This is a genomic window from Chitinophaga solisilvae, from assembly GCF_009928525.1.
GTDB classification, from domain to species: Bacteria; Bacteroidota; Bacteroidia; order Chitinophagales; family Chitinophagaceae; genus Chitinophaga; species Chitinophaga solisilvae.
In genome coordinates, this window is record NZ_JAABOK010000004.1 from 115,344 (window position 1) to 173,014 (window position 57,671).

Sequence of the window (57,671 nt, forward strand, 5' to 3'; positions counted from 1 at the left end):
GGATCCGTATCTTTCTGATAGCCGTATGCATCGGTACCATAGTTTTCCAGGCGCTTGCCGCGGAGGTTCAGATCTGTAGGCTTGTCCCCGAGTCCGTAAAAGCATTCCCCTTCCTGTACCAGCTTGCTGCAGTATACTATTTTACCGCCTTTCTGCAGATAATGCTGCCAGTGAAAACCCATTTCGTCCTGGTTGATGACCTTTCCGTCCTTATCGCTGATGGTAATACGCAGGTTGTCGCGAGCAATAAATACTTTCAGGGCATCAGTATATATCTCGAAGGTTTCTTCCCATTCCTTGATACCGAATGTGATAGGAGATTCCTCCATGGTATCGCTGGTAGCGTAGGAGAAATCGCGCTGGAAGGTGCCATCGGCGGCATAGCGGAAGCGGATAATTTTATCTGCGATGACCCGCACTTCCAGGATGGTTTCCGTTGTGTAAAAGCAAAAATAGTTTCCTTCTTTTTTCCATTCCCTGATCGCGTCCGGGTAGTGCTTTACGCCATATTTACTTGACGAGGTTTCAACTTGCATAATCTCTTTTTATGAACTGCACACAATTATACGCTGTGTAGCAATCAGAACATTGTATCAGGAATTAAATTACATAAAAATTCAGAGTAGTGATAGCCTTTCGCGTTAGTTGCTGATATTACTGCGTTGGCAGTGCAAATAATGATGTTAACAAAAAAGGCATCGTATTATATTTATTAGTTATTAACTTCATATTGTTTAAATGTACTTTTTGCTTTAACCTATTTTACCGGTGCGCCTTTCCAGGAGCACCTTTTTTATGTGCGGGCATTTCCAGTACTGCAATGGTTTTACCTGCCAGGAATACCCTGGAGCCATTTCTGGCGCGGCGTGCCACATGGAATCCGTCGCCGATTTTTCTCCAGTCTTTCCCGCCGTTCTCTGAAATATCCGTGCCGGAAGTACCGGTGGTAATTAATAATTCCGGTGTAATGTATGCCACGCAGGATTTAAACCCTCCGGGCGCTGTGCGGGGTAAAGTCCAGTGGCGGCCTCCGTCGGAGGTGAGCGCACAGTTGCCCTGCCGCAGGGTATCATTTTTGTAATCGCCGCCCACCGCAATTCCTTTTCTGCTGTTGAGAAAGGCGATAGAAAACGTGCCAGTGGTGGCTTGCCCCTGTATGAGCGGGATGGGTAGTGCTTTCCAGGTGTTATCCCCGTATTGGTGCAGTCTGGAAACAGTGCCGCCTGTAGCTGCATAGACGCGGTTCCCGCCAATGGTAATCAGGCTGGTGCCGCTGGCAGCGAATATAGATTCTCCTTTTCCGGCGGCTGGGGCATTGGTGTCCGGTTGCCAGGTACGGCCTCCGTCGTGCGTCCGCAGTACGGTAAACTGCTCCTGCAGCGGATCTCCGATGGCGATGCCTTCCTGCGTATCAAAAAATTCTACAGCATCGAAAAATATGCCGGGTGTATTATTAAAGTACACCCGTTGCCAGGTGGCGCCGCCGTCTGCTGTCATAAAAATATGTGCCGGCTCGCCTGCATTGATAACTACGGCCTTCTTTTCATCGAAGGCGTACAGCGAACGCCAGTCGCAGCTGTCGCAGCCACTGACCCGGGTCCACTGCCAGGACCGGCCGCCATCGGTGCTTCTGCCTACCTGTCCGCCGGTGCCGGATACCCATACAATATCATCCGTGACGGCGCTGAGTCCGCGTATACTTCTGGCAGGAGGGGTGGCTTCCGTGATCTTTATATGATAATCTGCCGGTTGTGCCTGTGCCTGTATCCGTGAAAAATACCCGGAAGCGAGAAGAAAAATTATTGTAACTGCTGATCTGAGCATAAAAAAATATTTACCTGTAAGTGGCTGCTGTAAAGGGTTTGAAGATACGTTTGCTGAAAGTGTTGCTGGCATAAGTATGAGTTATAATATTTATTTCCAATCTGTTATCCGGAAGAAAATTACAAAATAGCTACAAAGTGTGGCGTAGAATTATATATTTGCAAAAACAGCCTAAACCAGCTTACTGTCAATAACATAATCAGCGTGCTTCATTCCCTCCAACAGAAAATATTTATCCTGCTATGCCTGTGGGCCCTAATGGGCAAGGTTTTACATGCCCAGGATAAGCCATATATTTTCGATAGTTACAGCGTAAATGAGGGACTTTCCCAGAGTACGGTATTTGACATTACCCAGGACGATCAGGGTTTTTTATGGATTGCCACCCGCGACGGTATCAATCGTTTCGATGGTTATACCTTCAATGAGTACCGCTTCAAGCCCAGTTCCCGGGAACTGGATAAGGCCGGCGAAGGGAAAGGGGAGCTGGTTCCCCGTGGCAGCAATGGTAACCGGGCGGTTATCAACCGCTTTGACCTGAAAGGCTACAAGGGTTATTCCTTCTACCGGGACAGCCGCCACCAGCTGCTGCTGGCACATAATAACGGGATCAGTGTGTATGATAAGTATCGTAACAATTTCAAGGCATTGCTTACCGATACCTCCAACATCAACGCACAGGAAAGAGACAGCAACAACAAGTTCAGGATACTGGGAGAAGATGCGGCCACCAGATCCCTGTGGGTGTGGCGGCCTACCCGGGGGCTATATATACTGGATGACAGCACCTATGCTATCCGCCGGATTATCATGTACCCGCTGCAGTTCCAGCGCAGGGGTATTGTGCCTTCTGCCCTGATGAAAGACGGGAACACCATCTGGATGACCGGCGATGAAGGAGAACTGCTGTCACTGGATATCCGCACGTTGCAGATGCCGATTTACTGCCTGCCCAGCATCGGTAAGGCGCCGGTCATGCGTAACCTCAGCGCTGATTCCATGCTGATTGTCAGCCAGGGTCATATCACGCTCTTCAATAAACGCAGAAATAAGTACAGCGACCTGCCCTTCGAAATCCGCAATGAATACGGAGAGCCGTTTGTGCCCAACGTCATTGAGATAGATCATGAAGGCAACGCCTGGATAGGCGGTACAGACGGTGTGCTGGTGTACAGCATTGCGCGTAATGAGATTATCCGGCACATCGTGAGCTTCAATACCTTTGAAACCCGCTCCTTCAATCTTGTCAGTTACCTGTACCGCGACGGGTCTGATAATATGTGGGTGGGCACGGATGGTGACGGACTGAAAAAATATTCTCCCCATAAAAAAGTTTTTAACCTGTACCGCTCTCCTTACATCACCCATAATATGGTACAGGCAGTGTACAAGCACGATGACGGCAAACTATATGTGGGACTGATGCGCGACGGGCTTAATATTTATGCAGAAGGAGGAAAGTTCCTGGAGCGCATTTCCAATGAATTGTATCCGGGGAAATTTCCGGGCAGCGATCTCGGCGCCATCTGCCGGGAAGATTTTGAGCACCTGTGGCTGCATTTTGCCAATATGCATATCGGGTTGTTCAATGTACAGACCAAAGGCTTTACAGACCTGACGCCTAAAGTGCTGGCCCTGGGCCTGCCCCAGCAGCGGGACCCGTTCCCTCTGCTGTTTAAGCGCGCCAACGGGGAACTGTATTTCAACTATGGCAGTTACCTGCTCCGCTTTGAAGACGGGCAGCATGGCCATAAGGTAGCCATTGTGCATCATTTCAACGATGAGCTGATTACTGCCTATTACGAAGATTATATGGGTAACCAGTACGTGGGAACGAAATCTGCCGTATACGTAAAAAATGTTTCTTCCTCCCGCTGGAAATATGTAGCGTTGCCGGACGGCACCGCCATCAAAGGTATCAACAAGAACCCGCACAAGGAGCTGCTGATAGCTACCAACAAGGGATTGTTTGTGCTGGATGCACAGGAGCAGATTAAAACGCACTATAACAGTTACGACTATCCGAAACTGATCAATGACTACATGTACGGGGTGCTGCTGGACGACAAGGACCGTATCTGGGTGAGCCATAACAAAGGGGTGACGCAGATTAACCCGGTAACCAATGAAATTACGACCTATAATCATGAAGATGGTCTGCAGTCCAACGAATTCAATACCGGCGCCTTCTTTAAATCCATAGACGGAGAATTATTTTTCGGCGGTATCCGTGGTGTAAATGGTTTTTACCCGAAAAATTTCCGGAAGAATCCTTTTAACTCCAAAGTAATCATCCGCCGGATGGAAGTACTGGATAAGCCCTATGAGTCAGATACGGCCATCTCCCTGCTGAAAAGGGTAGAGCTGCCGTATAATCAGAATACCATTGCTATTGAGTTTGTACCGCTGGAATATACCAACCCGCTGAAAAACAAGGTACAGTATAAACTAGAAGGCGCTGATGAAGACTGGGTAGAGGCGGGCACCTTCCGGATGGCGCGTTACACGAACCTGCATCCCGGCAGTTATACCTTTAAGGTAAAGGCTTCCAATAACGACGACAGCTGGAACACTACACCTACCACGTTGGAGATCGTCATAAAAATTCCTTTCTGGCAGTCGCTCTGGTTCAGGTTTCTGTTATTACTCTTACTGTTGGGCATTGCATATTATTTCTCTACGTTGTATCTTGATTATAAAATAAGACACGAAAAACTGAAACTGGAGAAAGAGCAGGCCGTGGATCAGGAGCGTGCACGTATTTCCAGCGATATGCACGACGATCTTGGTTCCGGGTTATCTACCATCAGGCTGCTGAGTGAAATTGCGAAGCGGAAAATTCCGGATACCTCGCAGACGAAGGAGATAGAGCGCATCAGTGAAACAGCCGGAGAGATGATAGATAAGATGAGTGAGATTATCTGGGCGATGAATTCCTCTAATGATTCACTGGCTAACCTGATCGCTTATATGCGCAGTTTTGCTGCCGATTTTTTAGAGCATTCTCATATAACACATCAGTTCTTTATACCGGAAGTAATACCAGATATTAAACTGAGCGGGGGCACCAGAAGAAATATTTATCTCGCCGTTAAAGAGTCGCTGCACAACGTAGTCAAGCATGCGAAGGCCACAGAGGTGATAATAGAAGTGAAAATGCATAAAAATATGACGATCATGATCAAAGACAACGGAAAAGGATTTGACCAGGAAAAGGTCCGGTTATTCGGCAACGGATTGAAAAATATCCAGAAGCGGATGCTGGCTGTGGGTGGTCATGCAGACATCACTTCCAACAACGGTACAATAGTTTTTCTCGATATCCCACTAAATTAACATACATTTGTTTTAAGTAACATTTAAGTGTTATAATTCCTACAAACATGACGGTATACTCAAAGAAGAAGTCCCAGGATAACATGGACATTATCTCTATTGCGATAGTAGAAGACAACCATGATATCCGCACGGCTATGGAATTGCTGATTAATGGTTCTGACGGTTATGCCTGTGTTGGCACTTTCAATAATGCTGAAACCGCACTGGAGCAAATCCCTCAATTGCTGCCAAACGTAGTACTGATGGATTTTAATCTTCCGGGTGGAATGAATGGTATTGAATGTATTGCCCGGTTGAAAGCAGAGTACCAGGATATGCAGTTTATGATGCTGACGGTATATGAAGATGATGACAAAATTTTCATGGCGCTGGAAGCAGGCGCAAGTGGATACATCCTCAAGAAAACCTCACCCGGTGAATTACTGGAAGCCATCCGTGATCTGCACGAAGGCGGCTCTCCGATGAGCTCTCAGATAGCCAGAAGGGTAGTAGCATTTTTCCAGAAACAGGCAAAGCCTAACCCGGCCCTGGAAGCCCTTACCACACGTGAAAAAGAAATTCTGGATCAGTTATCCAAAGGCTTCCTCTACAAGGAAATTGCCAGCAACCTGTTTATCAGTATCGAAACTGTCAGAAGACACGTACATAATATTTATGAGAAACTGCATGTTCGCAGCAGAACGGATGCGGTGAATAAATACTACAACAGGTAAAATAATTACGAATTACGAATTATGAATTGCGAATGCAGAAGCGAAGATGTAAACGAAGATTAAAGCAGATATTGAATAGTTATCCTCTTTAATCTTCGTTTACATCTTCGCTTCTGCATTCGCAATTCGTAATTCGTAATTCGTAATTTGCAATTATCTCACTACGTGTTTTCTAAACAGATGAGCACATAAAACTACCGCTGCAATAAGCAAACATGCCAGTTTGAACAATAAACCAATTTTCATAGGAAGGGGATTATATGGTTAATAGAATAGAATTATAACACTCCCTGGTAGCTATGACCGCGCTGTTGTTAAAAGGCTGATGGTATTGTAGAATCCCTGATTGTCAGATTTTGGTGTGGGTGTGATCAGTTATGATTTGTTTGTTGTAATCTTGTTACCGGAGCATCTGCCAGGAATCGAATTTCCTGATAAGACGCAGAAATTTATTGCCGATGTTGTTCTGTTGTTCCCTGCGTATCAGATAGGTGGCAATGGCAGCAACAAAAAGTACGGTAACGATAAGGATAAGGCATAGTATTTTCATAAGGACATAGGTTAGGATATGAAAGATAATCGTCTCTTGTAAATATAATGATTACTTTCATATAAACTTTATTTATTATTGTTTTTATTTTTAATATTAAATTACAGATTTTTATTAACCCCCGGAAAATGAGCAGTTTTCCCTTCCAGGTCAAATTTTACTTCTATTAATATATTGATTGGTAGCGAGTTAAGCATAGTGTATAACTTATACTTGGGATGATTCGCTGAAACCTTTATTTTTGCCAGCAATCGGATTTTGCTAAAAGATTTAGTATCCTTGCAGCATAATGATTAACCCGAGGAATATAAGTATTAAGGAAATTAAAATATATTATGGCAAACACGGACAAAACGGATAACAAGGATCTATTTGCTTCCTATACGGAAGACTCCATACGGTCACTGGACTGGCGGGAGCATATCCGCCTCCGGCCTGGTATGTACATTGGTAAACTGGGCGACGGTTCCAGTATGGATGATGGTATTTATATACTGTTGAAAGAGGTGGCAGACAACTGCATCGATGAACATACCATGGGCTTCGGTAAGCAGATAGATATGAAAGTGACGGAACACAATGTAACGATCAGGGACTTTGGCCGTGGTATTCCGCTGGGGAAAGTAGTGGACGTAGTCAGCAAAATAAATACAGGCGCTAAATACGACAGCAAGGCATTCCAGAAATCCGTTGGTCTGAACGGGGTGGGTACCAAAGCTGTAAACGCACTGTCCAGCTATTTCCGCGTGCAATCCGTGCGGGATGGCCGCATGAAAGTAGCGGAATTTGAACGTGGCGTACTGATAAAGGAACATAAAGAATCCGCTACCACAGAGGCTAACGGTACACTCGTTACCTTCACGCCGGATGAAACGGTTTTCAAAAACTACCGCTACATACCGGAATTCCTGGAGAACCAGATCTGGAACTACTGCTTCCTGAATGCGGGCCTTACCGTCAGCTTCAACGGCAAAAAATATCTTTCCAAAAACGGGCTGCTGGATTTGCTGCAGCGTAAAACCAATGAGGAAGACCTCCGCTATCCGATCATCCATCTGAAAGGGGAAGATATTGAGATCGCTATCACGCATGAGAACCAGTACGGAGAAGAATATTATTCATTCGTCAATGGGCAGCATACCACACAGGGTGGTACACACCTCGCGGCATTCCGCGAAGCCTTTGTGAAAACAGTGCGCGACTTTTATAAAAAAGATTATGATGCAACGGATATCCGCGCTTCCATCTGCGCCGCGATTTCTGTAAGGGTGCAGGAGCCGGTGTTTGAATCGCAGACAAAAACCAAACTCGGTTCCCTTGTGGTATACGAAGGAGGTCCTTCTGTAAAGGCTTTTGTACTGGACTTTATGTCCAAGCACCTGGACGATTTCCTTCATCGCAATCCGGCGGTAGCCGATGCGATGAAGAAACGTATCGAGCAGAGCGAGCGTGAACGTAAAGAACTGGCTGGCATTAAAAAACTGGCGAACGAAAGAGCCAAGAAAGCCAATCTGCATAACCGCAAACTGCGCGACTGCCGCATTCACCTGAACGATGAATTTTCCGGCAAGGATAAGGCAGAACAGGAAGCCCGCCGGCTGGATACAATGATTTTCATCACCGAGGGCGACTCTGCCAGCGGTTCCATCACTAAATCCCGTAACGTGGAAACACAGGCGGTGTTCAGTCTGCGTGGTAAACCTCTCAACAGCTTCGGTCTTACTAAAAAGATCGTATACGAAAATGAGGAGTTCAACCTGCTGCAACATGCGCTGAATATTGAAGAAGGTCTGGAAGGACTGCGCTACAATAACATCGTGATCGCTACCGATGCCGATGTGGACGGGATGCACATCCGCCTGTTGCTGCTCACTTTCTTCCTGCAGTTTTTCCCTGACCTGGTGAAAAACGGGCACGTATATATTCTGGAAACACCATTGTTCCGGGTACGTAACAAGCAGCAGACCATCTACTGTTATTCGGAAGAAGAAAAACAGAAAGCCGTTAAGAAACTGGGCAATAAACCGGAAATCACGCGCTTTAAAGGTTTGGGAGAAATATCTCCGGACGAATTCGGCCGCTTTATCGGTGATGACATTAAAATTGAGCCGATCATTTTATCCAAAGACATTCATATCCAGAAATTGCTGGAATACTATATGGGTAAGAACACCCAGACAAGGCAGGAGTTTATCATCAACAACCTGCGTCATGAAAAGGATTTGGTTGAAGAAGCAAACTAGACTATATGGCTTTATTACATATTGTGTTCGGTGAGGCTTCCGTTCCGGTACTGGCCGAAGCGGTAGCGATGGACGAGAAAATGCAGGGAGAGATACGCTGTTTTGAAGATGATCTGTCTGTAGGCCCGTTGTTCATCCTGGATACCAAAGAAGGACAGACCGGCCGGAAACAGTGGTGGGAGCAGCTATCCGCCCAACCGGTAACGCAGCCGCAACAGCTGCCGGGCATAGAGGAAACACCTCCTGCACCGCCGGAACAAGCTGCCGCTGATGATGATAGTGACGCCGCCCGCTTCAAAGCCCTGAAAACAGCGCTGAAGGAAGATCCTGAACTGGAAGTATGGATATGGGCCGGTCAGAATGCACGGGATGTATGCGGCTACTACTGGCTGGTCAGCCAGCTGTATGATTTCGCAGGACGTATCCACATCATCTACCTGAATAATCTTCCTTTCCTGAACGATAAAGGAGCAGTGTTCTATCCTACCCACCTGCACCAGATATTGCCGAAAGAATTTCTGAAGGCGAAAAAACTAGCCAGAGCAGTATCCCTGGCTGAGTTTGAACTGGACGGAGAAGAATGGCACCGGCTCATGAATGATAATGCCGGCATCCGCATGCTGGAAGGCGGCAAGAAAATAAAAGGAGAAGCGACCTTATTTTATGATAAGGAACTGCTGGCCCAGACAGGAAAAGAGTTTGTAAAAGCCTGGCGCATTGTGCAACAGGTAACCGGTAAATTCAAGTACCCTGTCATGGATCAATTCCTTGGCTGGAGACTGAAGGAGCTGATAAAAGAAGGCAAGGTGGAAAGCAGGGGAGACCTGAAAACCATCCGTGACTTTGAAGTGAAATTACCCGGAGAGCCGGCAGCGGCCTCCGACAACACCGCAACGGAATGATAACGGTAACGCCTATACTACCCACGGGTGTGGATGACCGTGGCAGCAATTATCAGTGGAACTGTGACCGCACAGGAGATTTTATGCTCTGCTACCGCCATGCGGGCAGCAGCAGCGGACAACACTACCATACTGGTATCAGCGACTACAAGAATCCTGAAATCATGTACCTCCTCTCCGGTAAGGCACTCATTCACTGGTGTCCCCTGGGAGAAAAGGAAATCATCACCACAGAAGTGAATGCGCCTGCCAGAGTAGTTGTGCCTGTTAATATCTGGCACCAGCTTATCGCCGTAACAGACTGTTGCTTTATAGAACTGAACTCCGCACAAGATGTACAGCAGGACAGTGTGCGTGTGTGGAGAGAGGATTTTGAAAAAATGATTAACGAAAAATCGTAAGTGTATTATACATGGATATGGAAAATATAACATCAGACGAATCCCTGCATAATGTCACCCACGTAGGGGGCATGTATGAAAGCTGGTTCCTGGACTATGCATCCTATGTAATCCTGGAGCGGGCCGTACCCAGCGTGGAAGACGGATTGAAGCCGGTACAGCGTCGTATCCTGCATGCCATGAAAGAAATGGATGACGGCCGCTTCAATAAAGTGGCTAACGTGATCGGGCAAACGATGCAGTACCATCCGCATGGCGATGCTTCCATCAGCGACGCCATTGTTAACCTCGGACAAAAAGACCTGCTCATCGAAACCCAGGGTAACTGGGGAGATGTAAGAACCGGCGACGATGCCGCCGCCGCCAGGTATATTGAGGCACGCCTGTCTAAATTTGCCCTCGACGTAGCCTTTAACCCTAAAACTACGCAATGGCAGCTTAGCTACGACGGCCGCAAGAACGAACCACTCTCCTTACCCATGAAGTTCCCGCTGCTCCTCGCACAGGGCGCTGAAGGTATCGCCGTAGGTCTGTCTACCAAAATATTACCGCACAACTTCAATGAACTGATAGACGCCTCCGTCAAATACCTGAGAGGCAAGAAGTTTGAACTGCACCCCGACTTCATCACCGGCGGTATGATCGATGTAGCCAATTACAACGATGGTAAACGCGGTGGTAAAGTAAGAGTACGCGCGCACATCGAAGAGAAAGACAAAAAAACGTTGCTGATCAAAGACGTGCCCTATGGTGTAACCACCACCCAGGTGATGGAATCCATCGTGAAAGCCAATGACAGCGGCAAGATCAAAATCCGTAAAGTGGTGGATAATACCGCCGCCGATGTCGAAATTGAGGTGCAGCTGGCGCCCGGTATCTCTCCGGACATCACCATCGACGCCCTGTATGCCTTCACGGATTGTGAAATATCCATCTCTCCGAATGCCTGCGTCATTGTTAATGATAAACCGCACTTCCTCACCGCATCCGATCTCCTGAAAGCATCCACAGACTTTACCAAAGAACTGTTGAAACAGGAACTGGAAATCAGGCTGAGCGAACTGCAGGAAAAACTGCACTACACCTCCCTGGAAAAAATCTTCTTCGAAAAACAGATCTATAAAGAACTGGAGCAGAAGCATAAAGACTGGGAAACGGTACTCACAGCCATTGACAAAGCCTTCGCACCATATAAGAAACAACTGAAACGCGATATTACCCGCGAGGATATTGTGAAATTAACGGAGAAGCCTGTACGTAGAATCTACCGCCTGGATATCAATGAACTGAATGAACAGATCAAAGGCCTGGAAGCAGACATCAAACAGGTGAAAAGTGACCTGGTAAACCTGGTAGACTACACCATTGCGTACTACGACGGACTGCTGAAGAAATACGGTAAAGGCCGCGAACGTAAAACAGAAATCAAAACCTTTGACACCATCCAGGTGCAGCAGGTCGCGATCGCCAATACCAAAATTTACGTAAACCGTGCAGACGGATTCATCGGTACCTCCCTGAAGAAGGATGAGTTTGTGGCAGACTGTTCTGACCTGGACAACATCATCGTCTTCCGCCGCGATGGTAAGATGCTGGTAACGAAAGTAGCAGATAAAACCTTTGTCGGTAAAGACATCATTCATGTGGACGTATTCCGCAAAAATGATGAGCGCACCACTTATAATATGATTTACGTAGAAGGCAAAACCGGCGTAAGCTATGCCAAGCGCTTCAACGTAACCGGCGTAACCCGCGATAAGGAATATGACCTGGCGCACAAAGGAGAGAAAAATTCCAAGGTACATTACTTCACTGCCAACGCTAACGGGGAAGCAGAAGTAGTTACTATCAAACTGAGCCCGAACTGCTCTGCACGTAACAAGGAGTTCGATCTCTTCTTTGAAACGATCGCCATCAAAGGACGTAACTCCATGGGTAACCAGGTGACCAAATACCCTATCCGTGGCGTGAAGTTCAAGGAAAAAGGCGTGTCCACACTGGCAGGCCAGAAAATCTGGTTCGATGCAGAAACCGGTCGCCTCAACACAGAAGAACGCGGCGTATACATCGGCAGCTTCGAAGGAGAAGATAAAATATTTGCCGCCTTCAAAAACGGCACATACGAACTGACCAACTTCGAACTGACCAACCGCTACGACTCCAACGACGTAGTATATATCGAGAAATTCAACCCGGATAAAATTGTTACTGCCATCTACTTTGATGCGGATAAAAAACAGTTTAACGTAAAACGTTTCCGCATTGAAACGCAGACGCTGAACAATAAATTCCTCTTCATCAAAGAAGGTAACGGCAACTACCTGGAAATGGTTACCACCCATACCCAACCGGTAGTACTGCTGAAAACCGGCAAGAAACGCAGTCCGGAAGAAGAAGAAATAGACCTCTCCGAATTTGTGGAAGTTACCGGCTGGAAAACAGTCGGCACCAGGATCGCCGGGGAAGACCTCATCAGCGCCGAACTCCTCTCCGAAGACGAAGACCCCGATCCAAACGAGGACGGACAGATCCAGGGAGAACTGTTTTAGCATTTTATTATTTGGTTATTTGAGATTTAATCAGAGCGGAGATCTTAGCGGTCTCCGCTCTTTTTTTATTTTCGGATTTTGGAATTTTTTGATTTTGGAATTGATGAATGCAGCGGAGAGATTTTCGGATTTTGAAATTTTTTGATTTTGGAATTGATGAATGCAGCGGAGATATTCGCTAAGATCTCCGCTGCATTCATCAATTCCAAAATCAAAAAATTCCAAAATCCGAAAATCCCCACCTCATTCTCCGCGCTGATTAAATCTCAAATAACCAAATAACCAAATCTCAAATAATCCCTGGTTAACAATAAAATAAAACGCTATCTTAATACCGATGTTTAATTTGCGTGCTGGTTCCATATTCTTGATGTTGAATGAAATACCAATTTCTGACCGAAGGCGAACTTTTACTATTGGTGGCAGCTGATGATGCGGCGGCCTACGAAGTGTTATATAACCGGTATTGGGAACCGCTTTTCCTGTTTGCATATAAGCGGCTGAGGATTACTGCTGCTGCGAAGGATGCGGTGCAGGAAGTCTTTATTAACCTGTGGAGACGGCGGGCTACGTTGCAGGTGAATGCATCGTTGCGTACTTATTTGTTTACAGCGGTGCGCTATGAAGTGTTGAAGAGTATTGCCTATGCCACGCATACCGTTGCCGGCGAGGAAACGATGACCATGACAGTGCCTGCTGCTGATGACACCACAGATACCCTGCATGCAAAAGAGCTGCAGCATGTGCTGGCAGATGCGGTGGAGAAACTGCCAGGAAAAATGAAAATGATATATGTGATGAGCCGGCAGTATCACCGGTCCGTTGCAGAGATAGCGCAGGAGCTGCACCTGTCTGAACAAACCGTAAAAAACCAGTTATCCAGGGCTTTGCTGCGTTTGCGCGCCCATCTGAAAGAAGCCGCCGTTATTCCCGCATTGGTGCCCGGCATCATTTTCTTCCTTAACAATTAGTTAACACTGTCGCGTGGTACCAGTTACCGTTTTCTGATGCTTATCAGTAGTACCACTACATATGCACCATCAGGAATTCAGAAATATTGTAAGACGCTATCTGCAGGGCAATGCTACTTTAGAAGAGCAGGCTATGGTGGAAGACTGGTTTGCGGCCGCGGAAGATACGCAGGCAAATGTGCCGGCAGAAGAATTGCAGCTTATCCGCGAACAGATGCTGACGTATATACGTGCAGCAGCAGACTATCCGGTTGTTGCCGATGTTCCGCCAGCGACCGCACGTATCAGGCCGCTGCGTTACTGGTTGCAGCGTGTAGCCGTTATTGTTATAACCGCAGCGGCTGGTTACAGCATGTTTTATATGTATACTCATCCGGCAAAGCAGCAGCAGGCAGCGGTCACAACGGCTATTCCCGCTGCTACCTACAGGGTAGTGACCACTGCCACGCAGAAAATACGCCGGGTAGTGCTGCCGGACAGCTCCGTGGTAACGCTTAACCGTGGCGCGTCCATGTATTATACAATGCCTTTCGGGCAGCAGCGCCGGGAGGTAACCCTGGAAAACGGAGAAGCCTTTTTTGAAGTACGCCGCAATGCGGCCGCCCCTTTCCTGGTATATGCAGGCAAAACCGCTACCACCGTACTGGGTACTGCTTTTAACGTAAAACTCAACGACCATAACAATATCATTCACGTAGTAGTAAAAACCGGAAAAATCAAAGTAGCCTTTGCCAGCGATTCCGGCCGGCTGGTCACACCGGATCATGGCGTGCAAATAAACACAGCGGACAATAGTATTCAGACATTCACCGCGTCCGGCGCACTGGCAGCGGCCTGGTGCGGCCAGGAGCTGGTATTCAGACAACACACACTTAAAGAAGCTGTAGCCGCCCTGGAAAGCAGGTACCAGGTAACTGTTACGCTCACTTCGCCGTCGCTGGCGCAGTACCGCGTATCAGGCAACTTCAGCGCCAGTCATACAGTGGACGAAGTATTGGATGCACTATGCCTGGTGCATCGGTTAACATATAAAAAAAACAAGGGCATCTATTTCATCTATTAGAATATAAAAAAACCGGTTATGCGCTAACATAACCGGTCCAATGATTTGCTGTCAGCAACCTTCCGTAACGCTAATTACCGGATGCGGCAGCGTGTTTTTAATGCTTAATAAAAACTGGTCAAATTTATGAAAAATGTAGTGAGAAATTCTACAATCCGTTACCTTATGCGCCTTAGTTTACTGACAACATGTTTTGCCATGGCTGGTTTGTCGCTCTGGGCCAAAAATCTGGAAGGCCAGACACTACGGAAAAACATCTCCGTGAAAACTGCCGGCAACACCCTCAGCACTGTATTAAAACAGGTAGCGCTGCAAACGCATTACCGGCTTATTTTTGATGCCGCTGCCAGCGATCGCCTGCCGGTAACATTGCCTGATACCATCTCCGGCGTGGCCGACGATCTGCTGGATAACCTCCTGGTATCCACACCGCTCGCTTACCGCGTCGTAAATGATATGCTGGTAGTATATCATAAGAATGCCAATGAATTCGGACTTAAAGGAAAAGTAATAGATAATGATACCAGAGAACCGCTTATCGGTGTAACCGTTTTCCTGAAAGGCACCAGAAGGGGAATGGCCACCGATGCCAACGGAGGCTTCTCTCTGGCTGCTGTAAAGCCGGGCGATGTGCTCATCATATCCTATGTAGGCTATGAATCTAAGGAGATCACCATCACCAAAGACGCTTTTCTCACCATACCATTGCTCAGCAGCCGCGCTAAAATAAAAGATGTGGTGGTGGTGGGCTATGGCACACAGAAAAAGGTAAACCTGACCGGCGCGGTGGCCCAGGTAGATGCCAGTGTCATAGAAAGCAGGCCGGTAGCCAATGTGGGCCAGGCTTTACAGGGTGCTATTCCGAACCTTAACGTCAACTTCGGCGACGGGCGTCCGGGAAGCACTGCTACCCTGAATATCCGCGGGTTCACCTCTATCAGCGGCGGTGGCCCCCTCGTACTCATCGATGGTATCCCCGGCGACATCAACACCGTTAACCCACGGGATATTGAATCGGTATCAGTACTGAAAGATGCTGCTTCTGCAGCGATCTACGGCGCCCGCGGCGCTTTCGGCGTAATACTCCTCACCACTAAAAGAGGTAAATCCGGCCGTATGCAGATCAGCTACGGCACCAACTACAGCTTCAGCAAACAGACGACCAGCACTGACTTCATTACCAGCGGATACGATGCCGCCATCCTGAACGATGATGCCTTTAAAATCTCGCTCGGAAAAACCTATACAGGTTATACTGATGAAGATTATGCAGAACTGCTGAAAAGAAAAAACGATCCCACTTTGCCTTCCGTAGTAGTGCAGAACCGCAAGGGAAAAGATATGTACGTGTACTATGGCAATACGGACTGGTGGAAGGTCATGTTCCGTGACCGGATGCCTTCTATGGAACATAGCCTGAACATCAGCGGCGGCACGGAAAAAGTGAATTACATGGTATCCGGCCGTATCTACCAGAAAAAAGGTATGATGCGCATACAGCAGGATAAATACAACTCCTACAATTTCCGGGCGAAGGTGGAAGCAGAGGTAAAGCCCTGGCTGGTGCTCAGCAGCAATACGCAGCTGAATGCATTTGACTATACCTATCCCGGCTCTGGTGTCAACAGCAACTTCGTTTCTGTCAGCGTACATGCGTTACCGTCATACGTACCTGTAAACCCCGATGGAACTGCTACCTACCGCACGGAACTGAACAACTACACCATCGGCGACGGTATCTATGCCGACCTGCTGCATGGTAAAAGTAAGGGCGGCCTGAAACAGTTTGAACTGATAAACACGGTGGGCGCCACTTTCAAGATAAATCCCGATTTCAATATCAACGCCAACTATACCCTGACGCTGATGAACGGAAATTATTTCCATCGTCAGACACCCGCTCCGTGGTCTATCTTCCCGGGCGTTGTCAGCTATGTGTTCAATGATGATCTGTGGCAGCAGGATAGTACCAGGCTGGCGCATGTCCTGAATATTTACGGCAACTACAACAAACGTATCGGCAAACACAGCATCAGCGCCACCGCCGGCGTAAATCAGGAACTGCAGCGGGAAAGAATGCTGTATGCTGCCAGGATGGATATCATGTCGGAAGACCTGAACGAAGTAGCCCTCGGCTCCGGCGATGCCACCGTTAACAGCCAGAACCAGGAACTGGCGCTGCTCGGCGCTTTCGGACGACTGGCCTACAGTTATGCCGATAAGTACCTGGTAGAGTTCAACGGCCGCTACGATGGCTCTTCCCGTTTCCCTTCCTACAGGCGCTTCGGATTCTTCCCATCGGTGTCTGCCGGCTGGCGTATGAGTGAAGAACCCTTCTTCTCCCCGCTGAAAAAAATTGTCAACGATGTGAAATGGCGCGCTTCCTATGGCGCATTGGGCAACCAGGATGTGCGGAGAAACTACTATCCCTATATGCCTATTATGGATGTAGGTACCATCAGCTATATCACCAACGGCAAACGCACCCAGTACGTATCGCAGCCTGCGCCTATCTCCCCGGATCTTACCTGGGAAAAGGTGAACTCAACCAACTTCGGCGCGGACCTCAGCTTCCTGCGCAACCGCCTCAATGTAACGTTCGACTGGTATGTGCGTAACACCAGAGACATGCTCACCAAAGGTATGACCCTGCCTGCCGTATTCGGTGCGGGAGAACCGAAGATGAACGCCGCTGACCTGCGCTCCAAAGGATGGGAGATCAATATGGAATGGCGTAGCAACACCATAGTAGCAGGTAAAGCCTTCAATTATAACGTAGGTTTCAACGTAGGCGATTTTAAGGCAGAAATTACCAAATTCGATAACCCGAATAAAATCCTGAGCGATTATTACGTAGGACAGCAGCTGGGAGATATGTGGGGATACAGCATTGCAGGTTATTTCAAATCAGATGAGGAAGCCGCATTATGGCAAAAGAAGGTAGACCAGACCCTCGTTGGCAACAACCTGTTCTCTGCCCCCGGCGAATGGGGTAAACTCCGTGCCGGCGATCTCAGATTCTATGATCTCAATGATGATGGAAAAATCAGTAAAGGACAGAATACCCTTGGCGATCATGGCGATATGAAAATCATCGGTAACTCATTGCCGCGTTATACATATGGTTTCCGTGCCGGCGCTGACTGGAACGGTATTGACTTCAGTGTCTTTTTCCAGGGTGTAGGCCGCCAGCACTGGTATCCGGGCAATAATGCGGATAAATTCTGGGGTCCTTTCTCCCGCCCGTATATGTCATTTATCCCCAAGGATTTTCCGGAGAAGTTATGGAGTCCTGAAAACCCGGATGCCTATTTCCCCCGGTTAAGAGGTTATATCGCACTGAATGATAATGGCTCCCTGAAAGAATACAATGACAGGTATGTACAAAACATCGCCTACCTGCGCCTGAAAAGCCTGGTGCTGGGCTATTCCCTGCCGGCTAACCTGCTGCAGCGTATGAAGCTGACACGCTGCCGTATTTACTTCAGCGGCGAAAACCTGCTCACCTTTACAAAGCTGAAAAGTAAATACCTGGATCCGGAGCAGCTCTCCAGCGATCCTAACCTGGTAAGAACAGATGCCAACGGCCGTGTATATCCGTTCAGCAAAACCTATGCAGTAGGATTAGATGTTACCTTCTAAAATTTGAAATCAACATGAAAAGAATCAATATCATCGCAATATGCCTGCTGCTGCTGATCTTCAGCTCCTGCAGCAAATTCATGGACCGGGAGCCGCTGGCAAAAATAAATCCCGATAATTTCTTCAAGACAGAGAAAGACCTGAAATTATATACCAACTCCTTCTACACTATGATACCTGATGCAGAAGGCGTTTACAACGAGGACATGGACAACGTGGTGAAATCCAGCGTATCCGAATTTCTCACCGGCCGCCGCCAGGTGCCTGTTACCGGTGGTGGCTGGACCTGGACAGAGCTGAGAAAAATCAATTACTTCCTGGTGAACTGCAACAGGGTATTGCCTTTCAGCACCACCCGCAAATACATCGGCGCCGCCAGGTTTTTCCGCGCCTGGTTTTATTTTGAAATGGTCAGAAAATTCGGTGACCTGCCCTGGTACAACACGCCCCTGGATGGCGCTGACGCTGCCGCCCTGCAAAAGCCCCGCGATCCGCGCCAGCTGATTATGGACTCCGTACTGGCGGATATTGACTTTGCTATCGCCAACCTCGATGTGGTAAAAAGCAATGAACAGGTAAACAAATGGACGGCGCTTGCACTCAAATCCCGCATATGCCTGTTTGAAGGTACCTTCCGTAAATATCATAAGGAAGAAAATTTCAATCTTCCTGATGAAAATAAATTCCTGCAGGCCGCGGCTGACGCAGCGAATGAACTGATGGCCAGCGGACAGTACAAACTGTTCGCCGGTAATCCCAATACGGCTTACCGTGATTTGTTTGCTTCCAAAAATGCCAACCCGGATGAAGTTATCCTGGCCAGAAAATTCAGTGGCACCCTGCAGATTTATCATAACGCCAACTACTATACGATTACGGCGTCCTATGGCCAGCCCGGACTGGAAAAGAGTTTCGTTAACAGCTACCTCATGAAGGACGGCTCCCGTTTTACAGATAAGCCCAACTTCGATAAAATCCAGTTTTATGAAGAATGCCAGAACCGTGATCCGAGACTGTCACAGACTATCCGCACCCCCGGTTATACCAGGATCGGTAACACCAACAAACTGGTGCCTGACTTCGGAGCTTCTGTAACCGGTTACCAGCTTATCAAATATGTAACAGACGAAACGCAGGATTCTTACGTGAAAAATGATAACGATATGCCGGTATTCCGTTACGCAGAAGTATTGCTCAACTATGCAGAGGCCAAAGCAGAACTCGGACAGCTGAGCCAATCGGATATCGATAAATCCATCAAACTGCTGCGCGACCGCGTGGGTATGCCCAATCTCAATGTAGCTGCTGCCAGCGCCAGCCCCGATCCATATGAACTGGCCCGCTATCAGGAAAAAGGCCGTCTGAATGGCGTAATCCTCGAAGTCCGCCGTGAGCGCAGAATAGAACTGGTAATCGAAAACTTCAGATGGATGGACATCAGCCGTTGGAAAGAAGGTACCATGCTCACTAAACAGTTCAAAGGCATGTACTTCCCCGGCCCCGGTGAATTTGACCTCGACAACGACGGTAAAACAGATGTAGTCATCTACGAGGGCACAAAGCCCAATGGTCCCAAAGGCCCGGCCTACCTGAAACTAGGCACTGAAATAAACCTGGAAAACGGTAATTCCGGCGGCTCCATCGTGGTAAACCGCAATATCACCAAAGAATTCAACGAAAAACGCGATTACCTGTACCCGATACCTATACAGGAACGCACGTTGAACAAGAACCTTTTGCAGAACCCGAACTGGCCGACAGGCATGTAAGGTGGAAATTGCTAATTAATTACGAATTACGAATTGCGAATTACGAATGTAAGGCGAAGACCGAAGCGGATTCTATATTTGATCTTTGCTTCGGTCTTCGCCTTACATTCGTAATTCGCAATTCGTAATTAATTAAAATGAACCAATCACTGCCTGGGTTTCCCCTTCGGCTCAAGGTCTTCCGCCGATTTCGGGTTCATCATGCTTTTCTTTTTCTGGTCGAGCGGCATGGGAACGGGAGCGCCTTTTCCCAGCGGGATGGCGTCGTGGAAGATTTTATTGATATGTACCCATTTGCCGGCTTTCCATTTGAAGCCTTCGTAATCCATGTCGGATACGTAGGTGAATTTTTTGGCGGGTTCATTTGTTTCTGAAATGAGGTGGTCATATACGATCATGTCCAGCTCTTTGTTGTAGTTGAGGGTGGCGGTGCTTTCCTTTTTATATTCAATGATAAAGCGGTTGCGTACGGGCCCTGGTACAGAGTCTTCTGCATAGCTGAAGTAAGCGCCGCCAAATACGGGGGCTCCGTTTTTAAAGGTCAGCATTTCCACTATTTTCTTCTGGCTGCGCGGGTTGTTGGCGTCCCATCCGAAGAGGGTGTAGTATTCCTGGTTAAAGTAATGCCGTTGTGATACGGCATAGTACAGGCAGCCATACCAGGCTTTGTTGCTGGTGACGGTGTCGGTATTGGTAATAAAATCGGAAACGTCGAAGAGCGGGAACAGTTGTAGCTTTCCGTCGCGCGTATTCATCTGTATGGCGCCATAGTGGCGGTAGAAGCCTGTTTCACGTTCCAGCGCCCAGGTGAATATGCGGAAGCTGCTGTCCTGCGGATATTGAATAGAAACTGTTTTCAGGGAGTCGAAAGGGAAGCGGAAAGAATAGGTTGTTTTGAGTGCGCGCACCAGCGTGGGAATAAATTGTTCGGTGGCTTTTTCGCGGGCGGCATCGCCTTTACCGTTGAATATTTCATAGCTGAGGCGCTGCAGGGTATCCTGTGCTTTCCGCAAAGTGGTATGACCGGCAGCATCCGGTCTTTGTGCGTGTACAGCCAGGGCAGGAGCCAGGATGCAGAGTGACAGTAATAGTTTTTTTACCATAGCTATTATACGGATAGGAAGACAGAATTATTGTATGCTTTGTGCAAACTGCAGCAGGTCGTCGCAGCGCTGGTCAATCAGCGGATGCGGGAAGGGTGTTTCCGGCCGGGTAGAGGGAATGAATATGGTGCGCATGCCCATATTTTTTCCAAACTGCATATCACTCAGGGTATTGCCTACCATGACGGCCTGGGAAAAATCGATTTCCGGAAAATCCTGCTGTGCCTGTAAGGCCATACCGGTTGCGGGTTTGCGGCAGGGGCTGCTGCTGTCAATATCCGGACAGAAATATATTTTATCGATACGCCCGCCATGAGCGCGGATGGCATCCAGCATCTGCGCATGTATTTCGTTGAGGCCTGCGGTGGTTAATAGTCCGCGTCCGATGCATCGTTGGTTGGTTGTAATAAAGATGCGGCTGAAATGCTTTGCCAGCAGGGGCATAGCTTCCAGCACGCCGGCGCTGAAGTGGAACATATCCGGCCGCAGCACATAGCTGTCACGGATTTCGTCGTTAATCACCCCATCTCTGTCTAAAAATAAATACATATTACTGACCAAAAACTTTTTGTGCTTCGCGGTAATCTTCCGGGATGCCGATATCAATAAAATAGGTATCGCTGATGAAACCGTAGAGCAGCCCGTTGGCTGTTTGCGGCTCCAGTACTGCTTTTTCAAAGGAGAATTTCTCCGGCAGGGACAGGTTGCTGAGCCAGGTGCTGCTGGTCAGGTAGATGCCCCCATTGATAAGTCCTTCCTGCCGCTGTTGTTTTTCCTGGAAGGCAGTAATACGGTTATTACCGTCCAGTTCAACAGTTCCGTAGCGGTCGAAGTTTTTCATGGGCTTTAGTGCCAGTGACAGGGGGCTGCCGGCAGCCTGATGAAAATGATAGAAGGCAGAGAGGTCTGCGTCAAAGTAGGTGTCCCCGTTTACGATAAAAAACTCCTCACCGGTCAGTTCCTGCATGGCGAAGAGGATGCCGCCGCCGGTGCCCAGAGGCTCCGGTTCTACGGCAAAGGATACACGCAGTGGGAGGATGGTATCCCGGCACCAGCTGATGACCTGTTCTGACAGGTACCCCAGCGATAGTACGGCATGATCGATCCCTTGCCGGTGCAGGTATTGCAGCAGGTAATAGAGGAACGGATGTTCGCCGATGGGGGCCATGCATTTCGGCTTGTCAGCCACTTCAGTGCGCAGGCGGGTTCCCAGTCCGCCGGCGAGTACAATACATTCACGGATCATTCGCCGAACAGGTTGTTTTCAACAATTTCGCAGATGATGTGTCCGATGGTGATGTGTGCTTCCTGGATACGGGGCGTATCGGTGGAAGGCACGTTGATGAGAAAGTCGCTGCCGGCTTTCATGTTGCCGCCGGTAGCGCCGGTCATGCTCACCACGATCATACCCTGTTCTTTGGCCACCTTCATGGCTTCCAGGATATTGGCGGAGTTGCCGGAGGTAGAGATGCCTATGAGTACATCGCCTTTTCGGCCGATACCGCGCAGGATGCGGGCATATACCTGGTCATAGCCATAGTCGTTACCTACGGCAGTCATATAGGAAGTGTTGCAGTGCAATGCTTCTGCATACAGTGGTGTTCTGTCTTTATAAAAGCGGCCGGAGAATTCTGCTGCCAGGTGTTGTGCATCGGCAGCGCTGCCGCCATTGCCGCAGAAGAGCACTTTATGATCCTGCTGCAGGCTGTGGCAGATCGTTTCAGCGACCTGCTGTATGGTATGCAGCAATTGTTCATCCTGGCAGATGGCTTCTTTTACTGCGATGCTTTCGCGGATAGTATTGGCTATTTTCTGTTTCATGTGCATGAATTTTTTGTGGAGCCGGTCAGATGCTCCAGGTCTGAATACCATGTTGGGTGAAGTGGTAGCGTTTCACGTCGCCGCCGAAGTGGCTGAGTGCATCTACTACTGCAAACCTCGTATTTTTAGGGCAATAGAAAATCATGAAGCCGCCGCCACCTGCGCCGGAGATCTTGCCTCCGCTGGCGCCGGCCCTGCGGGCTGCATCGTATATTTCGTCCAGCTTGCTGTTGGTGATACCTTTGGCCATCTGCTTTTTGTATTCGAAGCCGTAGTTGAGGATTTCACCGATTTTATCAATGGTGCCGCGCAGCAATGCCTCTTTCATCATAACGGCCTGTTCTTTCAGGTGATGCATGGCCGCAATGGAGTCATCGTTTTTGTCGGTAACATTTTTCTGTTGTTCAGAGATGATGGAGGAAGACAGGCGGCTGGTGGAGGTGTAAAATAGCACCAGGTTGTTTTCCAGCTCGTGCAGGTATACTTCCTTGATACGGAGGGGGTTTACAATCACTTTATCTCCCTTGTAGAACTCCATGAAATTCACACCTCCGAAAGTGGCTGCGTACTGGTCCTGTTTCCCGCCGGCCTGCTGCAGGTCTTCTCTTTCGATGGAGTAGGCAAGGTGGGCCATATCATATTCTCCCAGCGGCAGTTTGAGCCATTCCGCGAAAGCGCCAAGTACGGCCACCACCAGGGTGGAGGAGGTGCCCAGCCCTGATCCGGGAGGGGCGTCCACATAGGTGGTCAGTTTAAAGCCGGTAGCCGGCAGGTTACCATAATCCTGCTGTACTCTGTTGATGACACCTTTGAGTATATCCAGCTGTCCGTCTAACGGCAGGGGATACACGGCATCGTAGGAGCGTTGTTCTTTTCTGTCTGCCGATTCAAAAATCACTTTCCCGTTTGTCAGCGGCTCAATGGAGGCGCGGGCATAAAGGGAGATGGTGGCATTGAGGATGGCGCCGCCGTATAAGTCCGAATACGGACTTACATCAGTGCCGCCACCGGCAAGACCTATACGTAGAGGTGCTTTGCTTCTGTAAATCAATGGTTTAATTTTTTTAGCTGTTATCGGCTAATGTATGAATTTCTTTTGCAAGCCGGGCCCACGAATATTTCAGTTTTTCTGTTTTGAGGGCTGTGACCATCTCCGCTTCATGGTTGCCGGTAAAATATTTTTCGATGGCTTCCGCGATAGAAGCGGGATCGGGTTCGCACTGAAATCCGACCACACCGTCGGGTACCATTTCCAGGAGGCCGCCTACGCGGGTTACCACCATGGGCTTGTCAAAATGGTAGGCTATCTGCGAAATACCGCTCTGTGTGGCGCTTTTATAAGGCTGTACTACCAGGTCGGCGGCACAGAAATAATTTTTCACGTCTTCTGTAGGAATGAAGTCAGTATGCATGATGATGCGGTCGCCCAGCCGGAGTTCCTGCAGCAGTTGCTGATAGGGGGCAGCATCTTCATAATATTCTCCTGCAACGATGGCGTGTACATCCAGCTGCTTCATGCGTTCATCGGCCATCGCTTTGAGCAGCAGATCCAGCCCTTTATACTGGCGGATAAATCCGAAGAAAAGGATGTAGCGTTTTCCGGGTTGCAGCTGCAGCCGGCGACGTGCTTCTTCTTTGGAAACAGGTGTGCCGTAGTTATCATAAATCGGGTGGGGGATGAGAGAGGCTTTCTTATGTGGCTCAAAGGTGCGTAGGTCGTCCAGCACAGACTGGCTCATCGCCACGAAGGCGTCCACCGGTTTCAGGAAGTATTTGGTAAAAGCCACATCTCCCGGCCGTTTTTCGTGCGGCACTACATTATCCAGCACTGCAATTACTTTTGTCCTGCTGCTTTTTCCCACCCGCAGTAAGGTTCCCAGGGCAGGTCCCATAAAGGGCAGCCAGTATTTGGTAATAATTATATCGGGATTCATTTTGCGGATCTTCCTGCCGGTAATCAGCCAGTTCAGCGGATTCACGGAATTGATCAGCCTTTTGATACGCAGTTGTGCTGGCGCAGGGTCGGATGAATACTGGCTTTTGCCCGGAAACAGGAACCCGGGGTACTGCACGGTAAACGTATAAATCTCTACATCGTCCGTCTGCTGCAGTTCTTCCGCCAGCCGTTCATTATAAGCAGCCAGCCCACCCCGGAAGGGATAGGCTGTGCCGAGAATAAGTATTTTCTTTTTAGGAGAAGCCATTTTATACTGGTTACAATTACGAATTACGAATTGCGAATTACGAATGTAGAAGCGAAGATATAAGTGTAGATTAAAGGTGATACTTAATAGCTATCCGCTTTAATCTACACTTATATCTTCGCTTCTACATTCGTAATTCGCAATTCGCAATTCGGAATTCATAGTTAATTCGATTTGTCCATTCTCGCTTCCACCAGATACGCGTTACGTTCGGGCGCATTACGCGTTACCAGTTCGCCGATAAATCCGGTGAGGAACAGTTGTGAACCGATAATCATGAACAACAGGGCGAGATAGAACACGGGTCTGTCGGTCATGTTGTATTTATCGTAAAAGAATTTGGCAAAGGTGAGATAGAAGGCGATCATGAAGCCGAAGAAGAAGAAGAGGGTGCCGAGTGCGCCGAAGAGGTGCATGGGGCGTTTACCGAATTTGCCGATGAACATGATGGAGGCGAGGTCCAGGAAGCCGTTGACGAAGCGTTCCAGGCCGAATTTGCTCACACCGTATTTACGGGCGCGGTGTTCCACTACTTTTTCCCCGATTTTGCGGAAGCCGTTCCATTTGGCGATGACCGGGATGTAGCGGTGCATTTCGCCGTATACTTCTATGGATTTCACCACTTTTTTACGATAGGCTTTCAGGCCGCAGTTCATATCGTGCAGTCTGACGCCGCTCATGCGGGTAGTGGTGTAGTTGTATAATTTGGAAGGGAGATTTTTTGTAAAGGCATTATCGTACCGTTTCTTTTTCCAGCCGCTGACGAGGTCGTAGCCATCTTCGGTAATCATGCGGTAGAGTTCGGGTATTTCATCCGGACTATCCTGCAGATCGGCGTCCATGGTGATGATAACATCTCCCTGGGCGGCGCTGAAGCCTTCGTTGAGTGCAGCGGATTTGCCGTAGTTACGTTGAAATTTAATGCCCTTGATGCAATGATTCTGTGCCCCCAGTTGTTGTATTACATTCCAGGAATCGTCGGTGCTGCCATCGTCTACCATCCATACCTCGTAGGTAAAATGGTGAGCCTGCATTACCTTGTCGATCCAGGCGGCTAATTCAGGTAGTGATTCTTCTTCGTTCTTCAGGGGAACGATTACAGATATGTTTAAATTCATTGCAATTCTCCTTGATATATTTTGCGTCGGGCTATAGCCTTTCTCATTACAGATTGTCGGACGGCAGATCTGATGCTGATTTCAGATTTTTTTTGCCGATAGCGGCGCCGATCAGGGAACCGATAACCCCCATCATGACATTACCGAATAAGGTGGTACCGATTATCAGCGGCAGGAATATTTTCCTGGTCATTGCCAGACCCTGTTCTATTACTTCCTCAGATTGATGCTGCTGTTCCATTTTTTTTCTGGCAGCTTCGAGCGCCTGTTCCTTCATATCGGGGAAGATATAGACCAGCAGCACGGTAAAAATCACGGAAATCACAGTGATGACTGCCGTTGTCCGGAACCCATTCGCAAAAATGCTGCCGAAAGTACCGCCGACAGCCTGTTTTGAAAAGGCGATGCAGGACAGCACCACGCCTGCTACCAGTGCGATGCCGCTGAGCCAGCCTACCCAGCTTTCTGTATTTATTTTCAGCAGAAAGGTGGTGATGGAAATCAGGATCAGTACGAGTGCTGTAATTAATCCGTACGCTACATGAGGTTTGTTTGTCATAGTAACAAGTTGTTTAAGTATAATAGGTATAAGTTGGCAACTGTTTATTTGGTGAACTGCCCTTTGTTGATGGTGGCAATCACTTTTCCTTTCAGTTGGGTCCCAATATAAGCTGAATTTTTAGATTTGGAAGCGATGTCCCCGGCAGTGAACTCCCAGGTGGCTTCCGGGTCAAAGATGGTCAGATTCGCTGCAGCGCCCTCAGCGACGGCCGGCTGCGGTTGTCTGAAGATGGCACGGGGTTTTTCGGTGAGCATACCAATAAGCTGTTCCAGTGGCAGCTGGGGAAGGTATTGTCTCAGCACTCCGAAGCAGCTTTCCAGACCGATCATACCATTTTTGGCATATTCAAATTCCACCTGTTTGGCATCCCATTCCTGGGGTACGTGGTGGGTGGCAATGCAGTCGATGGTGCCGTGCAGCACTGCTTCCTGCAGGGCTTTCACGTCATCGGCGGTACGCAGCGGCGGATTTACCTTCAGGTGGGTATCATAATTTACCAGCCCGGCATCTGTTAAGGACAGGTGGTAAGGTGTTACAGAACAGGTAACCTTGATGCCGTCAGCTTTGGCGGCAGCAATGAGTGCGACGGACTTGCGGGTGCTGACACCGGTGATGTGCAGGCGGGAATCCGTGTATTTCGCCAGTTCCAGGTCGCGCTGAATAATCAGCTCTTCTGCCAGGGCCGGTTTGCCGGGCATCCCCAGCTGGGTGGAGTAGATGCCTTCGTGCATCAGGCCATGCGCGGAAATACTCTGATCGTCCGGCAGCTGGATGAAGGTACCGTCGAAAGCCTTGATATACTGCAGGGCTTTCAGCAGCAGTCCGGGTGACTGTACGGGTTTCAGGCCATCGGAGAAGGCTACTGCGCCTGTCTGCTGCATTTCATACATTTCAGCAAGACCGCTGCCTTCCAGGTTCTTGGTGGCAGCGCCAATAGGCAGTACATCTACCGCCGTATGACGGGTTTTACTCAGTACATATTCGATTTGCGCCTTCGTATGCAGGGCAGGCTGGGTGTTGGGGACTATCATAACAGCGGTGTAACCGCCGGCAGCTGCCGCCTTCACGCCGCTGTGCAGGTCTTCCTTGTGTTCCAGACCCGGATCACAGAACTGCGCAAAAATATCCATCCATCCTGCCGATACATGCAGGTTTTCGCCGGAAATCACAGTGGCGCGGGCATCTTCCAGATGGTCGCCCACCTGGTGGATAATACCGTTCTGAATGGAAATGTCTTTTTGCTGCCCGTGATATGGGGAGGAAGGCGCTATAATCTTTACGTTTTTGAGTAATATGTGCATGCTTTACTTTCTATTCAAATATCAAAACCTGTCCAAAAATACAGGGGCAAATGTAACATAAAATGTTATAAAATAGCAGCGGGCCAATCGCTTTTAGCTCCTGCCCGTGCCGGTAACGGCCCGTTTGGGCATCTTCCGTTTCAGGTTGGTATGATAATTGAAAACAGAGGGGTAGCAGATCAAAATAACACCAGGATGATAGATTATCTTACTAACCTCGTCACACGGATATGCGACCGCTCGGAACAATTACATAATGGTCAGACGGTTAGCTGGCAGGCACTCCGGGAAGCCGAACAACTGGCCAATCATGCCTATATTCCTGTTTTGTATCAATATATTGAAACTGAACCTCAAAAGGAAAAACGCATTGCCGCCGCTTTTATCATTACCCAGCTTTCCAGGAATACCAATGACCCGGAAGTGATCCGCTTCCTCATGGACCGGCTGAAAGCTGAACAGGACACTGATATTGTTACTGCCATCCAGCAAAACCTGGAATCAGGGCTGCCTGTCCCCGGCTATATAAACCTGCAACCCCTTTTTAACAATACTTTATCCGCCAATAACAACGTACGCCGTTCCGCATTGCTGGCCCTCCGGGGTACCAACAACCCTGCCGTGGAAGAATGGGCGCTGAACCTGCTCAAACGCACGGTGAACGACTACGATGTATATTATATAGTATTACTGCTGCATAAAACAGGTACCCAGAAAAGCCTGCCGGTACTACGCCGCCTCCTCGAACATTCCCGCCAGGATGTGAAAGCCCTCGCTTTCGCCACCATTGCGGATATCGAAAAGGAAAAGGAAGCCATGTTCTACATGCGCTGCCTGCAACGCGGCCACCTGAAGTTCGAAGCCATGGAAGCGATCTACAAATATGCAGACGAATCCGCCATCCAGGCCGTCATAGGACGCATCACCGAACTGCTCTCCAAAAGACGCAGCAACGCCCGGCTTACCATCGAAACCTTCAAAAACGGCTTCACTGACCTGATGCTAGGCATGGAATTTCTCTCCCGCTTCCGGGCTGCCAAGGCAGAAGTCAAAAAAACCTTCTCCTGGATCACCGAAACCCGCGCGGACTACCTCCTCCCGGAAGAAAGGGAATGGATTCAGCGGAATTTGCCCAGCGTAGCAATGGTTAATAAATAATTACGAATTACGAATGGCGAATTACGAATGTAGAAGCGAAGAGCTAAACGATGATTAAGGAGGATATGTAATAGTTATCACCTTTAATCATCGTTTAGCTCTTCGCTTCTACATTCGTAATTCGCCATTCGTAATTCGTAATTATTTACATTTGGGACTTAACTAAAGAAACAATGACAAAGGGGTTATTATTGCTTTTGACGGGTTGTATGGCAGGCGGGATGCAGGTTTCGTATGCACAGCAGCAAATGTATACGATGGCGCAGGCTACCAACGGGCTTCGTCAGGATCTGGCGCCGGAGCGCCTGAAACAGTTTGAATGGGTACCTGGTGAAAATGCCTATACCCGGACGGTCAACGCCAATGGTACTGCAGCATGGGTGAAATATACCGTGCCTGCAGGTAAAGGGCAGGCAGCGGCGGATACGCTGGTTACGCAGGCAGCACTCAGTCAGCAGCTGGCAGGAAAAAAGCAGCTGCGCGGTTTACCGGCTATTCGCTGGATCAATGCCACTACTGCCTGGTTCAGTGTAGGTAATACCTTGTATACCGGCATCCTGCAGAACGGGAAAATGACTTTTACCGTTTGGTGCACGCTGCCGGAAGAGGCGGAGAACATTACGGTAAATACAAGCAGCCGCCAGATTGCCTATACGGTGAAAAACAATCTTTTCCTGCGCAATGCCGAAGGAAAGGAAACCGCCGTTACCAGCGACAGCAACATCAATATCATCAATGGTAAGAGCGTACACCGCGAAGAATTCGGTATCGATAAAGGTATCTTCTTTTCTCCGCAGGGCGACCTCCTCGCTTTTTACCGCATGGACCAGCAAATGGTCAGCGACTACCCGGTAATTGACTGGTCTGTAGTACCTGCTCATGCTAATATTATCAAGTACCCGATGGCAGGAGGTAAATCCCATGAAGTAACCCTGGGCGTTTATCAGCCGTCAACCGGAAAAACAGTATTCCTCAAAACCGGCGGCCCGGCAGATCATTACCTGACCTGCGTCACCTGGGCCCCCGATCAGCAGTCCGTATATGTGGCCCTGCTGAACCGGGAACAGAATCACCTGTGGCTGAACCAGTACAGCGCTGCTACCGGTGAACTGATGAAAACACTTTTTGAAGAAACCGACAGCAAATACGTACACCCTTCTCATCCGCTTACCTTTGTGCCGGGCAAACCGGACCAGTTTATCTGGTTCAGTGACCGCGACGGCTATACGCATCTCTACCTGTATAATACACAGGGACAGCTGCTGAAACAGCTCACCAAAGGCAACTGGGTGGTGAATGAACTGCAGGGCTTCAACAGTGCTGCCAATGAAATGATTGTTACCACAGCGAAAGAAAGCCCGATGGAAAAACATATCTACGCAGTGAACCTGAAATCAGCCGCCATGAGGCGCCTGGAACAGGCCGCCGGCTGGCACGACGCCCAGGTAAGCAGCAATGGCGCATACATACTGGATACCTACAGCGCGAAAGATGTACCCGGATCTGCCAGTATCATTTCACTCAACGGTAAGTTCCGTGAAACCCTGCTGACTGCCGCCGATCCGTTGACGCATTTCAAACGCCCTGAAATACGCCAGGTAACACTGAAAGCAGATGACGGTACTCCTTTATATGGTAAACTGATACTGCCGGCAGATTTCGACTCCACCAGGCAATATCCGGTGGTGGTATATCTTTACAATGGTCCTAATGTACAGCTGATCCGCAATACCTTCCCGTACAGCGGCAACCTGTGGTACGAATACATGGCACAGCACGGCTACATCATCTTCACCATGGATGGCCGCGGCAGCGCTAACAGGGGCATGGCATTCGAACAGGCTACCTTCCGTCAGCTGGGAACCGTTGAAATGAACGATCAGCTGCAAGGCGTGGCATACCTGAAATCACTGCCCTATGTGAATCAGCAGAAAATGGGCGTTCATGGCTGGAGCTACGGCGGATTTATGACTACCTCCCTGATGCTGCGCCACCCCGGCGTATTCCAGGCAGCAGTTGCCGGCGGCCCGGTAATCGACTGGAGCATGTACGAAATCATGTACACCGAAAGATATATGGATACGCCACAGGAAAACCCCGAAGGATACGCCGCTTCCAACCTGCTCACGCAAACCGGCAACCTGAAAGGCAACCTGATGCTCATCCATGGCACCAACGACGATGTAGTGGTATGGCAGCATTCCATCAACTTCCTCAGGGCCTGTGTGGATAACGGCGTACAGGTAGATTATTTCGTGTATCCGGGACATTTGCACAATGTGCTCGGCAAAGACAGAGTACATTTGATGCAGAAAATTACGGACTACTTTGATAGGAACCTGAAATAAGTAATTACGAATTACGAATTGCGAATTACGAATGAAAGCGAAGAGCTAAGCGAAGATCATATTTGATTTTCGCTTAGCTCTTCGCTTTCATTCGTAATTCGCAATTCGTAATTCGTAATTATTTCACAATCCCGTTTTGTTACTCTTATATGCCCTCGGAATATAGCTGATTTCCGAGAACGTGCTGGTACAGGATTCTCCTAACGGGGATTGAGAGGAGAAGCCCAGCCTGCAAGGGCCTTTAGGCTGGAAATTCACCATTCTGGCGGATTCCCAGGCTTTGCCGTCGAAGGAATAAAAGAAGCCGTACATGTTACCGGATTTGCTCAGCCGCAGATAAACCTCGTTCGTAGGGGCGAAAGCGTTATTACTGCCATCAGTGTAAGTATTGGTAACGCTGGAGCAAACGAGCATTTTCTTGTCACCGGTGAACTCAAAAAGAAATTTAAGCCACTGGGTAGAATCGGCCATCAGGTAGATGGCGCCACCATCGTATTCTTTCCTGAAATCCACCTTTACTTTTACCGTCAGTATAAAGTCCTTGTCTGGCGTGAAAGCCAGGATGGGTGCGGTAGCCACGTTATAGTTCCCGCCGGGGTAGTTGAAAAAATCTGAGCCTTTGGCGCCGGTGATGGTCAATGCGTTGTCCGTCACCTGGAAACTTTTGGGTGTATTGATCCAGGAGAAGGAGTGAGGGATGCCTTTCACCTGGATGCTGTCAGCCGGAGTGGCGGCCATAGCGCTGCAACATAATATCAGCAGGCAGTTGAGCAGATGTAATTTCTTTTTCACGGATTGAGTTTTTTTTAGAGGGAAAAGATAGAAAAATATTTATTGGTAAGGGGAAGATAATTTAGCAGAGAAAGCCCGATAAAACGATTACCTTGACATCTCTATTGATAATAAAACAGTTAACAATGAAGTACGTTGTATTGGCCCTGGGTCTTTTATCAGCCACAGGGCTGTTTGCACAAAAAAAACATAAGGCTTTATTTATTATTGCAGATGGGATTCCTGCTGATGTCATCGAAGCGCAGCCAACACCTAACCTGAAGCGTATTGCGGCAGCAGGCGGATATACCCGTGCGTATGTGGGCGGAGAGAAGAATGGTTATTCCCAGACGCCCACTATCTCTGCCGTAGGCTATAACAGTCTGCTGACAAGTACCTGGGTGAACAAACATAATGTGTGGGATAATGATATCGCCGCACAGAATTATTACTATCCCAGTATTTTCCGCTATTTCAAAACGGCCTATCCGCAGAAACAGACCGCCATCTTTTCCTCCTGGCAGGATAACCGCACCAAACTGGCCGGTGACGGGCTTCCGCAGACAGGCGGCTTACGTATAGATCATGCGGTAGACGGACTGGAGCTGGACACCGTGCAATATCCGCATGATAAAAATAAATGGTACATGCACCTGATCGATTCAACGGTAGTGGAGAAGGCAGCAGCCTATGTACGCAGCAACGGGCCAGACCTTACCTGGGTGTATCTCGAATACAGCGATGATATGGGACACCGCCATGGTACCGGAAAAGAAATGGACACCGCCGTGCGTATGACAGATGATTATGCCGGAAAAATCTGGGATGCTATCAGGTACCGGGAACAGCATTTCAACGAAGAATGGCAGATTTACATTACGACCGACCATGGCCGCGATGCCAGCACCGGTCATCATCACGGCGGGCAATCAGACAGGGAACGCACCACCTGGATTGTTACCAATGCCAAGGGACTGAACAGCTATTTTAAAACCGCGCAACCCGGTATTGTAGATATATTGCCATCTATGGCCCGCTTCCTGGATATAAAAATACCGCAGCATTATGAACGGGAGTTAGACGGCGTTGCGCTCACCGGCGCCGTATCACTGGCAAAACCCGCCGCTGTACGTGATAATGACCACCTGCAGGTGACCTGGAAAGCCTATGATAAAAAAGGGAAAGTGAAAATTTTCGTCACCACCACCAACAACTTCAAAACCGGCGGAAAGGACGAATATACGCTGCTCGCAACAGTACCGGTCAGCAACGGACAAGCCACTCTCAACATTAAAAATATGCCTTCCACGTTTTATAAGATAGTACTGGAAGCCCCCCACAATACTGTTAATACCTGGATCACCCAATAGGTTAATTTGTTTATTTTTTTATTTGAGATTTTCTCTCTTATCAGTGTCTCCGTATAAGTAAAAGGCAGACACTGATAAGAGAGAAAATCTCAAATAAAAAAATAAACAAATTTAAAGCAGCTTCTCTATAACGGGGCGTATGCGTCTGGCAAAACGCTCCATTCCTATATCGGTTGGGTGAACACCGTCTACGGTGCCTTCGTGGTCATCTCCCAGAAAGCCTTCTCCGCTGGTATAATGCAGATTTTTTACCCCTGACTGCAGAAGTTGCAGGTAGGCTTTTTTTAGCGCTGCCCTTTTCCGGAATACCATTTCTTTCATGTCTTTTTCGAAGTATGCATTTTCATACATGTAATTTTCTACCAGCAGGATAGGCACCCGGGGTTTGCATTGGCGTAGCTGTCTGATAAGCGCCACAGCGCCGGGTTGTATTTGCTCTGCATCGGTATTGGGATTGCAGTCTATAACGATAAGTGCCGGATCTGTTTCACAGATGGCGGCGCCTACGCTGGTTTCAAATTTACCGTTGCCGCTGAAGCCCAGGTTAATAAAGGGACGTTGCAGCTGGCGGGAGAGAATGCTGGTATAGGCCATGCCGGGGCGGTTGGCGCAGCCTCCCTGTGCAATGCTGGAGCCGTAATACACGACCGGTTTTTTATCCAGCAGTTGCTGCCCGCGTGGTTTTTCGATGACAGCTCCTTCATTTACGCCGATAGCTAAGGAATCGATGCCATCGTACAGCGGGAGGTAGAGCAGGTATTCCCTTTGTACCGGTTCGCCTTTATGCAGGAAGGTTTTTTCGGAACTGCTGCTGCCATCAGGGATTGCACTGTTGACGAACTGCCATTTATTATTCACCAGCGCGTAGAGGTCCAGTCCTTTTATGCCGGTGGCGGTCATATGGTTCATGGCGAAGTTGTTGATGACTTTCCATCTGGCAGCGATGGTAGTGGCGTTGGAAGAGAAGCGGACCGCGATGCCGGCAGTATTCCGGCTCAGATACCATACCTCTGGTCTTACGGTAGCCTGGTATTTTGCCGGCAGCCGGTTGTAGCTGGAATCGTTAAGATACCTGCCGATGAGAGGAAACTCCATGGCGTTATGATAGACAAGGGATTGCGCCCGGGCAGCAGTCATCAGCAGGATGACAGTGAATAAGGATAGCAGCGTTTTTTTCATCGGGAATTAATTATTGTTGGCAGAAAGATAATACAGGAAGCAGTGAAAAAAGGGCTTTTTTATCGTTTACGCAAACGCTTGCGCGGTTAACGCAAGCGTTTGCGTATGCGGAATGTTAAAAGAATTATCTAACATAGTGGTGCAATTAAGAAAACAGATTTTAGCGCGCGAAGCAGCTATCAGAACAGCGAACAATGAGGTCGATGCCTTTGCCACGGTATAAGCTGTGGCAAGGTTATCGCCAGCAACCCTTTCTCACCTGTCATGTATCACAAGTTGTGATTCCATCAGCATATTATTATATTCATTTAATGCATGTTCTCCGCTCAGGAGGGATAACAGCATATTGGTTGCCGCCTTGCCCTGTTCGTAAGGGAACTGCTCTACAGAAGCAGCGGGGGGGAAGGCCGTATAGCCGCTTACCGGCGTATTGGCGTAAGATACAAAAGTTATATCCTTATTTATCTCCAGTTTTTGTTTAAGCGCATATTGAACGGCATCCATGGCAACGTAATCGTTGAAGGTAACGATGGCGGTTACCTTCCGTTTGAGGGACAGCAGGTATTCCATGGCCTGGCTGGTGCCGGCGGCGGTGAGGTCTGCATTCACAATCAGTTCCGGATCATATTTAAGGCGATGTTTGCGCAGGGCCTTGATGTAGCCGGTAGCGCGTTCCTTGCTGGCTACAAGCTGTTCCGGCCCGTTAATCATGCCGATCACGCGGTGTCCTTTTTTCAGCAGAAAATCCACCGCCTGTATAGTGCCTGATTCGAGGTTGCAGGAAACGGTGTGTATATTGGGAAGATCCGGAATACGATCGAAGAAAACGACCGGGATCTTTGCCTGACGCAGCATTTCAAAGTGATCGTAGTTACGGGTGTTTTTACCGATAGAAACAATGCAGCCGTCTACCCGGTGTTGTTTCATGCTTTGAATGATTTGTTTTTCGCGGGCTTCATCATCGTGCGACTGGCCCAGTAATACTGTATAGTCGTTGCTGTAGGCGGTGTCTTCAATGCCGCTGATAGCGCTGGAGAAGAAGGCTTCTGAGAGTTCCGGTAACAGGATACCGATGGTAAATGTCCGGCCCTGCTGAAAGTATACAGCGGTCTGATTGCGTTCATAATTCATTTCTGCAGCCAGTTGTTTCACCCTGGCTTTCGTGCGCAGTCCGATACTGTGATGATCGTGCAGCGCTCTTGAAACAGTAGATACAGAGATGTTTAGCTTTTTTGCAATTTCCTTTATTGTTGGTTGACCCGAAGAAACCACCTTTCTCATACATTTACAGCAATTAATGGAAAACAGATACAGCAATTATACGCTGGCGGCCAAGTTACTTAGTTATTATAAAATATTAACTTTTTTTTATGGTTACGCGCAATATGCCTAATATACGATTGTTTTCCCGATAAATTAGGGTTAATTATATGTGTTGGACCGCCTAAAGAACTGCCTGCTTTCATTCGGCCTGCTATTTGCAGTATTCCCGTACCTTCCATTGTCTCCCTATATTAATTTTATATATTTTATTTGTTAGATTTATTAAAAATCACAATTATGAGAATCGAACGATTAGCTATCCCAGTGGCATTGATCGGCATTTTTGCCAGCTGTTCCGCACCCAGGAAATTAAGGGAATCCGAGGCCAGATATGCCCGGCTGGATAGCTTGTATACATCCACAGAAGCCCAGCGTAGAAAATGTGAAGAAGATGCGGCCAGAGCTGCTGCGGCCTATAAAGACAAACTGGAGAACATGTCTGAACAGCAGACGCAGCTCAAAGCCAACAATTCCCAGATGCTGGACCACCTGAAGGAGTTATCGGTTATTTCCAGTTCCCAGGCAGAAAGCATCAAGAAATCGCTGGATAATATCGGCGCCAAGGATGCATATATCAAAGATCTGCAATCTGCTATCGCACGCAAGGACTCCCTGAATATGCAGCTGGTGATGAACCTGAAAGGAGCCATTGGCAATATGGATGACAAGGACATCAACATCAAGGTGGAAAAAGGCGTTGTGTATATCGATATCTCCGATAAACTGCTGTTCAAGAGCGGTAGCTATGAAGTAGCTGACCGGGCAAAGGAAGTACTGGGCAAGGTAGCCAAGGTACTGATCAACCAGCCGGACATCGAATTCATGGTAGAAGGGCATACGGATAATGTGCCTTACCGTCCGAATGTACTGCTGGACAACTGGGATCTTAGTGTGAAAAGAGCTACTTCCGTAGTACGTATCCTGCAGAATCAGTATAATATTCCTGCATCGCGTATGACTGCTGCCGGAAGAAGCGAATTTATTCCGGTTGCCTCCAATGATACGCCGGAAGGCCGCGCTGCCAACCGCAGAACAAGGATTGTGATCCTGCCTCAGCTGGATCAGTTCTTCAAACTGCTGGAGAAACCAGCTAACTGATAACTGCTTTCAGGTAGCAAAAAAAATAATGGCGGAGATGTCAGTAAGAGAAGAAAATCTTCATCTTATTTTCATCTCCGCTTTTTATTTTTACAACCGAATTAATTTAAGTGATATGAGTGACGCATTATTCTGTGACCCCATCAGTGGCGTATGTGAAATTCCCGGTGCGGGAACACCCGCCGGTGCTGCAGCAGCAGCCGCTATACCAGCAGACAAGCCGCTGCGCATCGTTTATTTTACCGATCCTATCTGCTCTACCTGCTGGGGTATTGAGCCGCAATGGCGCAGGTTGAAACTGGAATACGGCCATGTACTGGATATCAGTTACCACATGGGCGGATTATTACCTTCCTGGAAAGTATACAACTCCGGCGGCATCAGCGGCCCGGCAGATGTGGCGCATCATTGGGAAGAAGTGGCCGTGCATTACCAGATGCCTATAGACGGCAGCGTGTGGCTGCAGGACCCGCCGGATTCTTCCTTCCCGCCGTCCCGCTGGTTTAAAGCAGCACAGGTACAGGATACCCATAAGGCAGTTATCTTTTTAAGAAGATTACGGGAGATGATTTTCATGGAAGCCATCAATATCACCCGGACGGAAGAAGTGCTGAAGGCCGCCGCCTACGCGGAACTGGACACGGTGCAGCTGGAACAGGATTTCGCAGAAACAGCACCGGCCCTGTTTGAAGCAGACCTGCAGCTGAGAAAAGAAATGGGCGTGCGTGGATTTCCTTCTGTATTTTTCGTGAATGCAGACGGTACATCAGAACTGGTGTATGGCGCAAAACCTTATCAGGTATTCATCACTGCCTTACATAAACTGCTGCCTGCCGCACAACCCAGAGCCTATGCAAAAGATATAGCCCTGTTTTCCTATTTCCCGACGCTCACTACAAAAGAGTATGCCGTACTGAATGACATGTCTTTTGAAGCCGCGTACGAGGCGCTGGAGGCATTCAGAGAGCAGGGGAAGGTGTCAGTGCTGGAAGCAGGAAAAGGTCATCTGTGGCGTGTTACAGCGGACTGAATCCGGGTTTCGCCGGTTGTTTTTTACCGTAGAAATAAGTAATACTGAACATAAAATAGCGTGACAGGTTGTTAGCCTGTATCGTTTCGCGGAAAGTATCTCCGATCGTAGTCGTGATGGATTTATTTTGCCGGAGAACGTCGTATGCATATAACTTGGCCATCAGATTTTTCTGTCGCAGGAAACTTTTAGATACCCAGAGGTTCAGCAGGGTAAACTGTTGCCTGGCATCTGTATTGGCAATAAAATTAACCGCGGCGCCGCTGCTGACATTAAAAGGCAGAAAGGTGTTGAGGCTGAAAAAAAGGTTATAGCGCAGGTAATCATAATGACTGTCAGGCTGCAGGGAATACTTGTTACTGTTGTAATCCATTCCCACCGTGCCGGTAAGCTCGAACAGTGATTTATACAGGAAAGAAGAGGTGAGAATATGGGTGAATGTAAGATTATCCGTCGTATTCCGGTTATTGTTAACGAGGTTGATGTTGTGCTGTTGCCGGATGATGGAACGGTAGGTAAGACTTATCTCCGGTTTTTTAAAACGCTTGCCCAGCGTAATTTCTCCTCTCCATGCCTGCTGTCCGTCGAGGTTTACCGGCCGGCTTACCTGCTTTCCGGTGGAGTCAGTATTGATTGCGTTTGCAATGGCATTGTCCGTAAGCTGCCCCTGTATGGATGCTGCAAAATTGAGTCCTGTAATGCTGAGTGAGTTATAATTGACTTCCAGGCGGTTGCTGAAGCCGGGCTGCAGATCCGGGTTTCCCAGCTGTATGTACAGTGGGTTGCTGATATTTACCTGGGGCCAGAAACTGGCAGGGGACGGAATTTCATTTACACCGTTATAAGATACCAGCAGTGATTTAAATTCATTGAACTTATAAGTCAGCATTGCATTTCTGCCAATGTTCATATTGTTGTAATAGTAATGTTCCCCCGTTGTCAGGTTATTGCTGGTAATGCGCAGGAACGCAATATCCAGGGAAGCGGTAAAGTTGATTTTATCTTTTGCCAGTTCCAGAACAGGGCGCACGGTATTGGTGGTATTATCATTGGTGAAGTCATAGGAGAGGGAATCGTTCGGAATGATGTATTGCCGTTTCGGATTATCAAAATCAAAAGTCGTCCGTTGATTACTGGTATGGGAATGATTGATGCCGTATAATATGCCCAGCGTAAACAGATTTTTTACCGGCTCTTTGTACTGTACTACTGCAGAAACAGTGGTGGTATTGCTTTCCGGCCTGATAAGCCGGTTCAGTGTGTCCGTGGTATTATTAGCGGCGGTATAATTCCGGTTATAGTTGACCTGGTCGCCATGCATGCTGTTCTGCAGGATCATCGCGTAGAATTCTGCCATGCGCCCCGGTTTGTTGAATTTATACTGGTAATTTACCGTAGTGGCATAACTGAGATTAATGCTGCTGTCGGTCGTATTTAACAGGCCTGCGTTTAGCATTTTTCCTTTGCCGTCCAGGGTCTGGTATTGCTGCTGATCGTTTTTTACCAGTTTATCGCGCCCGAGAGAGGCAATGATATTGAGTTTGTGCCTGGGATGGATCTGGTAATCCATAATCATAAAGCCGGTGGTAGCATCCTTATGCAAGTCCTGCGTGCTGTTGCTGGTATAAAAGTTTGTCTGATTATTCAGGATATTCTCCCGGTCCAGCTTTTCATTGCTGTTATTATCAATAGCCTGGTGGGAAAGGAATACGGAAGCCTTCAGTTTTTTTCTGAAGTCGCCGCCGGCGTTTACCTGGAAATTGTAGGTTTTATTGATTCCTTTCTGGTTGCTGAACATAAACGGCGATTCGCTGACTGTGCTGGGGTCCCGGCTGGTATTGGTATTATTGCCGATGGCATCCGCAATCACCATATGTGTAGTGCGGAACATATTGGCATTGGCGCCGGCATTAAAGCGGTCGTTTCTGCCGATACCTGCTGCCACACTGCCTCTTACTCCTTTCTTCATTTCCTTCTTGATGGTTATATTCAGCACCTTGCCGCTTTCTCCGGGGTTGGCGGCACTGGAGAAATTGCGTTTATCTGCAATCTGGATTTTATCGGCCATGTCGGATTTGAGAATTTCCAGTATACGTTTGGTGCTGCCGCCTTCCTGGGTAACAGCCCTGCCATCTACATGGAGGTCTTTTACCGGCTTGCCCATAAAGAAGATATTCCCGTTTTCATCGATGCTGATACCTGGTATTTTTTCAATCAGATGCTGCATGGTAGCGCTGGGAGCAGTGCGCAGCTGCCCGGCTTCAAACTCTATGGTATCTTTACGGATAGACAGCAACGGGCGGCTGCCTTTTATTTCTATCTTATTCAGTTTTATACTGGCCGCCAGCTGGATATAGTCAAAGGTGAGTATCGTGGTTTTGGGAGTTATTTCCACAGGGATCATCTCCGCCCTGTTACCCATGAAGCTCACAATAAGACGGAAAAAGCCTTCCGGCATATGTTCCAGGGTAAAGTGCCCATGTTCATCAGAAATGGTCTGTGCTTTGAGGATAGATTTCTCTGTATACAGCATCACACTGGCGCCCGGAAGCGGTTGCCTGGTTTCTTTCTGAAATACGGTACCCTTTATTGTTTTCTGGGCTTTCAGAACAGTATAAACATTACAGAAAATAATCAGCAATAACAGTCCTTTATACCTCATATTGTGCCGGTTGGGTTAGATATGCAATGCTAACAGCTGATAGAGTGGATTTTGTTAACAACGTGCAAAGGATTGCATTTCTTTCGAAATTAAATCAGGTAGTAAGTTCTGAAAATCAGATTGATAATGTGGCACTTGAAATGATTATGGCTGTTAAGTGTTTGTTATTGGCGAAAAGAATACAGGGCGTAAAAAATAGCTGTACAACAGCCATCAGCAATGATTCAGACGTAAGTTACACATATCCGGAATAAAATAAAATATCCATGCAGAAAAACAAAGCTATCACAGACTCATTGAAGGCGTTGCTGCTGAAAGCCAATGCGCATGTTACTTTTGCAGATGCGGTGAAGGGGCTGCCTGCGGAACTCCGTGGCGTTACGCCGCCGGGCCTGCCCTACAGCATCTGGCAGCTGGTAGAGCACATACGTATTACACAGGAGGATATACTGGAATTCAGCCGGGATGCCAGTTACGTATCGCCGGCATGGCCGGAAGGATACTGGCCCAAAGAAACGGCTCCTGAAAATGAAGCTGCGTGGAAACACAGCCTGGCACAGATCCGGGAGGACCTGGCCACTTTCATTGCCTTGCTGGAAGCTCCGGACGCCGACCTCTTTGCCCCGTTTCCTCATGGTGAAGGGCAGCATCTTTTCCGCGAAGCGGTGCTGATTGCTGACCATACCAGTTATCATACCGGAGAAATAGTGGCCGTACGCCGGATGCTGGGCGCCTGGAAATAAATGTCAGATGCATTTCCAGAGGCAGTCTACAAACCATCTTTTGCTGTCGGAGAAGCGGGCCACCGGCCGGAACCCTGACTGGGCGGCCAGCTGGTCTGTTTCTTCCAGCGAATATTTCTGTGAGATTTCCATATACAGCGCTTCATTCTCTTCAAAGGAAATACAGACCTCTTCGCCGATATGTACCTGTTGCTGCGTAAGACTTATCAGGTAACTCTTGCAGGCCCCGGTTCCCGGATCGTAGGTGGGGTAATGCGCAAATTTTGACAGGTCAAAATCAGCATGCAGTTCCCGGTTGATACGGGTCAGCAGGTTGAAGTTGAAAGCCCGCGTAATACCGGCATCGTCATTATAGGCACTGAGGATGACCTGCGGATGTTTTTTCAGATCAAAACCTGTCAGCAGCAGGTCGCCGGGTTGCAGGTGATGCCGTAATTCCCGGCAGAAGTGAAGGGCTTCTGCCGTATTGAAGTTGCCGATATTGCCACCCATGAACAGTACTACCTTTTTCCGGGAGCTGTAGGCATTTGCTTCCTGCAGCATCTCGAAATATTCCCCGTTCAGCCCGTGCAGCTGCAGCTCCGGCAGTTTTGCCGGTAATGACTTCTCCAGCTGATAAATAACATTGGCAGAAATATCTATGGGGAAATACGTATACCCTGTACCGTTATTAATCAATTGTTCCAGCAGGTGAATGGATTTGGTGGCGTCTCCTGCACCCAGCTCCACCACATCGAATGTGCCGGTATACTTTTCAATGGCGGCGGCTATATTGGCGGATTGCTCGCGGAATATCTGCATTTCACAACCGGTCAGGTAGTACTCATGGCATTGCATGATCTGCTGAAACAGCCGGTCGCCTTCCGCATCATAAAAGTATTTGGAATCAAGACGCTTTTGCGGTGCGCTGAGTCCTTTGACTACGTCATGGTAAAAGCTGCCTGCGGCAGTTTTCTTGTTGAGGGTTGCATGGTTTGGAATTACAGTGCGCTGCATGACCTGATTTTTTGATGAAAGGATACGGTTACTTTGCCAGCCTTATTCCGGTAAACTGCCATCGCAGGGGAGGATGGAAAAAGTTCCTGTACGTGATGCGGCTGTGACCGGGAGGTGTTACTTCTGATGCTCCCCGCAGCACCATCTGGCTGACCATAAATTTCCCGTTGTATTCTCCGATGGCGCCGGGCGCTTTGGTAAACCCGGGATAGGGGAGATACGCGCTCTCCGTCCATTCCCAGCGCAGGCCCCATGACAGTTGCGGCGCTGCGGCTTCCCATTCTGCTTCCGTGGGCAGGCGCATTCCCTTCCAGGAAGCATATGCGGCGGCTTCATAGTAACTGATATGACATAATGGTGCATCGGTGGCCAGCGGTTGTAATCCCTGCCAGGTGTAATACATCCAGCGGCCGTCTATCAGGTACCAGTACATCGGAGCAGTTACCTGGTTATTTTTTACCCAGTCCCAGCCTTCTGCGTGCCAGTAGCGGAAATCCCGGTAACCTCCGGACTGTATGAACTCCAGGTATTCGGCATTGCTGACCAGTGAAGTGCTGATGCTGTAATCACCCAGGTATACTTTATGACGTGACAGTTCATTATCAAAACAAAAGCCTTCTCCGGCAAAACCTATCTCATAAATACCTGCTTTCATATGCAGCCATGAAGTATTATCAACAGCTGAACGGGCAGATTGTTTATCCGGATCATATGCCGGCATCAGCGGGTTATGCCCCAGAATATATTTGATATCTGTATATAACAGCTCCTGGTGCTGCTCTTCATGGTTGAGTCCCAGGGTAATCAGCGCCTGTATCTCCGGAGTATGTTCCTGTTCCAGGAAGCGGTACATCGCGTCATCCACATGCCGGCGGTAGCGCATAATATCTTCCACGGCAGGCCTGCTCAGGTTGCCCCGGTCTGTACGGATCACGCGTGAGCCGACTGATTCATAGTAGCTGTTGAATACAAAGTTATACTGCGGATCAAATTCCGTGTATCCTTCCAGGTTAGGCATCAGCAGGAAGGTTTCAAAGAACCAGGTAGTATGGCCGAGATGCCATTTCGGCGGACTTACATCCGCTACCGGCTGCACTACATAGTCTTCCGTTTTCAGCGGAGCGCAGATGCTTTCTGTTCGCTGACGCACGGTTTCATAGTCTTTTTTCAATTGCATAAATACTGGTGGTTATTTATGGTCTGTATATTGCTTTAATGCTGAAATAGTATGTATGCCCAGGCTGGAAGCCTGTTCCCGTCTCATCATCAGGGCATATGTATTGTTGAATCCGATGGGCAGCAGCCATTTTACGCGGTACTGTTTTTCAAATCCTGTCTGTACATAGTCATACACTTTTTTGCTGTCGCTCATAATACTGTCTGTTACCTGCTGCGGCGCCTGCAGGATCACCAGCAGGCCGGTGCCGGTATATTCCGGATACATATCAATCTGATCATTTATTAATGCATCGAACACAATTTTGGTGCCTCCGAGGCCGGTTTTGGTGGTAACGGAAAGATCTGTATATCCTTCAATCAGTATTTTGTACATATTGGCGAGCACATAGCCATCCCCGAAGATTTTGGAACCGATGCGGATATTGCCTTTGTTGCCACCGGTAGCAGGTTTCCAGAGACCGATAGCAGTCAGGTAATCTTTTGCTACTTTTTCGGGTGTCTGTTTCAGGTAATCTACCCGGTAGTTCAGTTCCGTCATAATGCTATCATTAATTGTACCAGACAGTTTATTGAGTACGGGTTCCAGTTCCGGATATTTTTCCAGTGTTGACATACGTACGATGGGGGCGGCATAATAGGGAGGGAAGATGTGTTTGTCATCTTCCAGCACTACCAGATCGTATGCGCGGACGCGGCCATCTGTGCTGCTGCCGCTGATGACATCCAGTTTTTTTTCTGCTGCCGCTTTATACATAATCATATCACTGATAACGAGTGTAGGGAGGTGCAGCCCGTAAACAGTCCGTAAACCGATATCGCCGTCTTTACGGCCCATAAATTCCGGGGTGAAGCCCGCTTTTATTTTACCGCTGCTGGTATCAGGCAGGAGGTATATAGAAGAGAGTGCCAGGAAGAGCAGCGGCAATATATACAGCAGTCTGCGGAATCTGCGGATATTGAGGTGCTGCAGCAGGGACAGCAGCCAGTCAAACAGGATAGCCAGCAGTGCCGCCGGTATGGCGCCAGCCAGCATCATGCTGGTATTGTTGAGTGCGATACCGCCGAAAATAAATTCTCCCAGTCCGCCTGCTGCAATGTATGCCGCCAGTGTAGCTACTCCAACATTGATGACGGTAGCGGTGCGTATGCCGGCCAGTATAACCGGCATTGCCAGCGGCAGCTGTACTTTGAACAGCAGTTGCCGGGGGCTCATGCCCATACCTCTGGCAGCTTCGGTAACACTATTGTCCACGCCGCTGATGCCGGTATAGGTATTACGGATAATGGGCAGCAGCGCGTACAGGAACAGGGCTACTATAGCTGGTTTGGGACCAATGCCCAGCAGTGGTATCATAAAGCCCAGCAGCGCTATGCTGGGGATGGTCTGCAGTACGCCGGCGATGCCCAGTACCAGGCCGGATAACCGCTTGCGGCGGATAATCAGGATACCCAGGGGTACGCCGATACATACTGCTATCAGTACCGAAATGAAGGTAAGGCCGGTATGCGTGAGCGTTTGCTCCAGCAGTTTGCCGGATTGCTGCCGGATGAAGTCCGTAAAGGTTTCAGGTGTGTCCATATGGACTACTGTTTTTTATATGCTGCAATAGCGTTGAATAACAAGGTACCATCCAGTTGCCGGTGTTCTCCGTGGCAGGAGACTGTAGCTGGGCCGTCCAGTAAGGCTTCCAGAGCTTCGCGGCAGGTAGCGTTGCACGGGAGCGGTTTTTCCGTATTATGTGCCGCCTGCTGCGGTATAAACCGCCATATATCTGTAAGCTGCAGCGAAGCCAGTTCCAGTTCCAGCCGCTGGTTTTCCAGGAAGCTGCGCACAAAGTCGTTGGCCGGCCGGAAAAGTAGTTCCACGGCAGTTCCCAGCTGTTGTATACGGCCTTTGTCCATGATGCATATTCTTGAACCCAGGTCAAAAGCTTCTTCTACATCATGGGTAACAAGGATGACGGTTTTACTGTTCAGTTCATCGAGTGCTTTGAATTCTCTTCTCACACTGATGCGGGTGAGCGGGTCGAGTGCGCCGAAAGGTTCGTCCATGAGCAATACCGGCGGGTCCGCTGCCAGCGCGCGTGCCAGCCCTACGCGCTGCTGTTGTCCGCCGCTGAGCTGCTGCGGATAGGCGTTGGCGTAATCGCGGGGAGGGAGGCCCAGTTTTTCCATGAGGGAAAGGGCGCGTTCTTTCATGCGCGCCTTATCCCACTGTAGCAGCTGTGGCACTATGCTGATATTCTCCAATACTGTATAATGCGGAAAAAGGCCATGGTTCTGCAATACATAGCCTATGCCCCGGCGGAGGGTTTCTGCAGGTTCTGCTGCAATATCTTTTCCGTTGATATGAATTTGTCCGCTGTCCGGCGTGATTAACCGGTTAATCATCCGCAGGGTAGTTGTTTTGCCGCAACCGCTGGTACCGAGTAGCACCATGATTTCTCCCCGTTGCACTTCAAAGGAAACATCGCTGACAGCCTGTTTGTCCGGACTAAAACTTTTGGAAATGTGTGATAATGTAATCATAGGAGAAATATACAGATGGGGAAAAATATGCGCAGATTGCCCTTATTTTTCCAGCATCAAAAATAGGTTATTCAATGATTCCGCATAGAGCGGATGTGCAAAAATCATATCGCGTAGCTGTGGTGCGGTGATACCGCCTGCCATGGCCATCTGCAGCACAGACATTATTTCGCCGCCCTGTGTGCCGATGATGGCGGCGCCCAGTATCTGCCCGGTATGTTCGTGTACAACGGCTTTCATGAATCCCTGTGTTTCGCCGGTTTCAATAGCGCGCGCTACTTTGTCCATACTGAGGCAGGCTACTTTCACCGGAATGCCCTGGCGCCGGGCCGCTGTTTCAGAAAGTCCGATGCGTCCCAGCTGCGGGTCGGTGAACATGCAATAAGGCACCTGCCGGTCTTTGGTGGTAATGGCTGCCTCTTCAAACAGATTTTTGTAGATGATGAGATGGTCATTGTAGGAGATATGTGTAAATGCAGGCCCGGGTTTTACATCGCCGATCGCGAAGATACCGGGACAGGTAGTTTCCAGGTGTTCATTCACCTGAACAAATCCTTTCTCATCCAGTGTAACACCGGTTTTAGCCGGCTGCAGGGAATGTGTCTGCGGTGCGCGGCCGGTAGCCAGCAGTATATGCGTTCCCGTTAGTGTTACCCGGTTGCTGCCGGCGGTAATATGCAGCAGCAGTCCGTCTGGTGTATGACTGATTTTATCTGCTGTAGCGGAAGTATATATCCGGATATCTTCTTCTTCCAGTACTTTTCTGATAACGGCTGCAACATCGGGGTCTTCGCGGGAAACGAGCTGCGGAGATTTCTCAATGATGGTAACATGACTGCCCAGCCGCTGATACAGCTGCCCCATTTCCAGTGCAATATAGCTGCCGCCAAGAATAATCAGTTCAGGAGGTATCACCACTTCATCCAGCAGGGTGGCAGAAGTGAGGTACGGCACTTCCTCCAGGCCGGGAATATCAGGAATGACGGGTGTAGCGCCGGTATTGATGAAGATCTGGTCTGCAGTAATGGTTTGTTCACCGCCGTCATGCAGCTGAATGGTGACGGTTTTATGTGCGCTGAAGGCAGCGCTGCCATGTATGAACGTGAGTCCTTCTGTTTTCTCCAGTCCTTTGCTGACACCGTTTCTGAATTGTTCTACTATATCATTTTTCCTGGATACGATAGCCGGAAGGTCAACGCTGTAACCTTTGCTGACGATGCCCCAGGATTTGCTCTGTGACATGATATGGGCCACTTTTGCACAGGCTATCATGGCTTTGGTGGGCGTACACCCGTCGTTGATGCAGGTGCCGCCTGGCCAGCGTTGTTCGATGAGAGCTGTTTTCCATCCTTTATGGGCGAGTTTTTTTGCCAGCGGCGTACCACCCTGGCCCGAACCAATAATGATTGCATCAAACTTTTCCATAACTGTTTTTTTGAGCAGGGGCCAAAGATTATACCAGCAGAGACGGGAACGGGAAATTAGGTAAAAATAATGATACTGACAGGTGATTTCCTGCTGCCGGCAGCTGTAAATACATTATCTTTGCGGTCCGGAAAAAATTACATTTTGGTAAAGATTGACAACATAACACTGCCCGATTTCCCGCTGTTGCTGGCTCCCATGGAAGACGTGAGCGATCCGCCTTTCCGTGCCGTCTGCAAAGATGCAGGTGCGGACCTGATGTATACTGAATTTATCTCAAGTGAAGGGCTCATCCGCGATGCAATCAAATGCCGCAGGAAGCTGGATATTTTCGAGTATGAGCGGCCTGTAGGTATACAGATCTTCGGGGGTGATGAAGACAGTCTGGCTATGGCCGCCAGAATAGTAGACGTTACCAGTCCGGACCTGCTGGACATCAACTTTGGCTGCCCGGTAAAAAAAGTAGCCGGCAGGGGCGCCGGAGCCGGTGTGCTGAAAGACCTTGATCTCATGGTAAGGTTGACAGCCGCCTGCGTAAAGGCCACAAAGCTGCCCGTAACGGTCAAAACAAGACTGGGGTGGGACGATGATACCAAAAATATTGAAGAGGTGGCAGAACGCCTGCAGGACGTGGGCATTAAAGCCCTCGCCATTCACGGCCGTACCCGCTGCCAGATGTATAAGGGCCAGGCCGACTGGACCCTGATCGGAAAAGTAAAGAACAACCCCCGCATAAAAATCCCCATCTTCGGCAACGGTGATATCAATACACCGCAAAAAGCCGTGGAGTATAAGAACCGCTATGGTGTGGACGGCATCATGATAGGCCGCGCCGTTATAGGCTACCCGTGGCTGTTCCGCGAAATCCGCCATTATGAGCAAACCGGTGAACTGCTGCCGGGGCCTACCCTGGAAGAACGTATTGCCGTGAGCAAGAAACACCTGCGCCTTTCCGTGGAATGGAAAGGGCCGGTAACAGGCATCAACGAGATGCGCGGCTGCTACGCCAATTACCTCAAGGGGTTGCCTAACATCAAAGAGTTCCGCAGCCGCCTGGTAACACTCAAAACAGTGGAAGAAGTGGAAGCTGTGCTCGATGAAATCGAAGCGTACTATAAGGGTATCGAGCTGGAACACGCGCCCATAGAGCTGATAGACTATCACCAGAACTGCCCGCTGTAATCATCTTCCTGAAAAAAGAAAGGGGAACAGGTATAAACATATTATGCGTATATTATGTTATATCATAAAAATTCCCCTGATGAAAATATCTCTCTGCTATACCACCGTTATAGCCGCTCTCCTGTTGATGACCGCCTGCAATACGCGCACGGATTCCCGTCATGATAATCCGCTGCTGCAGAGCGATAATACCCCGAAAGATACCGCTGCATATAATGATATACGTTACCGTGACCAGCAGCAGATAGAAAAGGTGATCTATAGCTTCTGCGAACATTTTGACAACGGAACGCTCGGAAAATGCCTGGATTTTATGGCTGACAGCATACGCGGAGAAATTGATGGTGTGAAAATCACCGGCCGGCAGCGCTGGGCCGAAAAAATAGAGGCTCTTGTAAAAAGCACGGAAGACAGTCACTTTCAGCCCCGTCACATCTTGTCCAATATGCAGTTTGCCCCTGCAGCCAACGATACCGTACAAATCAGCATGTATGCCTCCGTATTATGGACAGACCTCCTCTCCGGCCAGATTCAGCTGATGTCCGTCGGCTACTATAAAGGGAAAATGGTGAAACAGGACGGAAAGTGGTTAATTGCTACGCTGCATTCACTGCCAGACAGCAGGTTGGTGAAGGGTTTCTACCAGGATAAGGAAATTTAATTTCCCTGCAGTGTGATTTTTCAGGCCCTGTTGCGAATAATAAAGAAAGCGCTTACCTGTTAAATGGACTCAATACCTGATAAGACGCTCTTCCTGCAGCGCATCCAGGAAAACAGACGGATTATTTTCAAGATCTGCAACACCTACTGCCAGCAGGCGTATGACCGGGAAGACCTGGCACAGGACATCATCTGTCATCTCTGGAAATCAGCTCCCCAGTATGATCCATCCGGAAAATTTACTACCTGGATGTATCGTGTGGCGCTGAATGTAGCCATCTCCTTTTACCGTCGCGGGAAAAGGAACCGGCAACTCGTGCCTGTCACGGAACAGCTGATTGAAATGGAAGCTGATGCTGACAATAATACGGAGATAGAAGATCATCTGGCATTACTGCAGCAGCTGATCAACGGATTCAATGAACTGGATAAGGCCCTGATGCTCCTGTATCTGGAGGAAAGGAGCTACCGGGAGATAGCCGACATTTTGGGAATCAGCGAAACGAATGTAGCCACTAAAATTAACAGATTAAAAAGCCGTCTGAAACAACATTTCTCATCTATTCAAAAAGCATTGTAATGGAAGCTGCAGATATAAAAGCCTTGTGGCAGGCCTATGACGCCAAACTGGAGCGGTCTATGAAGCTGAACCTCTACCTGGTAGAACAGCTGGGATCAGATAAAATAAATTCTTCCTTCAGCTCGCTCACCCGTTTTAAAATAATTGCAGTCATCTTCGGTTTTATCTGGATTGCCTTTGTCGGGTTTTTGCTGTATCATAACTACAGGCAGGTGTTTTTTGTGATCAGCGCCGTTTCCAGTATCCTGTTCTCGGCTATGGCCATAGCCGGATACCTTTATCAGATCCGGCTTATCAGGAAAATCAATTTCAGTGCCGATGTATTGCTGACGCAGCAGCAGCTGGCCATGCTGCATATTTCTGTATTGCGGACCATGCGTCTTCTCTGGCTGTCAATGCCACCCTACACATTTTTCTTTATCACCAACCAGATGGCGCTGCAGGCAGATGCACAGTTCTGGATCATTCAGCTCCTGATCACCGGCACATTTACGGTATTGGCCATATGGCTGTACCAGCATATTTCCTTTGAAAACAGGAATGAAAAATGGGTACGTGCCTTATTGTGGAACGACGGTGGGAAATCTATTTCGCGCGCATTGGATTTTATGAAAGAAATAGAAAGGTTTAAGGGGTAATTACGAATTACGAATTGCGAATTACGAATGAAAAGCGAAGACGAAAGCGATAATACTTTTAAGTATCCGCTTTGGTCTTCGCTTTTCATTCGTAATTCGTAATTCGCAATTCGTAATTACTTCAACTGGTAATCATTGAACGTAACTGCCGCCGTTGCTCTGCCGGAAGACAACGTACGAAGAGTGGTTACGTAGCCGAATAGTTCGGCCAGCGGAACGGTTGCGACGATGTCCTGCAGGTTGTTTTTCATTTCCATATGGCGGATGACGCCACGGCGTTTGTTCAGGTCGCCGGTGAGAACGCCGGTATATTCTTCCGGAGTGCTTACTTCTACGCGCATTACTGGTTCCAGCAGTCTGGGTACAGCCTGGGCCGCGATATTACGGAAGGCAATATGGGCTACCTGTTCGAAGTCCTGCGCATGGGAATCGTTGGGATGAATAGATCCGTCCAATAGCCTGATCCGCATGGATCTTACCGGGAAGCCTTCCAGCACGCCGGTTTTCATGGCAGCTTCAAAGCCTTTGCTCACCGAAGGAATGAATTCTTTCGGAATGGCGCCCCCTTTGATGTCGTTAATAAATTCCAGTCCGGGTTCATTATCCGGGCGTGGGGACAATTCAAAGCTGATGTCAGCGAAGTTGCCGGAGCCGCCGTTTTGTTTTCTGAACACCTCGCGGTGGGTGATGCTCCGGGTGAATACTTCCTTGTAGGCAATCTGTGGCTGGCCTTTATTGACTTGCAGCTGGTAGCTGGCAGCCAGTTTTTCCAGCACCACTTCCAGGTGGAGTTCTCCCATGCCTTTGAGGATGGTTTGTCCGGATGCAGGATCAACTTCCACGCTGAGCGTAGGATCTTCGTCCAGCATGGCCGCCAGGGCATCGCCGAGTTTGTCCGCGTCTTTCGCCGCTTTGGCTTCGATGGCGTATCCGATCATTGGTTCCGGGAAATTGATTTTTTCCAGGAGCACCGGATAGTCAGGGTGGGCCAGCGTATCACCGGTTTTCACTTCTTTCAGCCCTACTACAGCGCCGATGTCGCCCGCACCTATTTCCGTTGCCGGTTCGTATTTGTCCGACATGATACGGAGCAGGCGGCTGATGCGTACGGAGCGGCCGGTACGGCTGTTCCACAGCATGTCGCCGGTGCGCATAACGCCGGCGTATACACGCACCAGTGTTAACTTGCCAACGTAGGCATCAGCGATTATTTTAAACGCCAGTGCAGCCATGTTGCCTTCCGGTGTGGCCGGGATCATGATGGGAGTATCTCCGTCGGTGCTGGTAGCCTGTACTTCCGGAATATCCTGCGGCGCAGGGAGGTAGGCAGCTACTGCATCGAGCAGGGGCTGTATACCTTTGTTTCTGTAGGCAGCGCCGGCCAGCACAGGAACGGCCTGCAGGCTGACAGTAGCGGCTCGCAGCGCAGCGCGGATATCGTCTGCACTGATATGATCCGGATCGGTGGTGTACTGCTCCAGCAGCGATTCCTGCAGCACAGATAATTCTTCCAGCAGGAAGGTACGTGCCTGACGTGCCGCCGGCAGCATTTCCGCAGGGATGTCCTGTATATCGAAAGTCTTACCGTCGTCGTTATGCCATATCAGCGCCTTCATAGCGATGAGGTCAATCACGCCGCGGAAATTATCTTCTTCCCCGATGGGTAATTGTACCGGAATAACATTAGCGTGCAGGCGTTCCCGTATGTCTTTCACAACATGCTGGAAATCAGCTCCCTGCCGGTCCATTTTATTAATCATGACGATGCGGGGCACACGGTAACGGTCGGCCTGATGCCAGACGGTTTCCGACTGTGGCTGAACGCCGGCGCGGGCATCGAAAACAGCCACAGCACCGTCGAGTACACGGAGAGAGCGTTCTACTTCAGCCGTGAAATCGACGTGACCGGGCGTATCGATAATATTTATCTGATAATCATCTTCCTGATATTTCCAGTAGGTAGTAATCGCAGCAGAAGAAATGGTGATACCCCGTTTTTCTTCCTGCGGATCGCTGTCCATCACGGTGTTGCCATCGTCTACATTACCTAGTTTATGTGTAAGGCCGGTGTAATACAGCATTCTTTCTGTAAGGGTTGTTTTACCTGCATCGACATGAGCCATGATACCTATATTTCTGAATTGATCCAGACGTTTCATCTTGTTATATTTTAAAAGGGGAATAAAAAAAGCCTCTCACCAGTTGGTAATGAGAGGCTTGCTGCTGCAACAGAGTGCCAGACATTACCGGTGTTGCCGGATGTGAGCGGTCATCAGTGTTTTGATCTGTAATTTCATATGGCAGCGTTAAATAAAATGAATAAAATTGAAGCTTGGGTAAGGTGGGGGAGACAAAATAAAAAGGCCTCTTCGGATGAAGAGGCCTCCCAGTATCTGGTGGAGTTTACATGTTATGTTAACCTCTCATATCCGGGACGGAATCTGCCTCCCCGTTGTAAATAAAGACAATACGCGTACTTGCAATTACCGCTCTGATAACGGTATTGGTGTGCGTGTTTGCCTGATATGTTAAGGTATGTTTCATATAATTGAAATTGCAGTGCAAATATAATTCTCTTTTTGATATAAACAAAATTGATAGCTTTTTGTATTAGATAAACAAGAGAGGTTTATCTTTTAATTGTACAGATTTTTCGCATGATTATACCAGGGAAGGAAGGAGCAGAGGTAGTAGATTTGCAGATTGACTGATTTAAAACAACGTGTATGAATATTACAGATCTCAGCGGCACCGTGCAGTTGTCGAATGGTGTCCAGATGCCTTATTTCGGATTGGGTGTATTTAAAACAAATGAAGGAAAGGAAGTGACGGATGCAGTGACCTATGCGCTGGATGCAGGCTACCGTCATATAGATACAGCCGCCATCTACAAAAATGAAGAAGGCGTAGGGCAGGCTATTGCCGCCAGTAAAACAGACAGGAAAGAGATATTTCTGACCAGTAAGGTATGGAATGCAGACCAGGGATATGACCAGACGCTGAAAGCGTATGATGCATCACTGGAGAAACTGAAAACCGATTACCTGGATCTGTACCTGGTTCACTGGCCGGTAAAAGGTAAATACAAAGAAACATGGCGTGCGCTGGAGCAGCTGTATGCAGACGGACGCGTGAAAGCAATCGGGGTGAGTAACTTCCTGCAGCATCATCTGGAGGACCTGCTGCAGTCTGCCAAAGTAATACCGATGGTAAATCAGCTGGAGTTTCATCCGCGGCTGGTGCAGCAGTCATTGCTGGACTTCTGTCAGCAGCACCACGTGCAATACGAAGCCTGGAGCCCGCTCATGCAGGGTAAGATCTTCGATATCCCTGAGCTGAAAGCACTGGCGGCAAAATATGGAGTATCCGTAGCTCAGCTGGTACTGCGCTGGGATTTGCAGAAAGGTGTAGTGACCATTCCGAAAAGTATCCGTCAGGACAGGATTATTTCCAATGCGGAGATATTTAACTTTGAGATCAGCACCGAAGACGTAGCCGCCATAGAGAAACTGGACAAGGGTGAGCGTGTAGGACCTGATCCGGATACCTTCGATTTTTAATCATTGCTTCATAAAGTTGTAAAGCGGATGCAGGAGACTGTATCCGCTTTATTTGTTTAGCCGCAGCTGATGTAAGGTGGTTAAAGCGAAAGAGAATAATATTACCATAGGCAGTATCTGGTATCTCAGAACGATAGGTGAGGCCAGTATGCCGAAGGCTGCATTCAGCAGGAAGAACAGGAAGATGACGACAACGGCGCGGCCGAAGGAACCGGCATTTGTTTTCAGCGTCCACCAGAAGAGGGTAATGGAAAAATAACAGAGATTGATCAGCAGAAACAAGTAAGGATAGTACTGAAAGATGATCCCCTGGGCGGTAAAGCTGAAGGCGGTCACCTGCGAAGAAGGGTAATGGAACCACTTTCTGGCGATGCTGCCTACCTGCGGAGCGCCCAGGTTATAGACTTCCAGTTTTTCCACCGGCGGAATGCAGTAGTTGTAAAAGTTGGGCAGGAGGAAGAATTCAATGTATGGCAGTGGGTGGTGAAGGATCAGGAATTTGCCGTAATCCGCAAACACCGGTGAAACAGTACCCCAGGACCGGATACCGCCGGTCGTATCCTTTTTATCGTTTGTATGTGCCGCCAGGTATGTTTTCAGCGGGCCGGCCGAATATTTCAGGTAGAAGGCGCCATCCATGGGAGTCATGAGTTTAAGGGCGGGGTGTATGGTATCGAAATACTGATTTACCGCCTGGTGCAGCTTCAGGCAGGAAGGCGGAGGCGCTTTATCGACGGTGATATACGGATACATGTAGAGGGCATTGTTGGCCAGCTGCCAGCCGCTGAAGACGGAGAACTGTGCGGTGCCCGTGAGTTGCCTGGTCTGCGTTCTGGTATAACTGACGAAGAGCCCTATCAATATCACCGGCGCCAGGATACCGGTAATTTTCAGCAGGGGTTTATGTCCTGACATCAGGTAAATAACGGCAGTCAGTACCGGATAGAACATCGCATTATACCTGAAAGTAAAGGCAACAGCCACCAGTAACGTAATGACAATGATCTGCGATCTTTCAGGCTGATGCATCATCCACAGCAGCTGTGTGATCCAGCAGAGGCTCATGGCGAGGAACAGCGCATCACTGGAGATATAGTTACTGAGATAGAGGGAAGCCGGATTAAATATCAGGAAGATAAAGATGATGTGGCGGATGATTTTTCCGGGGTTGTACAAATAGCAGATGGTAAAGAAGAAATACAGTTCAGCGAGGCACAGGGTGATATACTGAAAGCTGACGAGCGCGGTATCTGACGTGCTGACGAGATGGAACAGGCCGATGAATCTTGAATATCCGATGGGCCAGATGCTGGCGCCGAGGTGCTTCATAGCAGCGAAAATATAACTGTATGAGTCAGAGAAGTAATCGGCGTAAGGGTACAGCAGTTTGAATACTGTCAGCTGAAGAATGGCGGCAGCAGCGGAGAGGAGCAGGTAGATACGGTTGGAGCGGTTTAGCAGAAAAGTGCCGAAGGAGTGGTTATCTGGCATAAGGGAACGTTTGCTATATAAAGTAAAAAAAATACCTGCAGCGGGCTGTCGCTGCAGGTATTTTTTTGTTATGTCTTCCGGAATATTTATTCCGCTGCATTCAGCGCATTGAATACAGCATCAATATCTTCCTTGTTATTATAGAAATTTATTCCCAGCGTGAGTTTATCGTTTTTATAACGGGCGATGATACGATGTTTTTCCAGCCGGAGATATTGTTCCTGCGTAATATCCAGGCACTGAATAGGGGAAAGATGTTGTGGTGCATAGCTGGTCAGTATTTTCACGTTGTTTTCCGCTGCTTTCTGATGCAGGTAGGTTATCAGTGAGTATACATGTTCATGGATCGCATCTGCACCTATGCCATGGAGGTAATCCAGCGTATGTCCCAGCAGGAGGACATTCATATATGGCAGGGTACCGGTTTCAAAGACGGTAGCATCTTGTTTGGGGGTAAACTGTGAGTAGTCGTTGTTAGACTGAAAATCCGGGTGGGGATAATCTACGCTGTACCATCCGATAAACTCCGGCTGATATTGCTGCAGTATCCGTTTGGAAATGTACATGGCGCCGATACCGTATCCGGCGGTCACCCATTTATAGGCGTGGAAAATGAGTACATCGATGTTGCAGTCAGCCACATCAATAGGATTCACGCCGAATGACTGGGTAGCATCCACCACAAAGATCAGGTCATGTTTTTTACATAGATCGCCCAGTACTTTGAGGTCGTGGCGGAATCCGGTTCTGAACATCACATGGCTGACGATGAGGAGTTTTGTCTCCGGGGTAATTTGTTTTTCTATATCCTCCGGGTGGATGACGCCATTCGCATCGCTGTCCACGAACTGCACGGGATGGCCGCGTTGCAGCCAGGGGACGAAGCTGGAAGGGAATTCATCTTTCATGGTGATAACGCCGTATTCTTTCGGGAACAGGCCCTGAATAAGGCTCATGCCCTGGGAGGTATTGGTGATGAATGCGATTTCCTGCGGGGTAGCGTGGAGCATTTGTGCTACCAGTGCCCGCGTATTTTCCGCCTGCGGGTCCCATTCGTTCATAACGGTTCTGCCCTGTTCACTCAGTTCAGTGAGGAGTTGCTGTGCCTTTTTTACATAGCGGGTGCTGACAGGTCCGCCGCCATTGGTGGTCAGGTAGATGCTGTGCCGGCATACCGGGTAGTCCGCGCGTATTTTATCCCAAACGTTCATCTGATGGAGTTTATCTGGTTAATTGTTTATGCGTTTTCAAATATAATGTATTCACGAATGAACCTCAATAAAACCCGCTTAACAGGTAATTAACGTTGGTGATACACTTATTATTTCTGTTAAGAATCAGGAGGTCTTTAATTTTATCTGCAATAGTATCATCCATCAGTTATCTGCATTTTCTTTTCCTTATCCGGTGTTTCAGGCAAGACCGATTTTTAACCAAGTACTAACGGTAGTTTCTGTATGGATCAGAACAGTATAGATATTGAGATTGCGAAAATAGACGCGTTAAAGCGGGGAGACACCAAAGCCCTGTCTTACTTCTTTAATAATTATTATCCGCCGTTATGTCTTTTTGCCACCCGGCTGATTGGCGAAACGGGAGCGGCAGAAGATATCGCGGGAGAGTCATTTGTGAAGCTGTGGGACCGCCGGACGGACTTTCAGACGGAGCAGAACA

General features: G+C 48.6%; 46 protein-coding genes (2 of these 46 cut by a window edge). 22 read left to right on the forward strand and 24 right to left on the reverse strand.

Features of this window, described 5'->3' with window-relative positions; all coding sequences use genetic code 11:
• Positions 1-536: the 5' portion of a glycoside hydrolase family 31 protein gene (locus GWG06_RS09255; protein WP_160712753.1), read on the reverse strand. Its footprint begins 1,867 nt before the window's first position; 536 of the gene's 2,403 nt are visible here — the first part of the coding sequence; it begins with the start codon at positions 534-536; its stop codon lies beyond the left edge, outside the window.
• 226 nt (positions 537-762) lie between these two features.
• Positions 763-1,824 carry a WD40/YVTN/BNR-like repeat-containing protein gene (locus tag GWG06_RS09260; protein ID WP_160712755.1) on the reverse strand — a complete coding sequence of 354 codons (1,062 nt, stop codon included), beginning with the start codon at positions 1,822-1,824 and terminating at the stop codon, positions 763-765.
• A 204-nt stretch (positions 1,825-2,028) separates the two neighbouring features.
• On the opposite strand from GWG06_RS09260, the gene GWG06_RS09265 reads away from it, so the two are divergent.
• The gene (locus tag GWG06_RS09265) at positions 2,029-5,160 is read left to right on the forward strand and encodes a ligand-binding sensor domain-containing protein (RefSeq protein ID WP_160712757.1); all 3,132 of its coding nucleotides are present in this window, start codon (positions 2,029-2,031) and stop codon (positions 5,158-5,160) included.
• A gap of 47 nt (positions 5,161-5,207) precedes the next feature.
• Entirely contained in the window at positions 5,208-5,876 is a 669-nt protein-coding gene (locus GWG06_RS09270) for a response regulator transcription factor (protein ID WP_113614132.1), read from the forward strand.
• 400 nt (positions 5,877-6,276) lie between these two features.
• On the opposite strand, the gene GWG06_RS09275 is transcribed toward GWG06_RS09270, so the two are convergent.
• Entirely contained in the window at positions 6,277-6,426 is a 150-nt protein-coding gene (locus GWG06_RS09275; RefSeq protein WP_158631701.1) for a hypothetical protein, read from the reverse strand.
• Positions 6,427-6,761: 335 nt separating this feature from the next.
• Between GWG06_RS09275 and GWG06_RS09280 the strand changes: the two genes are divergently transcribed.
• The 8 genes from GWG06_RS09280 to GWG06_RS09315 all read left to right on the forward strand — a co-directional run bounded on the left by GWG06_RS09280 (position 6,762) and on the right by GWG06_RS09315 (position 19,966).
• A complete protein-coding gene (locus GWG06_RS09280; RefSeq protein WP_160712759.1) occupies positions 6,762-8,669 on the forward strand; it encodes a DNA topoisomerase IV subunit B in 1,908 nt (635 codons plus the stop codon).
• 5 nt (positions 8,670-8,674) lie between these two features.
• Positions 8,675-9,571 carry a DUF1835 domain-containing protein gene (locus GWG06_RS09285; protein WP_160712761.1) on the forward strand — a complete coding sequence of 299 codons (897 nt, stop codon included), beginning with the start codon at positions 8,675-8,677 and terminating at the stop codon, positions 9,569-9,571.
• Positions 9,568-9,972, forward strand: coding sequence for a hypothetical protein (locus tag GWG06_RS09290; RefSeq protein ID WP_127039537.1), 405 nt, complete (start codon positions 9,568-9,570; stop codon positions 9,970-9,972). The genes GWG06_RS09285 and GWG06_RS09290 overlap by 4 nt, the downstream gene beginning before the upstream one ends.
• A 17-nt stretch (positions 9,973-9,989) precedes the next feature.
• Positions 9,990-12,521 (forward strand): DNA gyrase/topoisomerase IV subunit A, encoded by a 2,532-nt coding sequence (locus tag GWG06_RS09295; RefSeq protein WP_235938253.1) that lies wholly within the window; start codon positions 9,990-9,992, stop codon positions 12,519-12,521.
• A 377-nt stretch (positions 12,522-12,898) separates the two neighbouring features.
• Complete coding sequence (locus GWG06_RS09300) at positions 12,899-13,492, forward strand: RNA polymerase sigma factor (RefSeq protein ID WP_160712765.1); 594 nt, start codon at positions 12,899-12,901, stop codon at positions 13,490-13,492.
• A gap of 61 nt (positions 13,493-13,553) precedes the next feature.
• Positions 13,554-14,555: a FecR family protein gene (locus GWG06_RS09305; protein ID WP_160712767.1), complete on the forward strand. Its 1,002-nt coding sequence runs from the start codon at positions 13,554-13,556 to the stop codon at positions 14,553-14,555.
• Positions 14,556-14,720: 165 nt separating this feature from the next.
• Positions 14,721-18,197: a SusC/RagA family TonB-linked outer membrane protein gene (locus GWG06_RS09310; protein ID WP_160712769.1), complete on the forward strand. Its 3,477-nt coding sequence runs from the start codon at positions 14,721-14,723 to the stop codon at positions 18,195-18,197.
• A 14-nt stretch (positions 18,198-18,211) separates the two neighbouring features.
• Positions 18,212-19,966 (forward strand): RagB/SusD family nutrient uptake outer membrane protein, encoded by a 1,755-nt coding sequence (locus tag GWG06_RS09315; RefSeq protein WP_160712771.1) that lies wholly within the window; start codon positions 18,212-18,214, stop codon positions 19,964-19,966.
• 146 nt (positions 19,967-20,112) lie between these two features.
• Here the strand turns inward: GWG06_RS09315 and GWG06_RS09320 are convergent, their stop codons facing one another.
• From GWG06_RS09320 to GWG06_RS09360, 9 genes are all read right to left on the reverse strand, one after another.
• Positions 20,113-21,069, reverse strand: coding sequence for a hypothetical protein (locus GWG06_RS09320; protein ID WP_127039554.1), 957 nt, complete (start codon positions 21,067-21,069; stop codon positions 20,113-20,115).
• A gap of 27 nt (positions 21,070-21,096) precedes the next feature.
• A complete protein-coding gene (locus GWG06_RS09325) occupies positions 21,097-21,618 on the reverse strand; it encodes a D-glycero-alpha-D-manno-heptose-1,7-bisphosphate 7-phosphatase (RefSeq protein ID WP_127039557.1) in 522 nt (173 codons plus the stop codon).
• A 1-nt stretch (position 21,619) separates the two neighbouring features.
• A complete protein-coding gene (locus GWG06_RS09330; RefSeq protein WP_160712773.1) occupies positions 21,620-22,315 on the reverse strand; it encodes a nucleotidyltransferase family protein in 696 nt (231 codons plus the stop codon).
• Positions 22,312-22,890: a D-sedoheptulose-7-phosphate isomerase gene (locus tag GWG06_RS09335; protein WP_127039563.1), complete on the reverse strand. Its 579-nt coding sequence runs from the start codon at positions 22,888-22,890 to the stop codon at positions 22,312-22,314. The genes GWG06_RS09330 and GWG06_RS09335 overlap by 4 nt, the downstream gene beginning before the upstream one ends.
• Before the next feature lie 25 nt (positions 22,891-22,915).
• On the reverse strand, positions 22,916-23,941 hold the full coding sequence (locus GWG06_RS09340) for a GHMP family kinase ATP-binding protein (RefSeq protein ID WP_127039566.1): 1,026 nt from the start codon (positions 23,939-23,941) through the stop codon (positions 22,916-22,918).
• Between the two features lie 13 nt (positions 23,942-23,954).
• The gene (locus tag GWG06_RS09345) at positions 23,955-25,094 is read right to left on the reverse strand and encodes a glycosyltransferase (protein ID WP_127039569.1); all 1,140 of its coding nucleotides are present in this window, start codon (positions 25,092-25,094) and stop codon (positions 23,955-23,957) included.
• Between the two features lie 164 nt (positions 25,095-25,258).
• Entirely contained in the window at positions 25,259-26,212 is a 954-nt protein-coding gene (locus GWG06_RS09350) for a glycosyltransferase family 2 protein (RefSeq protein ID WP_127039572.1), read from the reverse strand.
• A gap of 46 nt (positions 26,213-26,258) precedes the next feature.
• Positions 26,259-26,771, reverse strand: a complete 513-nt coding sequence (locus GWG06_RS09355) for a DUF4199 domain-containing protein (protein ID WP_160712775.1) — start codon at positions 26,769-26,771, stop codon at positions 26,259-26,261.
• A gap of 44 nt (positions 26,772-26,815) precedes the next feature.
• Positions 26,816-28,075, reverse strand: coding sequence for a dihydroorotase (locus tag GWG06_RS09360; RefSeq protein WP_160712777.1), 1,260 nt, complete (start codon positions 28,073-28,075; stop codon positions 26,816-26,818).
• A gap of 195 nt (positions 28,076-28,270) precedes the next feature.
• On the opposite strand from GWG06_RS09360, the gene GWG06_RS09365 reads away from it, so the two are divergent.
• Together GWG06_RS09365 and GWG06_RS09370 are read left to right on the forward strand one after the other, a co-directional pair.
• Positions 28,271-29,233 carry a HEAT repeat domain-containing protein gene (locus tag GWG06_RS09365; RefSeq protein ID WP_160712779.1) on the forward strand — a complete coding sequence of 321 codons (963 nt, stop codon included), beginning with the start codon at positions 28,271-28,273 and terminating at the stop codon, positions 29,231-29,233.
• A gap of 173 nt (positions 29,234-29,406) precedes the next feature.
• Positions 29,407-31,581, forward strand: coding sequence for a S9 family peptidase (locus GWG06_RS09370; RefSeq protein WP_202182982.1), 2,175 nt, complete (start codon positions 29,407-29,409; stop codon positions 31,579-31,581).
• Between the two features lie 123 nt (positions 31,582-31,704).
• Here the strand turns inward: GWG06_RS09370 and GWG06_RS09375 are convergent, their stop codons facing one another.
• On the reverse strand, positions 31,705-32,373 hold the full coding sequence (locus GWG06_RS09375; protein ID WP_127039584.1) for a DUF1349 domain-containing protein: 669 nt from the start codon (positions 32,371-32,373) through the stop codon (positions 31,705-31,707).
• 125 nt (positions 32,374-32,498) lie between these two features.
• Between GWG06_RS09375 and GWG06_RS09380 the strand changes: the two genes are divergently transcribed.
• Positions 32,499-33,722 (forward strand): alkaline phosphatase family protein, encoded by a 1,224-nt coding sequence (locus tag GWG06_RS09380; protein ID WP_160712781.1) that lies wholly within the window; start codon positions 32,499-32,501, stop codon positions 33,720-33,722.
• A gap of 111 nt (positions 33,723-33,833) precedes the next feature.
• On the opposite strand, the gene GWG06_RS09385 is transcribed toward GWG06_RS09380, so the two are convergent.
• Positions 33,834-34,901 (reverse strand): SGNH/GDSL hydrolase family protein, encoded by a 1,068-nt coding sequence (locus GWG06_RS09385; RefSeq protein WP_160712783.1) that lies wholly within the window; start codon positions 34,899-34,901, stop codon positions 33,834-33,836.
• Between the two features lie 255 nt (positions 34,902-35,156).
• Positions 35,157-36,182, reverse strand: coding sequence for a LacI family DNA-binding transcriptional regulator (locus tag GWG06_RS09390; protein WP_160712785.1), 1,026 nt, complete (start codon positions 36,180-36,182; stop codon positions 35,157-35,159).
• 279 nt (positions 36,183-36,461) lie between these two features.
• On the opposite strand from GWG06_RS09390, the gene GWG06_RS09395 reads away from it, so the two are divergent.
• Positions 36,462-37,322 (forward strand): OmpA/MotB family protein, encoded by an 861-nt coding sequence (locus GWG06_RS09395; protein WP_127038574.1) that lies wholly within the window; start codon positions 36,462-36,464, stop codon positions 37,320-37,322.
• A gap of 115 nt (positions 37,323-37,437) precedes the next feature.
• A complete protein-coding gene (locus tag GWG06_RS09400) occupies positions 37,438-38,352 on the forward strand; it encodes a DsbA family protein (protein WP_160712787.1) in 915 nt (304 codons plus the stop codon).
• Here the strand turns inward: GWG06_RS09400 and GWG06_RS09405 are convergent.
• Positions 38,339-41,014 (reverse strand): outer membrane beta-barrel protein, encoded by a 2,676-nt coding sequence (locus GWG06_RS09405; protein ID WP_160712789.1) that lies wholly within the window; start codon positions 41,012-41,014, stop codon positions 38,339-38,341. The genes GWG06_RS09400 and GWG06_RS09405 overlap by 14 nt on opposite strands.
• A gap of 266 nt (positions 41,015-41,280) precedes the next feature.
• Between GWG06_RS09405 and GWG06_RS09410 the strand changes: the two genes are divergently transcribed.
• The gene (locus GWG06_RS09410) at positions 41,281-41,757 is read left to right on the forward strand and encodes a DinB family protein (RefSeq protein ID WP_160712791.1); all 477 of its coding nucleotides are present in this window, start codon (positions 41,281-41,283) and stop codon (positions 41,755-41,757) included.
• A gap of 3 nt (positions 41,758-41,760) precedes the next feature.
• Here GWG06_RS09410 and GWG06_RS09415 read toward each other — a convergent pair whose 3' ends face one another.
• Genes GWG06_RS09415 through GWG06_RS09435 form a run of 5 tightly spaced genes read right to left on the reverse strand, consistent with a single transcriptional unit; the run spans position 41,761 to position 47,886 of the window.
• Positions 41,761-42,753 carry an L-histidine N(alpha)-methyltransferase gene (locus GWG06_RS09415; protein WP_127038586.1) on the reverse strand — a complete coding sequence of 331 codons (993 nt, stop codon included), beginning with the start codon at positions 42,751-42,753 and terminating at the stop codon, positions 41,761-41,763.
• Positions 42,754-42,781: 28 nt separating this feature from the next.
• Entirely contained in the window at positions 42,782-43,930 is a 1,149-nt protein-coding gene (gene egtB / locus GWG06_RS09420) for an ergothioneine biosynthesis protein EgtB (protein WP_127038589.1), read from the reverse strand.
• Positions 43,931-43,942: 12 nt separating this feature from the next.
• On the reverse strand, positions 43,943-45,511 hold the full coding sequence (locus GWG06_RS09425) for an ABC transporter permease/substrate-binding protein (protein ID WP_160712793.1): 1,569 nt from the start codon (positions 45,509-45,511) through the stop codon (positions 43,943-43,945).
• 5 nt (positions 45,512-45,516) lie between these two features.
• Positions 45,517-46,461, reverse strand: coding sequence for an ABC transporter ATP-binding protein (locus GWG06_RS09430; protein WP_160712795.1), 945 nt, complete (start codon positions 46,459-46,461; stop codon positions 45,517-45,519).
• A gap of 42 nt (positions 46,462-46,503) precedes the next feature.
• Positions 46,504-47,886, reverse strand: a complete 1,383-nt coding sequence (locus GWG06_RS09435; protein WP_160712797.1) for a mercuric reductase — start codon at positions 47,884-47,886, stop codon at positions 46,504-46,506.
• 144 nt (positions 47,887-48,030) lie between these two features.
• On the opposite strand from GWG06_RS09435, the gene dusB reads away from it, so the two are divergent.
• The 4 genes from dusB to GWG06_RS09455 all read left to right on the forward strand — a co-directional run bounded on the left by dusB (position 48,031) and on the right by GWG06_RS09455 (position 50,946).
• Positions 48,031-49,068 (forward strand): tRNA dihydrouridine synthase DusB, encoded by a 1,038-nt coding sequence (dusB, locus tag GWG06_RS09440; protein WP_127038601.1) that lies wholly within the window; start codon positions 48,031-48,033, stop codon positions 49,066-49,068.
• 79 nt (positions 49,069-49,147) lie between these two features.
• Positions 49,148-49,729: a nuclear transport factor 2 family protein gene (locus GWG06_RS09445; protein ID WP_160712799.1), complete on the forward strand. Its 582-nt coding sequence runs from the start codon at positions 49,148-49,150 to the stop codon at positions 49,727-49,729.
• A 63-nt stretch (positions 49,730-49,792) separates the two neighbouring features.
• A complete protein-coding gene (locus GWG06_RS09450) occupies positions 49,793-50,308 on the forward strand; it encodes an RNA polymerase sigma factor (RefSeq protein WP_127038606.1) in 516 nt (171 codons plus the stop codon).
• Positions 50,308-50,946 (forward strand): hypothetical protein, encoded by a 639-nt coding sequence (locus tag GWG06_RS09455; protein WP_127038609.1) that lies wholly within the window; start codon positions 50,308-50,310, stop codon positions 50,944-50,946. Before GWG06_RS09450 ends, GWG06_RS09455 begins: the two co-directional genes overlap by 1 nt.
• A 116-nt stretch (positions 50,947-51,062) precedes the next feature.
• Here the strand turns inward: GWG06_RS09455 and fusA are convergent, their stop codons facing one another.
• On the reverse strand, positions 51,063-53,105 hold the full coding sequence (fusA, locus tag GWG06_RS09460) for an elongation factor G (RefSeq protein ID WP_160712801.1): 2,043 nt from the start codon (positions 53,103-53,105) through the stop codon (positions 51,063-51,065).
• 567 nt (positions 53,106-53,672) lie between these two features.
• Here fusA and GWG06_RS09465 point away from each other — a divergent pair.
• The gene (locus tag GWG06_RS09465) at positions 53,673-54,506 is read left to right on the forward strand and encodes an aldo/keto reductase (protein WP_160712803.1); all 834 of its coding nucleotides are present in this window, start codon (positions 53,673-53,675) and stop codon (positions 54,504-54,506) included.
• A gap of 48 nt (positions 54,507-54,554) precedes the next feature.
• Here the strand turns inward: GWG06_RS09465 and GWG06_RS09470 are convergent, their stop codons facing one another.
• Together GWG06_RS09470 and GWG06_RS09475 are read right to left on the reverse strand one after the other, a co-directional pair.
• Complete coding sequence (locus tag GWG06_RS09470; RefSeq protein ID WP_160712805.1) at positions 54,555-55,997, reverse strand: hypothetical protein; 1,443 nt, start codon at positions 55,995-55,997, stop codon at positions 54,555-54,557.
• Positions 55,998-56,083: 86 nt separating this feature from the next.
• The gene (locus GWG06_RS09475) at positions 56,084-57,208 is read right to left on the reverse strand and encodes an aminotransferase class V-fold PLP-dependent enzyme (RefSeq protein ID WP_160712807.1); all 1,125 of its coding nucleotides are present in this window, start codon (positions 57,206-57,208) and stop codon (positions 56,084-56,086) included.
• Positions 57,209-57,454: 246 nt separating this feature from the next.
• Here GWG06_RS09475 and GWG06_RS09480 point away from each other — a divergent pair, with 246 nt between their 5' ends.
• Positions 57,455-57,671: the 5' end (the start) of an RNA polymerase sigma factor gene (locus GWG06_RS09480; protein ID WP_127038625.1), read on the forward strand. It continues 401 nt past the right edge of the window; 217 of the gene's 618 nt are visible here — the first part of the coding sequence; its start codon is at positions 57,455-57,457; its stop codon lies off the right edge, out of view.

Coding starts and splice junctions, on each gene's coding strand:
- GWG06_RS09295 (WP_235938253.1), top strand. CDS start 9,990: ATGGAAAATATAACATCAGACGAATCCCTGCATAATGTCACCCACGTA.
- GWG06_RS09355 (WP_160712775.1), bottom strand. CDS start 26,771: ATGACAAACAAACCTCATGTAGCGTACGGATTAATTACAGCACTCGTA.
- GWG06_RS09275 (WP_158631701.1), bottom strand. CDS start 6,426: ATGAAAATACTATGCCTTATCCTTATCGTTACCGTACTTTTTGTTGCT.
- GWG06_RS09315 (WP_160712771.1), top strand. CDS start 18,212: ATGAAAAGAATCAATATCATCGCAATATGCCTGCTGCTGCTGATCTTC.
- GWG06_RS09430 (WP_160712795.1), bottom strand. CDS start 46,461: ATGATTACATTATCACACATTTCCAAAAGTTTTAGTCCGGACAAACAG.
- GWG06_RS09300 (WP_160712765.1), top strand. CDS start 12,899: ATGAAATACCAATTTCTGACCGAAGGCGAACTTTTACTATTGGTGGCA.
- GWG06_RS09370 (WP_202182982.1), top strand. CDS start 29,407: ATGACAAAGGGGTTATTATTGCTTTTGACGGGTTGTATGGCAGGCGGG.
- GWG06_RS09435 (WP_160712797.1), bottom strand. CDS start 47,886: ATGGAAAAGTTTGATGCAATCATTATTGGTTCGGGCCAGGGTGGTACG.
- GWG06_RS09380 (WP_160712781.1), top strand. CDS start 32,499: ATGAAGTACGTTGTATTGGCCCTGGGTCTTTTATCAGCCACAGGGCTG.
- GWG06_RS09335 (WP_127039563.1), bottom strand. CDS start 22,890: ATGAAACAGAAAATAGCCAATACTATCCGCGAAAGCATCGCAGTAAAA.
- egtB (WP_127038589.1), bottom strand. CDS start 43,930: ATGCAATTGAAAAAAGACTATGAAACCGTGCGTCAGCGAACAGAAAGC.
- GWG06_RS09390 (WP_160712785.1), bottom strand. CDS start 36,182: ATGAGAAAGGTGGTTTCTTCGGGTCAACCAACAATAAAGGAAATTGCA.
- GWG06_RS09305 (WP_160712767.1), top strand. CDS start 13,554: ATGCACCATCAGGAATTCAGAAATATTGTAAGACGCTATCTGCAGGGC.
- GWG06_RS09465 (WP_160712803.1), top strand. CDS start 53,673: ATGAATATTACAGATCTCAGCGGCACCGTGCAGTTGTCGAATGGTGTC.
- GWG06_RS09320 (WP_127039554.1), bottom strand. CDS start 21,069: ATGGTAAAAAAACTATTACTGTCACTCTGCATCCTGGCTCCTGCCCTG.
- GWG06_RS09310 (WP_160712769.1), top strand. CDS start 14,721: ATGCGCCTTAGTTTACTGACAACATGTTTTGCCATGGCTGGTTTGTCG.
- GWG06_RS09455 (WP_127038609.1), top strand. CDS start 50,308: ATGGAAGCTGCAGATATAAAAGCCTTGTGGCAGGCCTATGACGCCAAA.
- fusA (WP_160712801.1), bottom strand. CDS start 53,105: ATGAAACGTCTGGATCAATTCAGAAATATAGGTATCATGGCTCATGTC.
- GWG06_RS09445 (WP_160712799.1), top strand. CDS start 49,148: ATGAAAATATCTCTCTGCTATACCACCGTTATAGCCGCTCTCCTGTTG.
- GWG06_RS09330 (WP_160712773.1), bottom strand. CDS start 22,315: ATGATCCGTGAATGTATTGTACTCGCCGGCGGACTGGGAACCCGCCTG.
- GWG06_RS09415 (WP_127038586.1), bottom strand. CDS start 42,753: ATGCAGCGCACTGTAATTCCAAACCATGCAACCCTCAACAAGAAAACT.
- GWG06_RS09285 (WP_160712761.1), top strand. CDS start 8,675: ATGGCTTTATTACATATTGTGTTCGGTGAGGCTTCCGTTCCGGTACTG.
- GWG06_RS09400 (WP_160712787.1), top strand. CDS start 37,438: ATGAGTGACGCATTATTCTGTGACCCCATCAGTGGCGTATGTGAAATT.
- GWG06_RS09395 (WP_127038574.1), top strand. CDS start 36,462: ATGAGAATCGAACGATTAGCTATCCCAGTGGCATTGATCGGCATTTTT.
- GWG06_RS09260 (WP_160712755.1), bottom strand. CDS start 1,824: ATGCTCAGATCAGCAGTTACAATAATTTTTCTTCTCGCTTCCGGGTAT.
- GWG06_RS09410 (WP_160712791.1), top strand. CDS start 41,281: ATGCAGAAAAACAAAGCTATCACAGACTCATTGAAGGCGTTGCTGCTG.
- GWG06_RS09385 (WP_160712783.1), bottom strand. CDS start 34,901: ATGAAAAAAACGCTGCTATCCTTATTCACTGTCATCCTGCTGATGACT.
- GWG06_RS09405 (WP_160712789.1), bottom strand. CDS start 41,014: ATGAGGTATAAAGGACTGTTATTGCTGATTATTTTCTGTAATGTTTAT.
- GWG06_RS09425 (WP_160712793.1), bottom strand. CDS start 45,511: ATGGACACACCTGAAACCTTTACGGACTTCATCCGGCAGCAATCCGGC.
- GWG06_RS09450 (WP_127038606.1), top strand. CDS start 49,793: ATGGACTCAATACCTGATAAGACGCTCTTCCTGCAGCGCATCCAGGAA.
- GWG06_RS09280 (WP_160712759.1), top strand. CDS start 6,762: ATGGCAAACACGGACAAAACGGATAACAAGGATCTATTTGCTTCCTAT.
- GWG06_RS09470 (WP_160712805.1), bottom strand. CDS start 55,997: ATGCCAGATAACCACTCCTTCGGCACTTTTCTGCTAAACCGCTCCAAC.
- GWG06_RS09325 (WP_127039557.1), bottom strand. CDS start 21,618: ATGTATTTATTTTTAGACAGAGATGGGGTGATTAACGACGAAATCCGT.
- GWG06_RS09365 (WP_160712779.1), top strand. CDS start 28,271: ATGATAGATTATCTTACTAACCTCGTCACACGGATATGCGACCGCTCG.
- GWG06_RS09350 (WP_127039572.1), bottom strand. CDS start 26,212: ATGAATTTAAACATATCTGTAATCGTTCCCCTGAAGAACGAAGAAGAA.
- GWG06_RS09270 (WP_113614132.1), top strand. CDS start 5,208: ATGACGGTATACTCAAAGAAGAAGTCCCAGGATAACATGGACATTATC.
- GWG06_RS09360 (WP_160712777.1), bottom strand. CDS start 28,075: ATGCACATATTACTCAAAAACGTAAAGATTATAGCGCCTTCCTCCCCA.
- GWG06_RS09475 (WP_160712807.1), bottom strand. CDS start 57,208: ATGAACGTTTGGGATAAAATACGCGCGGACTACCCGGTATGCCGGCAC.
- GWG06_RS09345 (WP_127039569.1), bottom strand. CDS start 25,094: ATGGCTTCTCCTAAAAAGAAAATACTTATTCTCGGCACAGCCTATCCC.
- GWG06_RS09290 (WP_127039537.1), top strand. CDS start 9,568: ATGATAACGGTAACGCCTATACTACCCACGGGTGTGGATGACCGTGGC.